The organism is Brachybacterium nesterenkovii (assembly GCF_900163655.1).
GTDB lineage: Bacteria > Actinomycetota > Actinomycetes > Actinomycetales > Dermabacteraceae > Brachybacterium > Brachybacterium nesterenkovii.
This window is the reverse complement of sequence record NZ_FWFG01000013.1, coordinates 1-56315: the sequence shown is the minus strand read 5'-3', so window position 1 is coordinate 56315 and position 56315 is coordinate 1. Positions and strand designations below refer to the sequence as shown.

Genomic DNA, 56315 nt, shown 5'->3' with positions numbered 1-56315 from the left:
GACGCGCTGGACGAGCGCGCCGTCGACGAGCACCGACTCGACCGTGACGGCCGCCGTGTCGTCGGTGTAGCCGAGGAAGGGCACGGACTGACCGCGAGCGGTCAGCAGCGAGTTGTAGAGGGCCGTGTCGGTGTGGCCGGTCTTTTTGGCGGCCGCGTCCGCGCGGGCGCGGTCGCGCTGCTCGGCCATCGCAGTGCGGAAGCCGTCCTCGTCGACGCGCAGGCCCACCTCCTGGGCCATCTCGAGGGTGAGGTCGATCGGGAAGCCGTAGGTGTCGTGCAGGCGGAACGCGTCCTCGCCGGCGACGACGCCAGCGCTCGTGGACTTCGCGGCCCCGGCGACCTGGTCGAAGATCGCGGTGCCGGTCTCGAGGGTGCGGCGGAAGGCGTCCTCCTCGGTGCAGATGACGTCGCTGATGCGCGCGAAGTCGGTCTCGAGGGAGGAGTAGGTCTGCGCCATCACGTCCTTGGAGACGGGCAGCAGCTCGGGCATCGACGGCTTGTCGTAGCCCAGCAGGCGCATCGAGCGCACGGCGCGGCGGATCAGGCGGCGCAGCACGTAGCCCCGGCCCTCGTTGCCGGGGCGCACGCCGTCGCCCACCAGCATGAGGGCGCTGCGCACGTGATCGGCCACCACGCGCAGGCGGACGTCGTCCTCCGCGCCCGCATCGCCGCCGCCGTAGCGCTTGCCGGTCAGCTGCTGGGCCCGATCGATGACGGGGAAGACCTGGTCGGTCTCGTACATGTTCGCCTTGCCCTGCAGCAGGTAGGCGAGACGCTCGATGCCGAGCCCCGTGTCGATGGCCTTCTGCTCGAGCTCGCCGAGCAGCGGGTAGTCCTTGCCGGAGCCCTCGCCGCGCAGGAACTCGTCGAACACGAGGTTCCAGATCTCCAGGTAGCGGTCGCCGCCCGGATCGATGGTGCCGCCGGCGGCCTCGGGGCCGAACTCGGGGCCGCGGTCGTAGTGCCACTCGGCGCAGGGGCCCGCCGGGCCGGGCTGGCCGGTGGACCAGAAGATCTCCTCGCGGGTGAGCTTGACGATGTGCTGGGGGTCGATGCCGATCTTGCGGGTCAGCACGTCGTAGGACTCGGCGTCCTGCTCCCAGATGGTGACCCACATGCGGTCGCCCTCGAGCCCGAAGCCGCCCTCGTCGACGGAGCCGGTCATCAGCTCCCAGGCGAGGTCGATCGCCCCCTCCTTGAAGTAGTCGCCGAAGGAGAAGTTGCCGCCCATCTGGAAGAACGTGCCGTGGCGCGTGGTGCGCCCGACGTTGTCGATGTCATTGGTGCGGATGCACTTCTGGACGCTCGCGGCGCGCGGCCACGGGGCGCGCTCGGTCCCCACGATGTAGGGGATGAACGGCACCATGCCGGCGACCGTGAACAGGATGGAGGGGTCCGAGGAGACCAGGGAGGCGCTCGGCACGATCTCGTGGGCCTTCTTCTCGAAGAAGTCGAGAAAGCGGCTGTGGACCTCGGAGGTGCGCATGGGGAGTCCTTCCTGGACCGACGGGCGTCGGGTGCTGCGGAGACGTGCGGGATGGGGCGTGCGGGTGCACGCGAGCGTGCGGCGGGTGCGAAAGAGCCCCGGTCAGCGTACCGGAGGCACGACTGCCGGGGCTCTCGCCGCGGGCTGAGGGATCAGCGGGCGTAGTACTCGACGACCATCTGGACCTCGCAGGTCACGGGGACCTCGGCGCGCTTGGGGCGCGAGACCAGCTTGGCCTTCAGCTCGGGGAGCTCGACCGACAGGTACGACGGCACGGAGGCCAGCACGTCGGCGTTGCCGCCCTCGGCAGCGTTCTGGAAAGGCTCCATGGCCTGGGACTTCGGCTTGATCTGGATGGTCTGGCCCGGCTTCACGCGGAAGGAGGGACGGTCCACCAGCTTGCCGTCGACCAGGACGTGGCGGTGCACGACGGCCTGACGAGCCTGGAGGATGGTACGGGCGAAGCCGGAGCGCAGCACGAGCGCGTCGAGACGCATCTCGAGCAGCTCGACCATCGACTCGCCGGTCAGACCGGCCTCCTTGCGGGCGTCGAGGTAGGCGCGGTGCATCTGCTTCTCGCGGAGCGCGTACTGCGCGCGGAGACGCTGCTTCTCACGGAGACGGACGGCGTAGTCGGACTCGGTCCGACGACGGGCACGGCCGTGCTCGCCCGGGGGGTACGGGCGCTTCTCGAAGTACTTGACGGACTTCGGGGTAAGCGGGAGCCCGAGGGCTCGGGACAGTCGCGCCTGGCGGCGCGCACGGGTGACGTTGGTCACGAAGATAACCTCTGTTCAGACGCAATGAATCCAGTAAGGCAGCCGCGGATTCAAGGGACGACAGTACCGGAGCGCATCGGGCGCCTCAACCATCCCCGCCGCAGGTCACGCCCGCTGCGCTGTGGAGTCGATCACGTGCCCCGCGTGATCCGCCGCAGCGCCTCGAGGCGCCGCGACACCGCGGCCTCGGCGCCGTGGCCGCTCGGCGCGTAGTAGTCGCGTCCCACGAGATCGTCCGGCGCGTACTGCTGGGTCGCCACGCCGTGCGGCGCGTCGTGCGCGTAGACGTAGCCCTGCCCGTGCCCGAGCTTCTTGGCCCCCGCGTAGTGGGCGTCGCGCAGATGGGCGGGCACCGGGCCGCCCCGGCCCTCCCGGACGTCGGCGATCGCGGCGTCCAGGGCCTTGTAGGCGGCGTTCGACTTCGGCGCGGTGGCGATGTGCACCACGGCCTGGGCCAGCGGGATGCGGCCCTCGGGCATGCCGAGGTTCTGGACCGCGTGCATGGCCGCCATCGCGACGGGCAGGGCGGTGGGGTCGGCCATCGCGACCTCCTCGCTCGCCGCGATCACCACGCGGCGCGCGATGAACATCGGGTCCTCCCCCGCGACGATCATCCGCGCGAGGTAGTGCAGGGCCGCGTCGACGTCGCTGCCGCGCATCGACTTGATGAAGGCGCTGGTGACGTCGTAGTGCTGGTCCCCGGCGCGGTCGTAGCGGAGCGCGGCGACGTTGACGGCGTGCGCGAGCGCCTCGGCGTCGATCAGCGTGCCGCCGTCCATGAGCACGGCCGCGGCGGCGGCCTCGAGCGAGGTGAGGATCTTGCGGGCGTCGCCGCCGCCCAGGCGCAGGAGGGCCTCGCGCGCGTCATCGGCCAGCTCGACCGCTCCCCCGAGCCCGCGCTCGTCGGTGAGCGCCCGGTCGATGAGCTCCGAGAGGTCCTCGGGGGCCAGGGACTCGAGGTCCAGCACGATCGAGCGCGACAGGAGCGGGGAGATCACCGAGAAGTAGGGGTTCTCCGTGGTGGCGGCGATGAGCGTGACCCAGCGGTTCTCGACGCTCGGCAGCAGGGCGTCCTGCTGCGACTTGGAGAAGCGGTGGACCTCGTCGACGAACAGGACGGTCTCGCGGCCCGTCGCGGCGAGGCGGCGCCGTGCGGCCTCGACCACCTCGCGGATGTCCTTGACGCCCGCGAGCACGGCGCTGACCTCCACGAACTCCCGGTCCCCGGAGGACGCGACGACATAGGCGAGCGTGGTCTTGCCGGTCCCGGGCGGCCCCCAGAGGATCACCGAGGCCGGGGAGGTGCGGGCGTCATCGGCGGCGATCAGCCGGCGCAGCGGCGATCCCTCGCCGACGACGGATCGCTGGCCGACGACCTCGTCGAGGGTGCGCGGGCGCATCCGGACCGCCAGCGGCGCCCGGTGGTCGCGGTTGCGGTCCGACAGCGTGCGCGGCGCCGGGGCGTCGCCCGCCGTCGAGAACAGATCGTCGTCCATGCCCCCAGGGTAGGCGGCGGGCCTGACCGGCGAGCGCGCGGCCGGTGCGGCCTCAGCGGCGGCGCAGCCCTCGGGCGATGCTCCCCGCCCAGGCCGGGCCCTCGTAGATGAGTCCCGTGAAGCCCTGCACGAGGTCCGCCCCGAGGGCAAGGCGCTCGGCGACGTCGGCGGCGGTCATCACGCCGCCGCAGCTGATGATCACGGCGTCGCGGCCCAGCGCGGTCCGCAGCAGGGTGAGCATCTCGACCGCGCGCTCGGCGAGCATCGGGCCCGAGAGGCCTCCGGCGCCTGCGGCCTCGACCTTCGCGCGCGGGGTGACCAGGGTGTCGGGACGGGCGATGGTGGTGTTCGCGGCAATCACGCCCGCCAGCCCCACCTCGTCGACGAGCTCGGCCACGGCGATGACGTCGTCATCGTGGAGGTCCGGCGCGATCTTCACGAGCACGGGGACGTCGCGCCCGTCCGGTCCGGCCCCCCGGGCCTCCTCGACGACGGCCGCGAGGATCGGGCGCAGGGCGTCGACGCCCTGGAGGTCGCGCAGTCCCGGCGTGTTGGGCGAGGAGACGTTGACGGCGAGGTAGCTCGCGACGGGAGCGAGGATCCGGGCACCGAGACCGTAGTCCTCGACCGCCTGCTCAGCGGGAGTGGTCTTGTTCTTGCCGATGTTCACGCCGATCACGGCGTCGCGCCCGCGCCGGGTCTCGCGGATCCGCATCATGCGCCGCGCCATCGCCTCGGCGCCCTCGTTGTTGAAGCCCATGCGGTTGACGAGCGCGCGGTCCGGGATCAGGCGGAAGCTGCGCGGCTTCTCGTTGCCGGGCTGGGGGCGGGGCGTGACGGTGCCGACCTCGACGTGCCCGAAGCCCATGTCGAGCAGGGCCAGGGCGATCTCGGCGTCCTTGTCGAAGCCGGCGGCCATGCCGAAGGGTGTGCGGTGGGGCAGTCCGAGCGCGGTGATCGACGGGTCGGCGCCGCGGCCGATGCCGTGGCCGAACAGGGTCCGCAGCACGAGCGGCCCGCCGGGGACGGCATGGGCGAGCGCGAGCGCCCGCACGGTCGCATGATGCGCGAGCTCGGGATCGGTCCGCGAGAGCACGTGCTGGAACAGGAGGTGATAGGGACGCAGAGCCACGGTCACAACCTATCCCCGGCAGCGGGCGTCGCAGCGGGACGCGCCGCCCGCCGTCGGCGCAGCAGATAGGCGATCGCCACGACCGGGAGCACGAGGGGCACGTACCCGTAGCCGGCCCCGAAGCGGGACCACACGGTCGCGTCGGGGAAGAGAGCGGGGTCGAGGACGGTGAGCACCCCGACCGCGAGGACGCCGAGCAGCTCGGCGCTGCACAGCCACAGCGCCGCGCGCGAGTCCCCGCCGCGCCGGGCCAGCAGCACCGTCGCGGCGATGTAGGTGAGGGCGGCGACGAGCGAGAGCGCGTAGGCGACGGGGGCGGTGCCGAAGCGCTCGATGATCTGCACGCTCGCGCGCGCGGTCGCGGAGATCGCGAAGATCCCGTAGACGATCACGAGCAGCGTCGCGAAGCCGCGCTGGCGCCGGGGCGAGGGGGCTGTGCTCGCGCGGAGCGGGCCGCTCATGCGAATCCCCCGGCCCAGATCTGCGGGAGGCGCAGCTGCAGCACGAGCATCGTCACGGCGACGGCGAGGATCGCGGCGCTGCCCCAGCGGGTGCGCTCCCCCACGCCCAGCCAGATCCCGGCGATCGGCAACACGGCCCCGGTGAGCAGGTATCCGTACAGGGTGACGGGATCACCGACCGTCCCGCCGCCGAGGTCGCGCAGGGCCAGCGCCCCGGTCTCGAGCAGCCAGACCAGCAGCACGAGCGCGCACGCGCCCAGCAGCACGAAGTCCGCGGCGAGGTCCTTCGCCGTGTAGTAGAGGGCGAGCAGCGCCGTCAGCGCGCTCACCGCATAGACCGCGATCATCAGGATGGACACGCGCATCCTCTCCGTTCCGCTCCCTCGCGCCCGATCCCTCGAGCCGGGCGGGGCCGCGGATCAGGGCTCGCACGGCCGGACCTACGATAGACGCATGCCTGATATCACCCTGACCTCCGTCTCTCCCGACGCCGTCGATGCCGACGTCCTGATCCTGCCCGTCCTCAAGGCCGAGGAGCCCGTCGTGCTCGGCCCCGGGGCCACCGCCGGTGCCGCCGCCGCGATCGGCGCGAGCGGCGCCGCCGACGAGGTCTCCCGCGTCCCCGCGCCCGCGGGCATCGCCGCGTCGTCCGTCGTGCTGACCGGCCTGGGCGTCGCCGCGCTCGAGGACGCCAGCGCCGAGGACCTCCGTCGCGCCTTCGGCGCCGCGACCCGTTCGCTCGCGGGCGTCGCCTCCGCCGCGATCGCCCTGCCCGGCGGCACCGCCGAGCAGCTCGCCGCCGCCGCCGAGGGCGCCCTCCTGGGCGCCTACGCCTTCATCGCCCACAAGTCCGGGGAGCCGAAGGGCCCGCTCGGCGCGATCCAGGTGCTCGGCGAGGGCATCGACGCCGACCTCGAGCGCTCGCGGATCGTCGTCGACGCCGTGAACCTCACCCGCGACCTCGTCAACACGCCCCCGAACCTGCTGTTCCCCGCCGAGTTCGCGCGCCGCGCCCAGGAGACGGCCGCGGACCTCCCCGTCGAGGTCACGGTGCTCGACGAGAAGCAGCTGGCCGACGGCGGCTACGGCGGCATCGTCGGCGTCGGTCAGGGCTCGTCGCGCCCGCCGCGCCTGGTCCGCCTCGACTACGCGCCCGCCGGCGCCGAGCGCCACGTCGCGCTCGTCGGCAAGGGCATCACCTTCGACTCGGGCGGCATCTCGCTCAAGCCGGGCCCCGGCATGGAGGAGATGACCTCCGACATGACCGGTGCCGCCACCGTCCTGTCCGCCCTCCTCGCGGCCGCCCGCCTCGAGCTGCCCGTCCGCGTCACCTCCTACCTGGCGCTGGCCGAGAACCTGCCCGGCGGCGGCGCCCAGCGCCCCGGGGACGTGGTCACCATGCGCAACGGCAAGACCGTCGAGGTGCTCAACACCGATGCCGAGGGCCGCATGGTCATGGCCGACGCCCTGGTCGATGCCGTCGCCGACGACCCCGATCTGGTCATGGACGTCGCGACCCTCACGGGCGCCGCGATCGTCGCGCTCGGCAAGCGGACCGCCGCCGTCATGGGCACCGAGGACGCCCGGTCGACGGTCCTGGCCGCCGCCGAGACGGCGGGAGAGCCCTTCTGGCCCCTTCCCTTCCCCGCCGAGCTGCGCGCCGACCTCGACGGCCGCATCTCCGACCTGAAGAACATCGGCGACCGCTGGGGCGGCGCCCTGACCGCGGGCATCTTCCTGCAGGAGTTCGTGGGCGATGCCGCCTGGGCGCACCTGGACATCGCCGGCCCGTCCTTCGCCTCCTCGGCCCTGGGCTACATGGGCAAGGGCGCGACCGGGATGAGCGTCCGCACCGTGCTGCAGGTCATCGAGGACCAGGTCGGCTGATCCGTCGATCACGTTCGGCGCACCGCCCGCCCTCGTCGCGCACGAGGGCGGGCGGTTCCCGTCCGACCGGCAAGGCGCTGTGCCCTAGCATGGAAGGGACATCCCCCTCACCGCATTAGGGAGCATGAACGTGGCGGAAGAGACCACTGACCAGACGTACGACCTCGTGATCCTGGGAGCCGGCTCGGGCGGCTACGCCGCCGCCCTGCGCGCCGCAGAGCTGGGCATGAGCGTCGCCCTCGTGGAGAAGGACAAGCTGGGCGGCACCTGCCTGCATCGCGGGTGCGTCCCCACCAAGACGATGTTGCACGTCGGCGAGGTCGCCGACACCGCCGCCGAGGGCGCGTCCCTGGGCGTGAAGATGACCGTCGAGGCCATCGAGATGGAGTCGGTCCTCGGCTTCAAGGACAAGATCGTCGGCCGCCTGTACAAGGGCCTCCAGGGCCTCGTGAAGTCGGCCAAGGGCATCGAGCTCGTCTCCGGGCACGGCCGCCTCACCGGCCCCAAGACCGTCACGGTCGAGACCGAGTCCGGCACCCGCTCCCTGACGGGCGCGAACGTCGTCCTCGCCTCCGGCTCGTTCTCCAAGACGCTCCCGGGCCTCGAGCTCGGCGGGCGCATCATCGACTCCGAGGCGGCCCTCGAGCTGACCTCGGTCCCCAAGAACCCGATCATCCTGGGCGGCGGCGTCATCGGCGTCGAGTTCGCGAGCGTCTGGAAGTCCCTGGGCGCCGAGTCCGTCACGATCGTCGAGGGCCTGCCCCACCTCGTCGCCAACGAGGACGAGGCCCTGTCCAAGGCCCTCGAGCGCGCCTACAAGAAGCGCGGCATCGCGTTCTCCCTGGGCACGTTCTTCGAGAAGGCCGAGCAGACCGAGAACGGCGTGACCGTCACCCTCGTCGACGGCAAGACCTTCGAGGGCGACTACCTGCTCGTGGCCGTCGGCCGCGGCCCCAACACCAAGGACCTCGGCTACGAGGAGCAGGGCATCTCGATGGACCGCGGCTTCGTGCTCGCTGATCCCGCGACCCTGCAGACCAACGTCGAGGGCGTCTACGCGGTCGGCGACATCGTTCCCGGCCTGCAGCTGGCCCACCGCGGCTTCCAGCAGGGCATCTTCGTGGCCGAGCAGATCGCGGGCCTCGCCCCCGCCCCGATCGTCGAGTCCGGCATCCCGCGCGTCACCTACTGCGAGCCCCAGCTCGGCTCCGTCGGCCTCACCGAGAAGCAGGCCAAGGAGAAGTACGGCGACGACGGCGTGGCGACCTACGAGTACAACCTCGGCGGCAACGGCAAGTCCCAGATCCTCGGCACCACCGGCTTCGTGAAGCTGGTCCGCGAGAAGGACGGGCCGGTCGTCGGCATCCACATGGTCGGCACCAACATGTCCGAGCAGATCGGCGAGGCCCAGCTGATCGTCAACTGGGAGGCCTACCCGGAGGACGTCGCCTCGCTGATCCATGCTCACCCCACGCAGAACGAGGCTCTCGGCGAGGCGCACCTCGCGCTCGCCGGCAAGCCCCTGCACGCCCACGCCTGACTCGCCCCTTCAGGAGGAGAAGAACATGTCCGAAACCGTGAAGATGCCTGCGCTCGGTGAGTCCGTCACCGAGGGCACCGTGACCCGTTGGCTCAAGTCCGTGGGCGAGACCGTCGAGGTCGACGAGCCGCTGCTCGAGGTCTCCACCGACAAGGTCGACACCGAGATCCCCTCGCCCGTCGCGGGCGTCATCGAGAAGATCCTCGTGGACGAGGACGAGGACGCCGAGATCGGCGCCGACCTCGTCATCATCGGCGACGGCTCCGGCGCGGGCGATGCCCCGGCCGGCGGCGGCGAGGACCTCGCCTCCGACGAGACCGCCGCTCCCTCGACCGAGTCCGATGCCCCGGCGGGCGCCGACGAGCGCCCCGGTGAGGGCGAGCAGGACGGCGCCGCCGAGACCGCCGAGGCTCCGGCCGCGGCCCCCTCCGCGTCGGAGCAGGGCTCGGCTGGCGGCCAGGAGGTCACCATGCCCGCGCTCGGCGAGTCCGTCACCGAGGGCACCGTGACCCGCTGGCTCAAGGAGGTCGGAGACAGCGTCGAGGTCGACGAGCCCCTGCTCGAGGTCTCCACCGACAAGGTCGACACCGAGATCCCCTCGCCCGTCGCCGGCACGCTGCTGGAGATCAAGGTCGCCGAGGACGAGGAGGCCGAGATCGGCGCCGTCGTCGCGATCATCGGCGACGCGTCCGCCGCTGCGGCGCCGGCCGCGGAGGCGCCCCAGGCTCCCGCCGCGGAGGAGCCCGCCGCGCAGGAGGCCCCGGCCGCCGCGCAGGAGCCGAAGGCCGACTCCACGCCGCAGACGAACGCGGCCGACGACCAGGCCCCGCGCCCGCAGGCATCGGCAGCGGTCTCCGGCGGCTCCTCGGACGGCCCCGGCTACGTGACCCCGCTCGTGCGCAAGATGGCCAACGAGGCCGGCATCGATCTGGCGACCGTCGCCGGCACCGGTGTGGGCGGTCGCATCCGCAAGCAGGACGTCCAGGAGGCCATCGCGGCGAAGAAGGCGGCCGAGGCCGCCCCGGCGCCGTCGGCCGCTCCCGCCGCCGCTGCTCCCGCGGCTGCGGCGAAGCCCGCCCCGGCCGTCGAGGTCTCCCCGCTGCGCGGCACCGAGGAGAAGATGTCGCGCCTGCGCAAGATCGTCGCCTCGCGCATGGTGGAGTCCCTGCAGACGCAGGCCCAGCTGACGACCGCGGTCGAGGTCGACATGACCAACGTGGCCAAGCTGCGCGCGCAGGCCAAGGACTCCTTCGCGGCGCGCGAGGGCGCCAAGCTGACCTTCCTGCCGTTCATCATGCAGGCCGCGGTCGAGGCGCTGAAGGCGTACCCGAAGCTGAACGCCGAGATCGACGGCGACATGATCAAGTACCACGGCACCGAGAACATCGGCATGGCCGCGGACACCGAGCGCGGCCTGGTCGTGCCCGTGATCAAGAACGCCGGCGACCTGAACCTCGCGGGCCTGGCACGCCGGATCGGCGAGCTCGGCGCGAAGGCCAAGGGCAACAAGCTGGGCCCGGACGATCTCCAGGGCGCGACCTTCACGATCACCAACACGGGCTCCGGCGGTGCGCTGTTCGACACCCCGATCGTGCCCAACCCGCAGGTGGGCATCCTCGGCTGCGGGACGATCGTCAAGCGCCCCATGGTCATCACCACGGAGGCCGGCGACGACGTCATCGCGATCCGCTCGATGATGTACCTGTTCCTGTCCTACGACCACCGTCTCGTGGACGGCGGCGACGCCGCCCGCTTCCTCACCTCGATGAAGAAGCGCCTCGAGGCCGGCCAGTTCCAGGGCGACCTGGGCCTGTGACCCGCTGAGCGGAGCCCGGTGCCTGCCGTGCAGGCACCGGGCGCCCCAGGGCCCGTCACCGTCTCGCACGGTGGCGGGCCCTCCGTCGGTCACACGGGGTCGACGCGCTCCAGCAGCCAGCGACCGTCGAGCCAGACGAGGTGGAGCACGACCTCGTGCTCCGGGACCGCGGGGACGGTGCGCACCGTGCCGTCGGGCAGGGTCAGGGTCCGCTCCGATTCGCTGATGCGGGCCCGGATGCTCGCGGTTCCCGCCGCCGTGTCGCAGGCGATCACCTCGGCCGACACGACCGTCGTCGTCCACCCGGTCACCGTCACATGCCGATACGCCTCGGCCAGGCGCGCGTCCTGATCGGCGGCCGGAGACCCGGGAGCGGTCGCGGTGTCCTCCACGCCGGCGACGAGATGCTCGCGCCGAGCGCTCGCCAGGACGCCGACGAGCCCGACGGGATCGGCCGGCTCCACCGCAGACTCCTCGGCGGCCGCATCCTCCGCACCGGGAGCCGCGGACGCGGTGCTCGCCCCCTCGGCCTCCGCCTGCGGCGAGATCCCCGGGACGGTCGCGAGCACGATCAGCACCGTCAGGGCGCAGACGGCGGCGGCACCGACGGCGAGGCCGCGCCAGGCGAACGGCGCGCGTCCCTGCAGCGACCGACGCCAGCGACGCAGCATCGACGCCGCCGCGCCCTCTCCGCGACCGGCGTCGCGGCCCGCCGGGAGCCGCGCGCTCCAGGGCCGTCCGGACTCCTGGCTCCACGGCTGCACGACGAGGCCCGCGTCGCCGGTCCGCGCCGCGAGGGGCGACCACGAGCGCGCAGGTCGCCGCTCCTCCGCGGCCACGCGGCGGGTGGGGGCGTCGTCGCTGGCGGCACGCGGAGCCGATGGCGGCGGCGGCGCCTGCAGCGGACTCACCGCGGGTGGATCCGAGCGCTCTGCTCCGCCCGCCGCAGGGCCGGGTCCCGTCCCATCGGCGTCATCGATCCAGGGCGCCGGAGCGGCATCGGCACGTCGGCGCAGCGTCCGCCCCGCGTCGCCCAGCACGCTGTCGAGCCACCGCTGGTCCGCGAGCCGTCCCGCGAGCGTCGCCCCGGGCGCGAGGGCGGAGAGGTCGCGGATCATCACCGTGCCGTCGGGCCGGAAGCCGAGCCCCTCGCGTCCCGTCAGTCCCAGCACGTGGTCGGCGGCGTGGAGGCGATCGAGGGCCGCCTCGAGCCGTTCGCGCACCGCCGCCTGGGCCAGCCGCTCTGCCGTCCTCGGGTCGCCGGCGACGGCGCTGCGCCGCCCGCCGCCGGGGCGCCAGGCCGCGGCGTCCTCGCGGACGTAGGCGCCCGGAGCACGACCGAGCACCCGCGGCAGCGCCTCGACGCCCTCGGCGGCAAGACGCTCGAGCAGGTCGGCCTGGGCATCGACATCGCCCGCGTCCCCGATCCCCGGCTCGGGCCCTGCCAGGACCACTCCTCGGCCGTCCCGGGTCCGAGCACGGCGGGCCCGCACGCCGCCGCCGCTCGACTGCGTCTCCCCCGGTGTGCAGCTCCCCGGGTCGATGCCCCATGCCGCGCTCGTCCCCATCCCGGGCCTCCCTCCCTCGCCTGCCCTCGCCTGGTCTCGCCTCCATGGCGTGCGCCCAGTGAACCTCGGCGGCGGCGCCTCCTGCTCACGTCATCCACAATCCGCAGGTCGGACGTAGGATCGAGGGGTGCTCGACATCCTCCGCCTCGGCTTCAGCGATCCCCTCCCCGGTGGGGACGACCACGACGTCTTGGGCCTTCCCGGGGGGCCGGTGGAGTACCGGCGCGCCTGGGAGATCCAGCGGGAGGTCCACGCCGATGTCGTCGCCGGCCGCCGCCCCGACACGCTGCTGCTGCTCGAGCACGAAGCCGTGTACACGGCGGGCAAGCTCACCGCGGATCATGAGCGGCCGCGCGACGGGGCGCCCGTCGTCGACATCGACCGGGGCGGGAAGATCACCTGGCACGGCCCCCACCAGCTCGTCGGCTATCCGATCGTCCGCCTGCCCGCGCCGATCGACGTCGTCGGCTTCGTCCGCGCCCTGGAGCGGGCGCTCATCGGCGTCTGCGCCGCGTTCGGGGTCCGGACGGTCCCGGTCGAGGGCCGCAGCGGCGTCTGGTCGCTCGACCCCGCCCGGGAGGACCGCAAGGTCGCGGCGATCGGCATGCGCGTCTCCCGCCGCACGACGATGCACGGGTTCGCGCTCAACTGCGCCAACGACCTCTCCTGGGCGCGCAACGTGATCCCCTGCGGGATCGACGACGCCGGTGTGACGAGCCTGAGCGAGCTCGCGGGGCGCCGGATCGGCGTGCCGGAGGTTCTGGGCCCGGCGGAGGAGGCGATGCGCGCCCTCATCGCCGAGCGCACGCGGGGCCGCGAGCCGCTGCCCGTCCCGCAGTCCGGGCCGGGTCGCTGACCTCGGCTCCGGGCCCGCAACTGCGGCGCCCTTCCCTGTCGGCCGCTGCGGGCACGTCGGCCGGTAGACTGCGCCTCGACCCCGACATTGAGGAGGACCGGCGCGTGACCATCGCCCCGGAGGGACGCAGGATGCTGCGCATCGAGGCGCGCAACGCCGAGACGCCCATCGAGCGCAAGCCCGACTGGATCAAGACCCGTGCCGTCATGGGCCCCGAGTACGCCGACATGAAGAAGCGGGTCCACGGTGAGGGCCTGCACACGGTGTGCGAGGAGGCGGGCTGTCCCAACATCTTCGAGTGCTGGGAGGACCGCGAGGCCTCGTTCCTCATCGGCGGCGACACCTGCACCCGACGCTGCGACTTCTGCAACATCGCGACCGGCAAGCCGCTGGCGATCGATCCCGCGGAGCCGCTGAAGGTGGCCCGTTCGGTCCAGGAGATGGGCCTGCGCTACACCACCATCACGGGCGTGGCGCGCGACGACCTCCCCGACGGCGCGTCCTGGCTGTTCGCGGAGACCTGCCGCCAGGTGCATGCGCTGAACCCCGGCACCGGCGTGGAGCTCCTCGTTGACGACATCAAGGGCGACACCGCGGCGCTGCAGGGCATCTTCGACGCCCGCCCCGAGGTGTTCGCCCACAACCTCGAGACGGTGCCGCGGATCTTCAAGAGCATCCGCCCCGCCTTCCGCTTCGAGCGCAGCCTCGAGGTGATCCAGGCGGCGAAGGACGCCGGGATGATCACGAAGTCGAACCTGATCCTCGGCATGGGCGAGACCGACGCAGAGATCGTCGACACGATGGAGCAGCTGGTGGAGTCCGGCTGCGACATCCTCACGATCACCCAGTACCTGCGCCCCTCCAAGAAGCACCACCCCGTCGACCGGTTCCTCAAGCCGGAGCAGTTCCTGGACCTGTCCGCCGCCGGCGAGGAGATGGGCTTCCTGGCCATCATGGCCGGCCCGATGGTCCGCTCCTCCTACCGCTCGGGCCGCCTGTGGGCCCAGGCGATGACCAAGCTCGGCCGCGAGATCCCCGCCGATCTCGCGCACCTGGACCAGGAGACCCCTGCGTACCAGGAGGCCGTCAACGTCGTGGCCCGCCGTGCCGCGGCCGGCGGCTGCTGATCCCCGCTCCCGAAGAAGAGAACATGCCTCGCAACGAATCCCCGGCGGCCAAGGCCGCCCCCAAGCAGCCCGGGCGCCTCAAGCAGATCGCCCAGGTGTTCCAGGAGACCCGCAAGGCCGATGCCTCCACGGTCCCGCTCATGCTCCTGGGCCTGCTGGCGCCGATCGCCGTCGCCGTGCCGCTGACCTGGGTCGCGTTCGACAGCCCCTGGTACGGCCTGTTCATCGGCCTCATGATCGGCACCCTCGTCGCGATGTTCATCCTCGCGCGCAAGGCGGAGTCCGCCGCGTACTCGCGGATCGCGGGCCAGAAGGGCGCCGCTCTGGCGGCGATGGGCTCGATCCGTCGCGGCTGGAACGTCGAGCAGGAGCCGTGCGCGCTGGATGCGCGCAGCCAGGAGATGCTGTTCCGCGCGAGCGGCCGCGCGGGCGTCGCGCTCGTCTCGGAGTCCTCCACCGGCGGGGCGATGCGCCTGCTGGAGAAGGAGGGCAAGCGGCTCGAGCGCCTGCTGCCCAACGTGCCGGTCCACAAGATCATCGTCGGCGACGACAAGGACAAGGGCGAGGTCCCGCTGCCCAAGCTCGCCGCGCACATGACGCGCATGAAGCCGGTGCTGACGAAGGAGGAGGCCGCTGCCGTCGCCAAGCGTCTGCAGGCGATGCCCAACCCGATCCGCCAGGCGATCCCCAAGGGCATCGATCCCACGCGCGCGCGCCCCAACCGCAAGGCGATGCGCGGACGCTGATCCCGCGCCCTGCAGACAGCACGAGGCCCCGTCCACCTGGACGGGGCCTCGTGCTGTCTCAGGCGCCGCATCGCGCCGCCGTTATCATTCCGTGACCTTTGTTATCTGACCGTGACATTCGGTATCTGCGCAGGTCACAGGCGCAGCGGGCCGCACGTGAGCGGTCAGGCGCGCACCACCGCGGTGCCCGCCGCGACGTCCTGGAGGGGCTGGCCGTCGCGGTTCCAGATCAGCGTCGGCAGCAGCAGGAGCAGCAGCGCGGTGCGCACCAGCGCCCGCAGCGGCATGGGCCACCGCCGCGCCACGGGGACGGTCCGCAGCCCCAGCACGAACTGACCGATCGTCGCCCCGAACAGGCTCAGCAGCACGACCGACATGGCCGTGAACAGGGGCCACACCAGGTGCACGCTCCCGTCCATGAGCAGGGCGGATGCCCCCGCGCACAGGCTCCAGTCGATCGCATAGCCGACGAAGCGCCGTCCGATCGGCGCCACGGATCCGGGCCCCTCGGCGGGCAGGCCCCAGGTCGCGCCCTTGACGTGGGAGGGGTCGGTGGGGGCTCCGTCGATCCAGGAGCCGAGGTCTTCGCGGTCGATCACGCCCAGAACTGTAGCCGGACGCCCTCGAGGACCGTCCGGACCGCGTGCATACACTGACGGCGCCGGGCGCGCCCCGGCCCCGCCCGGCCTTCCCGGATCGAGCGGGCAGCAGACATCCGCCCCCCGGGGTCCACGACGCGCACGGCCGAGCGCCGCGCGGATGGAGGAAGAGTGTTCAGCAATCCCAGCGAGGTCGCGAAGTACATCGAAGAGGAGGGCGTCGAGTTCATCGACATCCGGTTCATCGATCTGCCCGGCGTGATGCAGCACTTCAACATCCCGGCGTCCACGTTCGACGCCGAGGCGATCGCCACCGGCCAGATGTTCGACGGGTCCTCGATCCGCGGCTTCCAGGCGATCCACGAGTCCGATATGAAGCTGATCCCGGACCTCGAGACGGCCTACCTGGACCCGTTCCGCGAGCGCAAGACGCTCATCATGAACTTCTCGATCGTCGACCCCTTCACCGACGAGCCCTACTCGCGCGACCCCCGCACCGTCGCCGCCAAGGCCGAGGAGTACCTGCGGTCGACGGGCATCGCGGACACCGCCTACTTCGCGGCCGAGGCCGAGTTCTACATCTTCGACGACGTCCGCTTCAAGACGGACGTGAACTCCGGCTTCTACGAGATCGACTCCGACGAGGGCGTGTGGAACACGGGCCGCGACGAGTCCGCCACGGGCGGCAACCTGGGCTACAAGACCCGCCTCAAGGGCGGCTACTTCCCCGTCTCCCCCAACGACCAGATGGCCGACCTGCGCGATGAGATCTGCGCGGTGCTCGCCGAGACCGGGCTCGAGATCGAGCGCGCCCACCACGAGGTCGGCACCGCGGGACAGCAGGAGATCAACTACCGCTTCAACACGCTGCTGCAGGCCGCCGACGACGTCATGAAGTTCAAGTACGTCGTCAAGAACGTCGTGTGGGAGAACGGCCGCACGGTCACGTTCATGCCCAAGCCCCTCTTCGGCGACAACGGCTCGGGCATGCACACCCACCAGAGCCTGTGGAAGAACGGCGAGCCCCTGTTCTACGACGAGCGCGGCTACGGCGGCCTCTCGGACGTGGCGCGCTGGTACATCGGCGGCCTCATCGAGCACGCCTCCTCGCTGGTGGCGTTCACGAACCCGACGGTCAACTCGTTCAAGCGCCTCGTGCCGGGCTTCGAGGCCCCCGTGAACATGGTCTACTCGGCCCGCAACCGCTCGGCCTGCATCCGCATCCCGGTCACCGGCACGAGCCCCAAGGCCAAGCGCATCGAGTTCCGCGCCCCCGACCCCTCGGCCAATCCGTATCTGTCCTTCGCCGCGCAGCTGATGGCCGGCCTCGACGGCATCCGCAACCGGATCGAGCCGCCGGAGCCGATCGACAAGGACCTCTACGAGCTTCCTCCGGAGGAGCACGCGCAGATCAAGCAGCTCCCCGAGTCCCTCGGCGCGGCCCTCGACGCGCTCGAGGCCGACCACGACTACCTCACCGAGGGCGACGTGTTCCCCGAGGACCTCATCACCACCTGGATCAAGTACAAGCGGACCAACGAGATCGACCCGTTCCGCTTCCGCCCGCACCCCCACGAGTTCGAGCTGTACTACGACATCTGAGCGGGCCGAGCGGCCCGGGCTCGGACCCGGACCGCTCCCCGAACAAACGGAGCCCCGTCGCGCGCACGCGCGGCGGGGCTACGTCGTCGAGCACTGCCAGAGGGCTGTCGCAGGCCTTTTGCACGGCTATTGCACGACCTTCGCACGGCGGTCAGCCGAGCGCGTCGAGCCCTCCCTTGGCCTTGAGCAGGCTCAGCAGCAGCGCCTTGGGGGTCGCGGACTCCTCGAGGGCGCAGGGCTCGGCCTCGAAGGCCCACACCTGCTTGAGCGCCCGGAACACGTCGAACTCCTCGGGCCCGGTCTTCAGCGGCACCACGCGGTACCCGCCGGGCTCGGGCAGGTGGATGATGAACGCGCCGGTCATCTCGGGGACGTCGCGGATGGTGCCGTCGTCGTCGAGCAGGTGCTCGGCGTTGACCACGGCCACGCCCTGCAGGGCGTAGTCGCCGCGCACCTTCTTCGAGGTCTTGATGTCGCCGGACAGCACGCTGCCGCCGATCTTCACGATGCAGTCGGTGGTGCCCGCGTAGCCGACGGAGTGGTTCAGCACGGTCTGCTCGATCTCGAGGAACTCCGGGGAGAAGTCCTGCAGGAAGGCGTCATAGCCGTCCAGGCGCACGGCGGCGCGATCGAGCAGCGCATCCAGCGACCGCTCCTGTGCGAAGGCCCCGGTGGCCAGGCGCATCTCCTCGACGCGCGCGGCCACGTCCTCGCGGTCCGGCCGGCTCCCCGCACGCGCCCAGTCCTCGCAGACGGCGTGCACCAGGGTGCCGAACTCGGAGGCGATGCGCGTGTGCTCCTCGGCGGCCGCGGCGATGCGCTTCTGGCTGCCCCACTTGTCGCGCGTCACGCGGGAGATCTCGGCCTGGGCGCGTCCGGGATTGCGGTCGAGCCACGCGTACATCTCGAGCGCGCGCTTCGAGGCCATGCTGGCGTACCAGCCCTGCAGATGGTCCTTCGCGCGCATCCCGGAGATCGTCGTGATCGACGGGTAGACGAGCGGCCCGTCGGGCTCGAGGCGGTACATGCGGCCGCGGGGCGTGTCGGCGCTCAGCTTCGGTGTGGTCATGGCTCCTCGGAGTCCGGGGCGAGCGCTCGGCACGCCCCGGGTCATGGTCTGGACAGCCTCCCCAGGCTACGCGCCGGGGCCGGGCTCCCCGAAGAAGACCGCCTCGACGATGCCGCGGGCGTGACGCGTCACGCGCAGGTACTCCTCCTCGACCTGCCGCGCCGTCGCGTCGGGGCCGAGGACCACTTGGGCGGCGGCGCGCAGCTCGATGCGGTCCAGCGGCAGGATCGCCGATTCGCGGCCGCGCCAGAGGAACAGGGCGCCGCGCAGCTCCCAGGCCAGTCGCCATGCCGCCGCGAGGTCCTCCGCCGAGCGCCGGGGCAGCACGTCGGCGTCGACGAGCGCGTCCAGCAGGTCGAGGGTCCCGGTGCGGCCGCGCAGCGCGGGATGCGCGGAGGCGGAGTCCATCGTCAGCAGCTGGACGGTCCATTCGACGTCGGTCATCGACCCGCGCCCGAGCTTGAGGTGGCGGGAGGGGTCGGTGCCACGGGGCAGGCGCTCGGACTCCACCCGGGCCTTCATCCTGACGATGTCGCGGCGCTGCTGCGCCGTCAGGCCGCCGTCGGGGTAGCGGTGGCGGTCCATGGTCTCGCGCATGGCCTCCCGCAGCGCCGCGGAGCCGAAGATCGGCCGGGCGCGCAGCAGCGCCTGGCGCTCCCAGGTCTCGGCGCTGCGGTCGTAGTGCCCGCTCCAGGACTCGATCGTTCGGACCAGCACCCCGTTGCGCCCCTCGGGCCGGAGATCCGCGCTCACCTTCATGTCGGCGCCGGACGAGGGGGCGTTGAGGATCCTCTGCAGGGTCGTGGCGACCTTGACGGCGACGGAGGTGGTGGCCTCGCCCGCCCCGGCATCGGCCACGACGAACTGCACGTCGGCGTCCGAGGAGTAGCCCATCTCGGCGGCGCCGAAGCTGCCCATCGCGAGCACGCCGAGGTCGATGCCCAGGCGCTCGAGGGCCGACTGGTCCTCGTCCGCGTCCTCCCCCGTCGTCTGCGGCTGCTCGCTCGGCCGCTCCGGGCCGTCCTCGGTCGCGACGACGTGCGCCGCGACCTGCACCCCGGCCTCGAGCACGGCCTCGGCCAGATCGGTCAGCGCCGCCGCGACCTCCTCGGGGCGCACCAGGTGCACCAGGTGCGCCATGGCGATGCGGAGCAGCTCGCGGCGCCGCGTGCGGCGCAGCACCTCCGTCGCCTCCTCGGCGGTGTCGACGCGCCGGATCACGGCGGCGAACTCGCCGATGAGGGCCTCGCGTCCCAGCGGGCGCAGCTCCTCGTCACGGGCGAGCCAGCGGACCGCCTCGGGGATCTGCTCGAGCTGCTCCCCGGCGTACCGGGAGTCGGAGAGCACGCGGGTCAGGCGCTGGGCGGCGACCCCGGAGTCCCGCAGCAGCCCCATGTACCAGTGGGCCGAGCCCACCGCGTCGGACAGGCGGCGGAAGGCGAGCAGCCCCAGGTCGGGGTCGACGCCGTCGGCGAACCACTCGAGCAGGCTCGGCAGCAGCTGGCGCTGGATCGCGGCGCGCCGGGAGATCCCCTCGGTGAGGGCGTCGATGTGGGCCAGTGCCCGCTTCGGATCGCGGTAGCCGATCGCGGCGAGGCGCTCGGCGGCGGCCTCGGGCGTGAGCCGCACCTGGTCCTCGGACAGCGTCGAGGCGGTGTCGAGCAGGGGGCGGTAGTAGATCTCCTCGTGCAGGCGCCGCACGCGACGGCGGACCTTCTCGTAGCGGGCGGGGAACTCGTCGGGGAGGAGGCCGAGCGCCCGCGCGAGGCGCCGCAGGTCCCCCTCGGAGGTCGGGAGAACGTGCGTGCGGCGCATCCGGTGCAGCTGCAGGCGGTGCTCCACGGCGCGCAGGAAGCGGTAGGAGGCGTCCAGCTCCGCGGCGTGGTCACGGCCGATGTAGCCGCCGTCGCGCAGGCGCTCGAGGGCCGGCAGCGTGCCGCGGACCCGCAGGGACTCGTCGCCGCGCCCGTGGACCATCTGCAGCATCTGGACGGTGAACTCGACGTCCCGCAGGCCGCCGGGGCCGAGCTTGAGGTTGCGCTCGACCTCGCCGCGCGGGATGTGGTCGATGACGCGGCGGCGCATGGCCCGGGAGTCCTCGACGAAGCCGTCGCGCGCGGCGGCCTGCCAGACGTGCGGCGCGACCATCTCGACGAAGGCCTCTCCGAGGTCCCGGTCGCCCGCGGCGGGCCGGGCCTTCAGCAGCGCCTGGAACTCCCAGGAGGCCGCCCAGGTCCGGTAGTAGCGGCGGCAGGAGTCGAGCGTGCGGGCGAGCGGGCCGTCCTTGCCCTCGGGCCGCAGGTTCGCGTCGACCTGCCACAGGGAGCCCTCCGCGGTGCGGTCCGAGCAGACGCGCGCGAGCTCGCGCGCGAGCGAGGACGCGGTCGCGATGAGCGCCTCCTCGTCGACGCTCCCGCCGTCCGCGCCGGGACGGGGCTCGGCCACGTGGATCACGTCGACGTCGGAGATGTAGTTGAGCTCGCGCGCCCCGGTCTTGCCCATCGCGAGGACCGCGAGGCGCACGTCCTCGTGCCCGTCGACGCTGGTCCGGGCCACGGCGAGGGCGGCGTCGAGGGCGGCGTCGGCGAGGTCGGCGAGGGCCTCCGAGACGGCGGGCTGCACCGCCGTGGGGTCCGGGGCGGCGAGGTCCGCGACGGCGATCTGCACGAGCCGCTCGTGATAGGCGATCCGCAGGGCGTCCCGACCGGACCTCCCGTCGCCGGCGGCCACGGGGATCTCGGCGTCCGGGTCGGCGCCGACCGCCCGCAGCAGGCGCCTGCGGACCTCCGCGGTCGCGGCATCCAGGCCGTCCGCCTCGCCCTCGAGCGCGACGATGCGGTCCGGGTGGCGGGTCAGGAAGTCGCCGAGGGCGACCGATGCTCCCAGGAGGGTGACGAGCCGGGACCCGGCGGTGCCCTCCTCGCCGACCTCGGCGAGCAGGCGCGCCGCGCCCGCCTCGTCCGCCTGGCGGGCCGATTCGGCCCACCGCAGCAGGCCGATGAGCGCCTCATCGGGGTCGGCGGTCCGCCCGATCGCTTCGACGCCCGCACGGTCGAGCCCGTCGAGGGCGGGATCGGCGAGGAACCGCTGGGCGCGGTCGGTCCGGCCGAAGCCGAGGCGGGCCAGGCTCCCGGTGCTGATCTCGACGCTCACGGCTCAGATCCGGAAGAACGAGGAGTCGAGCTCGACCGCGGTCACCTGCTCGCGGTACCGGTTCCACTCGGCGCGCTTGTTGCGCAGGAAGTACTCGAAGACCTGCTCCCCCAGCGTCGAGGCCATGAGCTCGGAGGACTCGAAGCTCTCGAGCGCCCGGAACAGGTCCGTGGGCAGGGGCTCGTAGTCGAGAGCGCGACGCTCCTTGTCGGTGAGCTGCCAGACCGTGTCCTCGGCCCCCTCGGGCAGCTCGTACTCCCCCTCGATGCCCGCCATCCCGGCGGCCAGCAGCGCGGCGAAGGCGAGGTAGGGGTTGGCGGCGCTGTCGGCGCCGCGGAACTCGACGCGGGAGCTGGTGCCCTTGGTGGGCTTGTGGAAGGGGACGCGCACGAGCGCGGAGCGGTTGTTGTGCCCCCAGCACACGTAGCTCGGGGCCTCCTGCGCCCCCCACAGGCGCTTGTAGGAGTTCACGAACTGGCTGGTGAGCGCGCAGTACTCCGGGGCGTGGCGCAGCAGGCCCGCGATGAAGCGGCGGGCGGTCCGCGAGAGGCCGTACTCCGCGCCCGGCTCATGGAAGGCGTTCTTCCCGTTCTGGAACAGCGACAGATGCGTGTGCATCCCCGAGCCGGGGCTCTCGATCATGGGCTTGGGCATGAACGTGGCGACCGTCCCCATCGAGAGGGCGACCTCCTTGACCACCGTGCGGAACGTCAGGATGTTGTCGGCCGTGGTGAGGGCGTCGGCGTAGCGCAGATCGATCTCGTTCTGCCCCGGGCCGTTCTCGTGGTGGGAGTACTCGACCTGGATGTTCATCGCCTCGAGGTGCTGGATCACCGTGCGGCGGAAGTCCTGCCCGCTCGCCCGCGGCACGTGGTCGAAGTAGCCGGAGGTGTCCGTCGGGCGCAGCGGCACGCCCTCGCGGTACGGCTCCTCGAAGAGGTAGAACTCGATCTCCGGGTGGGTGAAGAACTCGAGCCCCTTCGCCTCGGCGCGGGCGATGGCGTCCTTGAGGACGCGGCGCGGGTCGGAGGCGGCGGGCTGCCCATCCGGGGTGAGGACGTCGCACATCATGCGCGCGGTCCCGGCGACCTCGCCGCGCCACGGCAGCAGCTGGAACGTCGCGGGGTCCGGTCGCAGCAGGATGTCGGACTCGAACTCCCGGGTCAGGCCCTCGATCGCGGAGCCGTCGATCCCGATGCCCTCCTCGAAGGCGGACTCGAGGTCCGCCGGGGAGATCGCGACCGACTTGAGCGTCCCGATCACGTCGCAGAACCACAGCCGCACGAAGCGGACGTCCTTCTCCTCGACGGTGCGGATCACGGCATCCTGGTGGCGTTCCATGGCCCCAGTGTGCCGCACCGCGACGTGCGAGAGCCGCCCCGGCGCGATGCCGGGACGGCTCTCGGATCCGTGACGGTCAGATGCCCGGGTCCGCGAAGCTCCCGAGCGCGACGCGGCCCCTCGGATGATCCGAGGGGCCGCGTCGATCGCAGAGATCCCGGCTCAGCCCCCTGTGGCGGCCAGGAAGTCGATGTACAGCTGGCCGTCGGCGCCCTTGCGCACGGGCACCGTGGTCCCACCGGCGTTGATGTTGATGACGCCGTCGGCTCCGACCTCGGCCTCGAGCAAGTCGGGCGTGATCACGTCACCGGCCGCCTTCAGCGTCTCCATCTGCGGTTCGAGTCCCTGCTTGCAGGCGTCCAGCATCGTGCCGGAGCTCATCCCGGTGCCCGTCGAGGAGTCGTAGACCATGCCGCAGGCGGTGTCGAGGTCGCCGCCGCCGGCGGACTTGTAGAAGTCGACGACGCGCTGCTTGGCGGGCTCGAGATCGGCCTCGGACGCGCTGACGGGAGCGGCATCGGTCGTCGCCGCGTCCGTCGTGGCGGCCTCGGTGGTCGCCGCCTCGGTGGTCGCGTCCTCCGTCGTGGTCGCCGCCTCGGTGGTGGCGGCCTCCGTCGTGGTCGCCGCCTCCGTCGTCCCCTCGGCCGTGTCCGCGGAGTCCCCGCCACCGCCGCAGGCGGCGAGCGAGAGGCTCAGGGCAGCCGCCCCGGAGACGGTGGCGAGACGGGTGATGGTGCGCTTCATGGTGGTCCCCCTGGGATCTGATCGGCGTCGGCGACCGCTCCCCTGCGGAGGCTCCCGGACATACTAGATGGCGTCCGTCACATCGGCGACAGTTCCGCGGCACGGATTAGGCTGGCGGCCATGAACGCTGCGTCTCCGCGCCCGCCCGCCGCCGATCCCTCCCGCCCGTCGAAGGTGCGCATCCGCCACCTCCAGGACGCCAAGGACACCGGCCGCCGCTTCGCGATGCTCACCGCCTACGACCAGTTCGCCGCGAAGGCGTTCGAGGCCGCCGGGATCGACGTGCTCCTCGTCGGCGACTCCGTCGGCACCACGGTGCTCGGCTACGACTCGACCACGCACACCACGCACCAGGACATGCTGACGTTCACCGGCGCCGTCGCCCGCAGCGTCTCGCGTCCGCTGATCGTCGCCGACCTCGCCTTCGGCACCTATCAGGGCGGCGGCGCGGACGCCCTGTCCGCCGCCGTGGACCTCGTCCGCGCCGGAGCCCAGGCCGTGAAGATGGAGGGCGGTCACGCGATCCTCGACCAGGTCAGGGCCGTCGTGCAGGCCGGCATCCCGGTAATGGGGCACCTCGGCTTCACGCCGCAGTCGGTCAACGCCCTGGGCGGGCACCGCGTGCAGGGCCGCGACCATGCCGCGGCGGACCGCCTCGCAGACGATGCCCTCGCCCTCCAGCAGGCGGGCGCCTTCGCGATCGTCCTCGAGCTCATGCCCGCTGCCGTGGCCGAGCGGATCACCGAGGTGCTGCACATCCCCACGATCGGCATCGGCGCCGGGCCCTCCTGCGACGGGCAGGTCCTCGTGTGGCAGGACATGGCCGGTCTCTCCGACTTCCGCGGCACGTTCGTCCACCGCTTCGCGGAGATCGGCGATGAGCTGCGCCGGGCGGCGCGCACGTACCGCGACGAGGTCGAGAACCGCCGCTACCCGGGGCGCGAGCACTCCTTCGACTGACCGCCCGGTCGGCCGCAACCGAGGGGCCGAGGGGCGATCAGTCCTCGCCCTCCCAGGCCTTGTCCGCCTCGTCCCAGTTCTCGTTGCGCTGCGCGGCGGTCTCGAGCGCCTTCTGCGCCTCCTCGCGCGTGGGATAGGGGCCCATGAGCACCATCCCGGAGGACTGCTTGCCCTCCTCGACCTGGCCGGTGGAGAGGTTGTAGTAGAAGTCCGCCATGGCGCTGCTCCTTCGCGACGGGGCCGTCAGCGCCGCGAGCGCGCGCGGCGCCCGGGCGGGCTCGGCCCGGTGAGAGACTGGTGCCCATGACTGTAGAGCACATCGATGCGTCGGGCCGCTGGCTGCGGCCGGAGGGCCGGGCCCTCATCACCCCGGGCGAGGTCTCGCCGCTGCGCCCGGTCCCCGACCGGATCGAACGGCCCGAGTACGTGGGCAAGGAGGAGGCGGTCTCGGACTCCGGGCCCGCCGTCCAGACCCCGGACGTCATCGCGCGCGTCCGCGAGGCCTCCCGGATCGCCGCGATCGCACTGCAGGCCGCCGGCGAGGCGACCCGCCCCGGCGTCACGACCGACGAGATCGACGCGATCGTCCACGACGTCCTCGTCGAGCACGGCGCCTACCCGTCGACCCTCGGCTACCTCGGCTACCCGAAGTCCTGCTGCACGAGCCTGAACGAGGTCATCTGCCACGGGATCCCCGACTCCACCGTGATGGAGGAGGGCGACATCCTCAACGTCGACGTGACCGCGTACCTCGACGGGGTCCACGGCGACACCAATGCGACGTTCCTCGTCGGCGAGGTCGACCCGCACGTCGCCGAGCTCGTCGAGCGCACCGAGGAGGCCATGTGGCGCGGCATCCGCGCCGCGCGTCCCGGCCGCGAGGTCAATGTCATCGGCCGCGTGATCGAGAAGTTCGTCGGCCGCCACGGCTACGAGTCCGTGCGCGACTATACGGGCCACGGCGTCGCCGAGGGCTTCCACAACGGCCTTGTCATCCCCCACTACGACTCCGCGCCGATGTTCGACGACATCATCGAGCCGCGCATGACGTTCACGGTCGAGCCGATGGTCACGCTCGGCTCGCAGGCCTGGGAGCAGTGGGACGACGGCTGGACGGTCGTGACGGCCGACCGCTCGTTCACGGCGCAGTTCGAGCACACGTTCCTCATCACCGAGGAGGGCTACGAGACCCTCACCCTGCCCTGACGCCCTGACCGGCGTCCGAACGGTCCCGCGCCCGCGCGCGGATCCTCTGCCAGACTGTCCCCGGCCCCGAGGCGGCGGCCCCATCCCCCACCAGGAGAACCCCATGAGCAAGACGGCATTCGGCATCGACATCGGCGGCAGCGGCATCAAGGGCGCTCCCGTCGACCTCAAGAAGGGGGAGCTGGCCGCGGACCGCCTCCGCATCCCCACCCCGCAGCCCTCGACCCCCGATGCCGTGGCCGACACCGTCGCGGAGCTCCTCGGCGCCTTCGACATCGACGCCGACATGCCGGTGGGCGTCACGTTCCCCGCCGTCATCCAGCACGGCGTCGCGCTCACCGCCGCGAACGTCGACAAGGCCTGGATCGGCACGGACGTCGACGCGCTGCTGGGCGAGCGCACCGGGCACGACGTGTTCGTGGTCAACGACGCGGACGCCGCGGGCATCGCCGAGATGGCCTTCGGCGCGGGCCGCGGACGCGACGGCGTCGTGATCATGACGACGCTCGGCACCGGCGTGGGCACGGCGCTGTTCATGGACGGCAAGCTGGTCCCGAACACCGAGCTGGGCCATCTGCCCATTAAGCGCGATGTCGAGGACTACGAGAAGTACATAGCGGACTCGGTCCGGGACCGCGAGGAGCTCGACTGGGCCGCGTGGGCCGAGCGGCTCCAGGAGTACTACGCGCTGCTGGAGTTCCTGTTCAACCCGGACCTCATCATCGTGGGCGGCGGCGTCTCCAAGAAGCACGAGAAGTTCCTGCCGCTGCTGGACCTGCGCACCGAGATCGTGCCCGCCGAGACCCGCAACGAGGCCGGGATCATCGGCGCCGCCTCGCTGGCCCGCCGCGCTCACAAGAAGAACCGCAAGCACGCGAGCTGAGTCGCCGCCCTGCTCGTCGGGGCGCCGGAGCAGCGCCCCGGTGCCCCGAGGGGCGGACCAGCCGGCCTGTAAGCCGGGTTCTGTGATCGGCAGTCATCCCTCTCGGATCGCCGTCGCCGACGACCTCCAGCGGCCTACCCGGGGACTCGGGCCGGCACCCTCAGACGTCCCCTGTCTGGCCTTGCTCCCGGTGGGGTTTGCCATGCCGGTCGTGTCACCACGACCGCGGTGGTCTCTTACACCACCCTTTCACCCTTACCGGCTCCCGACGTGCGGTGCCGGCGGTCTGCTCTCTGTGGCACTGTCCCGCGGATCGCTCCGGGTGGGCGTTACCCACCACCGTGCCGGACGGAGCCCGGACTTTCCTCGGCCCCGATGCGCTGCATCGGGGACGCGACTGCCCGGCCGACTGGTCCGCAGGGCAGTCTAGTCCCCCTCCCGTCCCCAGATCTCTCCCCGCGAAGGAGTGCCCGTCCCCGATGTTCCTGCTGCTGCCGCCCTCGGAGACCAAGACGCGACCTGGCATCGGCCCCGTCCTCGACCTCGACGCCCTCGCGCATCCCGCCCTGACGGCGCCGCGCGCCACCGTGCTGCGGGCGGCCGAGAGGACCGCTCGCTCCCGCGGCGCGGCCGGGTCGCTGAAGGTCCCGGCCTCGGCGCCCGAGCTCGTGGAGCGGATGGCGGCGATCACCGCGGAGCCGTGCGCCCCGGCGCTCGAGGTGTACGCGGGCGTCCTCTACGACGCGCTCGGGGATGCCCGTGGCGATGCCGAGCGGACGGTGCTCGTGACCTCGGCGCTGCTGGGCGTGGTCGACGCGGATTCCGACCGCATCCCCGCCTACCGGCTCTCGGCCGGCTCGGTGCTGTCGCGCCTGGGCGCGGCGGGCGCCTGGTGGCGTTCCCGTCTCGCACCGATCGCCCGGGAGCTGGCAGGCAGCGGACGCGTCGTCGTGGACTGCCGTTCGGGCGCCTATCGGTCGATGATGCCGGTGCCCGGGGCAATCGAGGTCGCGGCCGTCCGCGAGCGGGACGGCAAGCGCACCGTGGTCTCGCATGACGCCAAGCGGTACCGCGGACTGCTCGGGCGGGCGCTGCTGACGACCGAGCGGGCGCCCGCCGATGCCGAGGAGGTCGCGCACGCGGGCGCGGGCGCGCTCGGGGACGGCCTCGCGATCGAGCTGCAGGGCACGACGCTCACCGTCGTCGACCGCGGCTGAGACGGAGAACGTCCGGCCGCTCGGGCCCGACCGCTCAGGCCCGACCGTTCCAGGGGTCGGTGGACCGCTCGCTGATCGTCACCTCGAGACCGGGCAGGGCCTCGGCGAGCAGTGCCGCGGCCTCGGGCAGCCACAGCGCCTCGCTCGCGCTGTGGGCCACGTCGATGAGGGCGGGCACGGCCAGCGGATCCGCGGCGCCCTCGATGTGCTCGAGGGCGGGGTGGTGGCGGAGGTCCGAGGTGATGTAGACGTCCGCTCCGCTGCCCGTCGCGATGTCCAGGAAGGGGTCCCCGGCCCCGGGGCACAGCGTGACCGTGCGCACCTCGCGATCGGCGTCGCCGGTCCAGCGGATCCCCTGGGCGGTCTCCCGCACGATGCCCGCGATGCGCACGGCGAGCTGCCCGACGGTCGTGGGCTCGATGCTCCCGACGGCGCCGAGGCCCAGCAGGCGCGAGCCGTGCGCCGCCTCCTCCTCGCCCCCGGCGGCCAGGGCCCGCACCTCGCGCAGACCGAGGGCGCGGGTCCAGGCGCCCACCGTTCCGCGGCTGGAGCGGTCCACGTTCGTATGGCCGCACCACAGGGCGGTTCCGGCGCGCACGAGCTCGGCGACGACCGCGCCCTTGCCCGTGTCCGAGGGCAGGAAGCTCGCCCCGCGCAGCAGCAGCGGGTGATGGGTCACCAGCAGATCCGCGCCGTCGGCCACCGCCTCCCGCACCACGGCGAGCGTGGGATCGACGGCCAGGCGGACGCGCCGCACACCAGCGGTGCGGTCCCCGACCACGAGTCCCGGCCGGTCCCAGTCCTCCGCCCACTCCAGCGGGTAGGCGCCCTCGAGCACGGCGAGGACGTCTCCCAGCGAGTGCCCGGCGCTCATGCCTCCGCCGCCCCGAGCGCGGCGAGGGACTCCACCAGCGCGGCCCGGTACGCCTTCCACGGCATGACGACGCACTTGACGCGCCCGGGGAACTTCGAGGCGCCCAGCAGCGCGACCGCATCGCCGATCAGCTCCTCGTCGCCGGCGTCCTTGCCGCGGGAGGCCATCGACAGCTCGAAGCTGTCGGAAATCTCGGCGGCGCGCTCGACGCTCTGCCCGCGCAGGAGGTCGGCCATCATCGAGGCGCTCGCGCGGGACATCGCACAGCCCTGCGCGTCGTAGCTGACGTCCTCGATCACGGGATCGTCCACCGGCCCCGTCAGGTGCAGGCGCAGCGTGATCTCGTCCCCGCAGGTGGGGTTGACGTGGTGGACCTCCCCCTCGAACGGCTCGCGCAGGCCCGCGTGCAGCGGCCGCTTGTCGTGCTCGAAGATGATGTCGGTGTACAGCGAGGTGAGGCTCGCAGAGGTCATGGGGATCCTCCTGGCGTCAGCGGAAGCGGTCGAAGAAGGCGACGACCTGCGCCATGCCGTCGACCAGGGCATCGACCTCGGCGGCGGTCGTGTGCACGGAGAAGCTCGCCCGGGTCGTGCCGTGCAGGCCGTAGCGGCGGTGCAGGGGCCAGGCGCAGTGGTGGCCCACGCGCACCTGGATGCCGAGGCTGTCGAGCACCTGCCCGACATCGTGGGGGTGGCGCCCGGCGAGGTCGAAGGCGACGGCACCGGCACGGTCGTCGGAGAGGGCGGGCCCGAGGATGCGCACGCCGGGGATCTCCGCGAGACCCGCGATGGCCCGGCGCGTCAGGGCGCCCTCGTGGGCCAGGACGTTCTCGCGCCCGAGGCCGTCGAGGTAGTCGCAGGCCGCGGCCAGGCCCACGGCCTGGGAGACCATCGGCGTGCCGGCCTCGAAGCGCGCGGGCGGCTCGGCGTACGTCGAGCGATCCATGAAGACCTCCTCGATCATGGATCCGCCGGTCAGGAACGGGGGCAGCTCGGCAAGCACGTCGTAGCGGCCCCAGAGCACGCCGATCCCGGTGGGACCGAGCATCTTGTGGCCCGAGAACGCCAGCAGGTCGACGCCGAGATCGGCGACGGACACCGGCATGTGCGGCACGCTCTGGCAGGCATCGAGGACGACGAGCGCGCCGACGGCACGGGCACGCTCGGCCAGCTCCCGCACCGGGTTGACGGTGCCCAGCACGTTGGACTGATGCGACAGCGCGAGGACCTTGGTGCGCTCGGTCAGCAGCGAGTCGAGATCCGTGAGATCGAGCCGGAAGTCATCGCCCAGCGGGATCCAGCGCAACGTGGCCCCCGTGCGGCGCGCGAGCTCCTGCCACGGGACGAGGTTCGCATGATGCTCCATCTCGGTGACGAGGATCTCGTCCCCCTCGCGCACGCGCAGACGATCCGGGGTCGAGGCGTCGCCGTTGCCGAGCGCGTACGCGACGAGGTTCAGCGACTCCGTCGCGTTCTTGGTGAAGACGATCTCCTCGGCGCGCCGGGCGCCGATGAACGCGGCCACCCGTTCGCGCGCGCCCTCGTAGGCGTCGGTCGCGGCCTCCGCCATCTGATGCGCTCCGCGCTTGACGGCGGCGTTGCCCGAGGTGAGGAAGGCGACCTCGGCGTCGATCACCTGCTGCGGCCGCTGGCTCGTCGCCCCCGCGTCGAGGTAGACGAGGGGACGCCCGTCGGCGAGCGTGCGCCCGAGGATCGGGAAGTCACGGCGGACGGCCTCGACATCGAACGGGGTGGGAGACGCAGTCATCGAGCGGGTTCCTCCTGGCGGAGCGCGGCGGGTCACGGTTCCGTTCAGCATAGGACTCCCGCCCGAGAGGCCGACTGGCCGGTCCGTACCCTGCGCTACCGTGGCCGGGTCCTCCCCCGCCCGCGCCGCGCACCCGGGAGACCGATCCCGACAGGAGCCGCCGTGAGCACCTGGATGCGCATCCAGTTCTTCGCCTTCTTCTTCACCTGGGCGACCTTCATCTCGGACTGGGCCCCAATCTTCACCGAGCGCGGCTTCGACTCCTCGCGCGTCGGGCTCGCGATCACCGTCTCCCTCGTCACCCGCGCCCTCGCGGTGGTGCTCCTGTTCCCCCTGGTCAACAGGTTCGTGCCGCTGGGCACGATGCTCAAGGCGCTGCCCTGGCTGTGCCTGGCCGGCGCCCTGGCCTTCCTCCCCCACACCGGCTTCACGGCCCTGGTCGTGCTCTCGGCCGTCTTCGGCGTGCTGTACCCGACGGCGATGCCGGCGCTCGAGACGACGGCGAGCCTCGGGGCCCAGCGCGGGTCCCTGGTCTACGGACCGACCCGGATGTGGGGCTCGGCGGGCTTCATCGTCGGGGCGGGCGTGGACGGGGCGGTCCAGCAGCTCTTCGGCACCCCGGCCCTGCTGCTCGTCTTCATCGGCGGGATCGCGGCGATGGCCGTGACGGCGCTCCTCCCGCTCGGCGATGCGCAGGTGGCCGCGCAGCGCTCCGGCTCGCTCGGGTCCTGGGGGCCGCTGTTCACCCGTCCCGTGTTCGTGCTGGCCCTGGCCGTCTCGGTGCTCGTCCAGAGCTCGCACGCCGCCTACTACACCTTCGGCACGCTGCACGCCGCACGGCTCGGGGCCGCCCCCGTGGTCGTCGCGGCGCTGCTCATCATCGCGCCGCTCGGCGAGCTCGTCGTCTTCCGCGTCACGGGGTCGTTCGCGGAGCGCTGGTCGCTCGCGGCCCTCATGGGCACCGCGGTCGCCGGCAGCGTGGTGCGCTGGGTGCTGTGGGCGCTCGTGCCCTCGGTCCCTCTGCTCCTGGTCTCCCAGGTGCTGCACGGGCTCACCTTCGGGATGCTCCAGGTGGGGTTCGTCCAGACGCTGCGGCGCCAGGTCTCCCCCGGGCTCGTCGCCCCCGCGCAGGGGCTCTACAACGCGCTCGGCACGGGTGTCGGGACGGCCGTGATGACGGTGATCGCGGGGCACTGGTTCGACTCCTCCCCGCTGCTCGCGTTCGCCGCCATGATCGCCTGCGCCCTCGCCGCGGTCCCCCTCACCCTCGCTCTTGCTCGTCGCGAGCGCGTGGACGGCGCCGATCACAGCCCGCTGTCCGTGATGTGAACGACATCGCACATTCTGGGGAAGCGCACAGGAACAGTCCGTGACGTGCAGGGACATCGGTAAGTTCACCGTCCGTTCACCCGGCGGCCAGCTCCCGGTCCCCCAGCGCGGCGTCGACCGGGACCGACGACGCCCCGCGGGGGCTCTCGGAGTCCTACTGTGACGTCGTGCGATCTCGCACCCCCCACTCTCAGGAGACAGCGTGCTGACCTCTTCGCTCGTCATCGTGGCCATCGTGGTGATCACGGCCCTGGCCTTCGACTTCACCAACGGGTTCCACGACAGCGCCAATGCGATGGCCACCTCGGTCGCCACCGGCGCGCTGCGCCCCCGCGTCGCCGTCGCCCTCGCCGCGGTCCTCAACGTGGTCGGCGCGTTCATGTCGACGGAGGTCGCCAAGACGATCTCCTCGGGCATGGTCGACGACTCGCTCGTGACCCCCGCGATGGTCTTCGCCGGCCTGACGGGCGCGATCATCTGGAACCTGCTGACCTGGCTGCTGGGCATGCCCTCCAGCTCCAGCCACGCGCTGTTCGGCGGCCTCATCGGAGCGGTCCTGGTCTCGGCCGGCATCGCGGGCGTCCACTTCGATGTGGTCGTCTCCAAGATCCTGCTGCCCGCCCTCGCGGCCCCTCTGGTCGCGGGCGTCGCCGCCGCGGTCGCCACGCGCCTGGCCTACCGGATCGTCCCCGATCCCGAGGGCCGCTCCGCCTCGGTGTTCCGCCACGGACAGACGATCTCGGCCTCGATGGTGGCGCTCGCCCACGGCACCTCGGACGGCCAGAAGACGATGGGCATCATCACCCTCGTGCTCGTCGCCGGCGGCTACCAGCTCTCCGGGACCAGCCCGCAGTTCTGGGTGGTGCTGCTCGCGGGTCTGGCGATCGGTGCGGGCACCTACTCCGGCGGCTGGCGCATCATGCGGACACTCGGCAAGGGTCTCGTGGACATCAAGGCCCCCCAGGGCTTCGCCGCCGAGTCCGCGACGACCGCCGCGATCCTCGCCTCGAGCCACCTCGGCTTCGGCCTGTCGACCACGCACGTGGCCTCGGGCTCGATCATGGGCTCCGGCGTGGGACGCAATGCCAAGGAGGTCCGCTGGTCGGTCGCCGGGCGCATGGCCCTGACCTGGCTCGTGACCCTGCCCTGCGCCGCCGCGGTCGGGGCCGCCGCCGCGGCGATCACGCTGCTGGGAAGCGCCGGCATCGTCATCACCCTCGTCCTCCTCATCGGCACCGTCGCCGCCGTGCTCGTGGCCGCCCGCCGCAACAAGGTGACCGCCGACAACGTCCACGACACCCATGAGGTCGCCGTCATCGCCCCCGCCAGCGGCTCCGGCCCCGTCGGCGGCTCCGGCACCGCCGTCCCCACGCACGCCTGAGCACGGCCGCCCCGCCGCCTGAAGGAGAATCCGCCATGCATATCGACTTCGCAGCGCTCGGCCTCGTCGCCGGCGTGACCCTGCTGGCCTGCGTCGCGCTCGTGACGCTCGTGTCGCTGGGCGCCCGGCTCCTGGACGCGGGCGCGAACGGCTCCATCGCCCCGGCCCGTCGAGCCGGCGGGTACGCCGTCCTCGGCCTCGCCGGACTGCTGATCCTCTTCGGCCTCTACCTGGTGATCCCGGCCTTCCACAGCTGACGGGCGCGGTCGCCGCGCGCGGACCCCGCCGTTAGGCTGACGCCATGACCGGCTTCCCCCTGCTCCTGTCCGTGGTCTTCGGCGTCGCGATCCTCGCGACCATGATCGCGGTGCTGCTCGGCATGCGCGGGCGTCTGGGCTCCTCCGAGCAGCCCCGCGAGAGCGCCGCCGAGACCTGGCGCACCGCGGTCCCGTGGCTGATCGCCCTCGCGGTGCTCCTGGGCGGCCTGCTGGGCCTGTACTGGCTCATGAAGGGCTGACCGCGACGGCACCGGGCCACATGGAGTGCGAAGGCCGATCGTCCTGCCCGCGGTCCCCGACACAGTGCGAGGATGCGGCCATGACCACCGTGAACGATGTCCTCCGCCCCGGCTCCACCGCGCTGCTGACCACCCAGGGCCCCGACGGCCCCCGCACCCGGCCCGTGATCGTCCACGACGATCCCGCGGGCGAGATCGGCGTCCTGGCGGTCCTGACCAAGCCGGACACGCGCAAGATCGCCGACGTCGCGGCGACGCCGCGCGCGACCGTCTGCGGCACCACCGCCGACGGCTACTACGCGCTCGAGGCCCGCACCGAGGTCATCGACGACCCGGCCGTCGTAGGCCCCGCCATGGCGCGCTTCCTGGGCATGGACCCCGCCCAGGCCCCCGCTCCCGAGCCCGGCGCCGCACCCGCCGTGGCGGCGATCCGCCTTCGCTTCGACTCGGGGAAGAAGTGGACCGTCCACTCGGACAAGCCCTTCGACAACGACGTCGAGAACATCGAGATCTGAGGGGTCTGATCTGGTGGGTCGTGAGGGACTCGAACCCCCGACATCCACGGTGTAAGCGTGGCGCTCTGACCAGCTGAGCTAACGACCCGTCCGCGCGTCGCCGCGCGGGCGCCCGGGCCGAGCAGCGCGCGGCGGGCACTGCATGGTCACAGATCGCGCATGACCGCGGCAAGTCGGCCCATGTCGCGGGCACCGCCCGGCCGAGCGGCATCCCGCCACACCTCGCGCCCTGCGGCGTCGAGGACGACGCTCGTGCGCCGCGGCCTCCCGGTCGCCTCATCGAAGGCATCGAGCGCCCGAGCGAGCGCGCCGTGGGGCCAGAAGTCCGAGAGCAGCGGCAGCGCGAGGCCCTCGTGCTCGCGCCATGCCGCGAGCACGGCCGGGGCATCGCACGTCACGGCCAGGACAGGGATGCCCCGCTCCCCCGCCTCGCGCCACGCGCGCTCGATGCCGGGCAGCTCGGAGGTGCACACGGGCGTGAACGCACCGGGCAGGAGGACGATCGCGCAGGGGATGCCGCGCAGCTCGTCGAGCGGGAGCGCGCCGCCGTCGTGGTCGACGAGGGTCAAACCCGCGAGGGGGCCGGGCATCGGCGTCTCAGGCTGCGCGAGAGGCCAGGCGGGTGCCCGACCAGTCGGGGGCCAGGCTCATCGTGCCCATCGCGCGCATGCCCGCGAGGTCCGCGGACTCCTGCACGGTCGCCGGCAGCACGTGGCCGTCGCGGCCTGCCTTCGGCGTGAGGAGCCAGACGGGGCCTCCCTCGGCCAGGGTGGTCAGGGCGTCGACGAGGGCGTCGACGAGATCGCCGTCGCCGTCGCGCCACCACAGGACCACGCCATCGACGATCTCCTGGCAGTCCTCGTCCTCGAGGTCGGCATCGATCGAGTCCTCGATCGCATCGCGCAGGTCCAGGTCCACATCGTCGGCGTAGCCGAGCTCCTGGACGATCTGACCGGGCTCGAAGCCGAGGACATCGGCGGGGCTGGACGCCTGCGCGTCGGACGACGGGGACAAGGGGCGGCTCCTCGGGGAACGGGGACCGGCGCGCACGACGACGCGCCGATGGGGACTGCGCACCGCCGGGCGGGCGCGTCAGGAGTCTAGCGAACTGTGTTTTTCGTGTCACTCGCCCCGTGGGGACGCCGCGGACGCCTCACCGCGCCGGTGCCTGAGGACGTACGCTGGAACGACCTGTGGCCCTGGGGGCCGCCGCGCATGATGCCCTCGGCATCGACCGCGGCCGGCACCGGGGCCGAGTACCCCCGCTCGTAGAGAGAAGGCCAATGTGACCGCCAGCGAGACCCCAGGTCCCATCGGAATCAGCCTGCCCAGCCATGCCCAGGACACCGATCCTGAGGAGACCCGGGAGTGGGTGGAGTCCTTCGACTCCCTGCTCGAGGCCCGCGGCCCCGAGCGCGCGCAGGAGATCGTCCAGAGCGTGATCCAGCACGCGCATGACGTCCACGTGAAGGTCCCCCACAGCCTCAACACCGACTACGTCAACACGATCCCCGCCTCCGAGCAACCGGAGTACCCCGGCGACCGCAAGCTCGAGAAGGAGATCAAGGACGCCCTGCGCTGGAACGCCGCGATGGTGGTCCACCGCGCCCAGCGCCCGGGCGTCGGCGTCGGCGGCCACCTGTCGTCGTTCGCCTCGATCGCCTCGATGTACGAGGTCGGCTTCAACCACTTCTTCCGCGGCCGCGAGCATCCCGGCGGCGGCGACCAGATCTTCTTCCAGGGCCACGCCTCCCCCGGCATCTACGCCCGCGCCTTCATGCTGGGCCGTCTCGAGCAGAAGGACCTCGACGGCTTCCGCCAGGAGAAGTCGCACCCGCACGGCATCCCGTCCTACCCCCACCCGCGCTCCATGCCGGAGTTCTGGGAGTTCCCGACGGTGTCGATGGGCATCGGCCCGGTCAACGCGATCGAGCAGGCGTCCTTCAACAAGTACCTGCACAACCGCGGCATCAAGGACACCTCGGACCAGCACGTCTGGGCGTTCCTCGGCGACGGCGAGATGGACGAGGTCGAGTCCCGCGGCCACATCCACAACGCCGCCAAGGAGCACCTGGACAACCTGACCTTCGTCGTCAACTGCAACCTGCAGCGCCTCGACGGCCCGGTCCGCGGCAACGGCAAGATCATCCAGGAGCTCGAAGCCCAGTTCCGCGGCGCGGGCTGGAACGTCATCAAGCTCGTGTGGGGCTCCGGCTGGGACCCGCTGCTGGACAAGGACGACGACGGCGCGCTCGTCGACCTCATGAACGCGACCCCGGACGGCGACTTCCAGACCTACCGCACCGAGAACGGCGCCTTCATCCGCGACAACTTCTTCGGCCGCGACCCCCGCACCAAGGCCATGGTCGCGGACATGTCGGACGACGACATCTGGTGGAAGCTCAACCGCGGCGGCAACGACCCGGTCAAGGTGCACGCCGCGTTCAAGGCCGCGATGGAGCACAAGGGCCAGCCGACGGTCATCCTGGCCCACACCATCAAGGGCTACCGCCTGGGCAAGAGCTTCGCGGGCCGCAATGCGACCCACCAGATGAAGAAGTTCACCCTGGACGACCTCAAGACCCTCCGCGACACGCTGAACATCCCGATCACGGACGAGCAGCTCGAGTCCGGCAGCGTCTACGACGCCCCGTACTACCTGCCCCCGGAGGACTCCGAGGCGATGCAGTACTTCCGCGCCCGCCGCGCGGAGCTGGGCGGTCCGGTCCCCAACCGCCGCTTCAAGAAGGTCACGCTGGACCTCCCCGGTGACAAGGCGTACGAGGTCGCACGCCGCGGCTCCGGCAAGCAGGAGATCGCCACCACGATGGCTCTCGTGCGCCTGGTCAAGGACCTCATGCGCGACAAGGCCACCGGCAAGCTGTGGGTCCCGATCATCCCCGACGAGGCCCGCACCTTCGGCATGGACTCCATGTTCCCGACGGCCAAGATCTACAACCCGGACGGCCAGAACTACGTCTCGGTCGACCGCGACCTGCTGCTGGCCTACAAGGAGTCCGCGCAGGGCCAGATCAAGCACATGGGCATCAACGAGATCGGCGCGACCTCGGCGTTCACCGTCGCCGGCACGTCGCACTCGACCCATGAGCAGCCGATGATCCCGTTCTACATCTTCTACTCGATGTTCGGGTTCCAGCGCACCGGCGACTTCTTCTGGGCCGCCGGCGACCAGATGGCCCGCGGCTTCGTGATCGGCGCGACCGCCGGCAAGACGACGCTGGCCGGCGAGGGCCTCCAGCACATGGACGGCCACTCCCCGGTCCTCGCCGCGACCAACCCGGCCGCTGTGATCTACGACCCCGCGTACGGGTACGAGATCGGGCACATCATCCGCGACGGCCTGCAGCGCATGTACGGCGAGGACCCCCGCGACCCGGACGTCTTCTACTACCTGACGGTGTACAACGAGCCGATCGTGCACCCGGCCGAGCCGGAGGGCCTGGACGTCGAGGGTCTGCTCAAGGGCATGTACGAGCTGCGCCCGGCCCCGGAGGGCGACGGCCCCGTCGTCCAGCTCATGTCCTCGGGCGTCGGCGTGCCGTGGGCGCTCCACGCGCAGGAGATCCTCGAGCAGGACTGGGGCGTCCGCGCCGCGGTCTGGTCCGTCACCAGCTGGTCGGAGATGCGCAAGGAGGCCCTCGCGGCCGACGAGCACACGTTCCTCCACCCCGAGGACGAGGCCCGCACCCCGTGGATCTCGCAGCGCCTGCAGGGCGTCGAGGGCCCGTTCGTCGCCACGAGCGACTACGAGTCGATGGTCCCCGAGATGATCCGCCCGTGGATCCCCGGCGCCTACGGCGTCCTGGGCGCCGACGGCTGGGGCTTCTCGGACACCCGTCCGGCCGCCCGCCGCTTCCTCCACATCGACGCGCACTCCATGGTCGTCAAGGCCCTGCAGATGCTCGCCGCCGAGGGCAAGGTCGACGCGTCGGCTCCGCGCGAGGCGATCCAGCGCTACGAGCTGCTGAACGTCAACGCGGGCCAGTCCGGATCCGATGGGGGCGAGTCCTGAGCGCCGACGTCGCACAGGCGGACTCCGCGCGCACGGCGACGACCCCGCACGCCCTCACGGGCATCTGCAGGATCGACCGCCATGCCGCGGAGCCGCCGGTCCGCCAGATCTGCGATGCGATCGCCCGGGCCGTGCAGGACGGGCGGCTCGCGCCGGGCACCCGTCTGCCCACGGTGAGGGCCCTCGCGGCGGACCTCGACGTCGCCGTGAACACCGTCGCCAAGGCGTTCCGCCGTCTCGAGGAGGCCCGGATCGTCATCACGCGCGGTCGCGCGGGCACCGTCATCGCCCCGCTCGACGGCCCGGCGAGCCGCCTCGAGAAGGCGGCCCGCGATTTCGCGGAGCTGTCCGTCCAGCTCGGCATCGATCACGAGCGCGCCGAGCGCCTCGTGAAGGCCGCGCTCACGGCCGCTCGCACCAGCTGAGCACGGGGCGCCTCCCCGGCATGATGCCGGGGAGGCGCCCTGTGCCCGTATCCTCGATCCCCCGCCCGGTCCCGAACGAACCCTCCCAGGAGTCGCCCGTGCTCGTCATCGTCTGCCCCGGCCAGGGCGCCCAGAAGCCCGGCTTCCTCGCCCCCTGGCTCGAGCTGCCCGGCGTCCCCGAGCGCCTCGCGCAGCTGTCGGAGGCCGCCGGCCTCGATCTGGCCGAGCACGGCACGCGCTCGGACGCGGAGACGATCCGCGACACCGCCGTCGCCCAGCCGCTGCTGGTCGCCGCCGGCATCCTCGCCGGCGAGGCTCTCGCCGACGGCACCGCCCTGCCCGCCGAGGCCCTCGCCGGGCACAGCGTCGGGGAGGTCACCGCGGCCGCGCTGGCCGGGGTGCTCAGCCCCGTCGATGCGATGCGCCTGGTCGCGGTCCGGGCGACCGCGATGGCCGAGGCCGCAGCGGCGCGCGAGACCTCGATGGCCGCGGTCGTCGGCGGGGACCGCGCGGAGGTCATGGCCGCGATCGAGCGCCGCGGCCTCGCCCCGGCGAACATCAACTCCTCCGGCCAGGTGGTCGCGGCGGGTCTCGCCGAGGACATCGCCGCCCTGCGGGAGGACGCCCCCGCGAAGTCCCGCGTGATCCCGCTCCAGGTCGCGGGCGCTTTCCACACCGAGCACATGGCCCCGGCGCGCACCGCGCTGGAGGGCTTCGCCCCGCAGCTGTCCCCCGCGGACCCGGAGCTCCCGCTGATCTCGAACGCCGGGGGGCGCGTCGTCACCTCGGGCCGCGAGTACCTGGACCTGATCGTCGCCCAGGTCTCCTCCCCCGTGGACTGGGCCGCCTGCATGGAGACCCTGCGCGCGCGCGGCGTCACCGGCATGATCGAGCTGGCCCCGGCCGGTACCCTCACGGGCCTGGCCAAGCGCGAGCTGAGGGGCATCGACCTCGTGAACCTCAACACCCCCGACGACCTCGAGGCCGCCCGGGCCCTCGCGGCCGCCGCGCCCGGCAAGGAGAGCTGACCCATGACCGTGACCCTGCGCCCCCGCCCCACCGTGGCCGGCTCGAAGGTCCTCGCCTACGGCGCCGCCCGCGGCGACCTCGAGGTGACCAACGACGACATCGCCGGGCCCATCGACTCCTCCGACGAGTGGATCCGCCAGCGCACCGGGATCATCTCGCGCCGCCGCGCTAGCGCGGACGTCTCCATCGCGGATCTCGCGCTCGAGGCCGCCCGCGACGCCCTGCAGCGCGCGGGGATCGAGGGCTCCCAGCTCGACGCGATCATCGTCTCGACGGTGTCGTTCCCGTACGCCACCCCGTCGCTCGCGGCCAAGCTCGCCGGGCAGCTGGGCTGCCCCGACGTCATCGCCTACGACATCTCCGCCGCCTGCGCGGGCTTCTGCTACGGGATCGGCCAGGCCGACGCGCTCATCCGCTCCGGCGGTGGGACTACCGTCCTGGTGATGGGAGCCGAGAAGCTCTCGGACTACATCGACCCGACCGACCGGTCCATCTCGTTCCTGCTCGGCGACGGCGCGGGCGCCGCGATCGTCACCGCCTCCGAGGAGCCGATGATCGGCCCGACGATCTGGGGCAGCGACGGCGAGAACTGGGAGACCATCCGCATGACGGGCTCCCTCATCGACTTCCGCGACGGCCGGGAGCCGTGGCCCACGATGCGCCAGGACGGGCGCACCGTCTTCCGCTGGGCCGTCTGGCACACCGCCGACGTGATCCGCCGCGCCCTCGACGAGGCCGGGCTGACCGTCGAGGACATCGACGTGTTCGTCCCCCACCAGGCGAACATGCGGATCGTCGACGAGCTCGCCAAGCAGCTGAAGCTGCCCGAGTCCGTCGTCATCGCGCGCGACATCGCCCAGACCGGCAACACGTCCGCCGCGTCGATCCCGCTCGCCACGCACCGCCTCCTGGAGGAGGGGCTGGCCAAGAGCGGCGACGTCTGCGTGCAGATCGGCTTCGGCGCCGGGCTCGTGTACGCGGGCCAGGTGCTGATCCTCCCCTGAGGCTCGCCGGGCCGCGCGTGATGCTCGACGCGCGCGCGTGGTCCTCCCCTCCCGGGGCGCCCGCCCCCGGGTAGTCTTTCCCCAGCCATCGACCGCCATTCATAAGGAGCACCCCATGGCCAACACCGAGAACGAGATCCTCGAGGGCCTCGCCGAGATCGTCAACGAGGAGACCGGCGTCGCGACCGAGGACGTCCAGATGGACAAGTCCTTCACCGACGACCTGGACATCGACTCGATCTCCATGATGACGATCGTCGTCAACGCCGAGGAGAAGTTCGACGTGCGCATCCCCGACGAGGAGGTCAAGAACCTCGCGACCGTCGGCGACGCCGTGAAGTTCATCGCGGGCGCGCAGGCCTGATCCTCCGAGTGCCCGGGACGCGCTGCGCCCCGGGCACTCGTGCATCCACCGATCGTCTCCCCTCACCGGAGGTCTCCGCAGTGTCCGTCCCCTCTCGCGTCGCCGTCACCGGCCTCGGCACCGTGAACCCCCTCGGCGGCGACGTCGCCAGCACGTGGGAGGCCGCCCTCGCCGGCACCTCGACCGCGCACACCCTCGACAACGACTGGGTCGAGCGCTACGGCCTGGCCGTCGACTTCGCCTGCACGGTCCCGATCGACCCGTACGACCATCTGTCGCGCCCGGAGGCCAAGAAGCTCGATCCGAGCGGCCAGTACGCGATGATCGCGGCGCGGGAGGCCTGGCAGGACGCGGGCGCGCCCGAGGTCCCCGGGGAGCGCCTGGGCGTCGTCGTCGGCACCGGCATCGGCGGCGTGTGGACGATCCTCGACCAGTGGGACGTCGTGCGCGAGCGCGGCGCCCGCCGCGTCAACCCCTTCACCGTGCCGATGCTCATGGCCAACTCCTCGAGCGCGCACATCGAGCTCGAGCTCGGCGCCAAGGCGGGCGCCCACACCCCCGTCTCCGCCTGCGCGTCCGGTGCCGAGGCCGTCGCGAACGCGTTCGACATGATCCGCTCGGGCCGTGCCGACGTCGTCGTCGCCGGAGGCACCGAGGCCTGCGTGCACCCGCTGCCGCTGGCGGGCTTCGCGAACATCCGCGCCCTGTCGACCCGCACGGACGATCCGGAGCACGCCTCGCGCCCCTACGACGTCGACCGCGACGGCTTCGTGCTCGGCGAGGGCTGCGCGATCCTCGTGCTCGAGTCGGAGGAGCATGCGCGCGCCCGCGGCGCCCGCATCTACGGGTACGTCTCCGGGCGCGGCATGGCCTCGGACGCCCACCACATCTCCGCGCCGTCGCAGGAGGGCCAGGCCCGCGCCATCTCCGAGGCGATGGCCGATGCCGGTCTCACCGCCGCGGACGTGGTGCACGTCAACGCGCACGGCACCTCGACCCCCAAGGGCGACATCAGCGAGCTCGAGGCTCTCAGCTCCGCCCTGGGCGACGACACCGACCACATCGTGGTGACCTCGACCAAGTCGATGACCGGGCACCTGCTCGGCGGCGCCGGCGCGCTGGAGTCCCTGTTCTCCGTGCTCGCGGCGCATCACCGGATCGCACCGCCGACCATCAACATCGAGAACCTCGACCCGGCGGTGCCCCTCGACATCGCGGTGGGGAAGGCCCGGGAGCTGCCCGGCGGCGACATCGCGGTCATCAACAACGCCTTCGGCTTCGGCGGGCACGACGTGACCGTGGTGTTCACGAGCGCCTGAGGCCGCCGCGGCCGGACGGACGCGAGCCCCGATCCCCGAGAGGAGATCGGGGCTCCGTCGTTCGCCCCGCGGCCCGGTGGCCCGGGGCTCAGACGACGCGCTGCAGCCAGCGCATGCGCACACCCTCGCCCGCGTGGCGGTAGATCTCGAGGTCCTCGTCCCACGGCTCCCCGAGGGCGAGAGAGAGCTCCCTCTGCAGCGCCCGCGGGTCCTGGGAGGCGGCGGCACGCTCCATGCATCCCCGCACGTGGTCCTCGGACAGCACCGTGTTGCCGGCGTGGTCGGTCGCGGCGTGGAAGATCCCCAGCTCCGGGGTGCAGCTCCAGCGGGCGCCGTCCGCCTGCGCGGTCGCGTCCTGGACCACCTCGTAGCGCACGTCGTCCCAGCCGCGGATGGCGCTGGCCAGGCGCGCGCCGGTGTCCTCGCGGCCGCGCCAGGAAAGCTCGGAGCGCACGAGGCCCGGTGCGACGGGCTGCTCGCGCCAGACGAGCTTCGCGGGCACGCCGAGGACTCCGCTGGCGGCCCATTCGATATGAGGTGCGAGGGCCCGCGGCGCGGAGTGGATGTAGAGCACTCCCTGGGTCATAACGCCCCTTCCGGTCTTCCGATGCGTCTTCCCCAACGAATCGGTCGTGCCGGCACAGCGCTCAGCTTTCGGCGCCCAGGGCTCAGGTCACAGGCAGTGCATCGCCCAGACTAGAACCTCCCGCGGATGTCCCGCAACGCGCGCTTGCGCACGGAGCGCTCGAGGCCGTCGACGTAGAGGTGCCCGTCGAGGTGTCCGACCTCGTGCTGGATGAGGCGGGCGACGATCTCCTCGCCCTCGAGGACCACCTCGCGCCCCTCGAGGTCGGTGCCCGTGCAGCGGGCGCGCATCGCCCGCATCCGGGGGTACCAGAGGCCGGGGACGGACAGGCAGCCCTCGTCGTCCTCCTGCGTCTCCTCCGAGAGGTCGGTGATGACGGGGTTGAGGATGTAGCCGACCTCGTCCTCGAGGTGCCAGGCGAAGGCGCGCAGGCTCACACCGATCTGGTTCGCGGCGAGTCCGGCGCGGCCCTCGTGGTCGACGGTCTCCAGGAGGTCGGCGACGAGGGTGCGCACGCCGTCGGTGATCTCCCGGATCGGCTCGCAGGGGGTGCGCAGAACGGGGTCGCCGATCACCCGGATGGGGCGCTCGGTCATGCCTGCGGCGCCTCGTCCGCGGCGGTCGCCAGGCGCCGGGATGCCGGAGCGTGATCGATCTGGTGGCCGATCTCCGGGGGCTCGGCGAGGGTGCGCTCGACCGTGCAGCCCACCCCGATCGCGCTGCGGATCAGGCGGCGGAGCTGCTCGGCCTCGTCCTCGGACACCTCCGAGAGGTCGAGCTGGATCTGCTCATCGATGGTCTCGTAGCGGTTGGTGCGCTCATCGGAGACGCCATGGGCGTAGATGCGCATCGGGAAGTCCTCGCCGAGACGGCGGGAGATCGTGAAGTCGCTGGACATCCCGGCGCAGCCGATGAGCGCGAGCTTCAGCAGCTCCCCGGGGGTCACGCGTCCCTCGCCCTGCCCGATCGGGATCTCGACCCCGCTCGCGGTGCGTCCGATGAGCTCGCGGCGCCCGGTGCGGTCGACCCACACGCTGCCCTCGCGGACGCGGGAGGGGATGGGGAAGGTGTCATCGGGTGCGGTGCTCATCGGTGCCTCGGTTCTGCGGGTCTCGCATCGGAGTCCCAGGACGGAGCCCGGGCGTTCCGGGCCGGAACGGGCGACGGCCCCGGGGATGCCGGGGCCGTCGTTCGGAGAGCTCCCGCGACTGGACTTGAACCAGTAACCGTTCGATTAACAGTCGAATGCTCTGCCGATTGAGCTACGCGGGATCAACCTGAACGACGATACCAAGACTTCCGCGATGGGCGCCAACCGGATCGGCCCGTCCGGGCCCGGTGTGCGTGACGTCACGCCCGGTCACGAGGGCTGGATGGCGGCCGCGGTCTCGTCGCGCAGGGCGATGAACTCCGGTCGCGAGCGCAGGTCGCGGGCCTCGTCGGCGTCGCGGTGCCGGGCGAGGGGGACGTCGATGTCGAGGACCACGCGCCCCGGTCGCGGGCTCATCACCACCACGCGATCGCCCAGCAGCACGGCCTCGTCGACGCCGTGGGTGATGAACAGGACGGTGGTGCGCCGTGCCTGGTGGATGCGCAGGAGGTCGAGCTGGAGGCGCTCGCGGGTGATCGTGTCGAGCGCCCCGAAGGGCTCGTCCATGAGGATCACCTGGGGCTCGTGGGCCAGCACGCGCGCGATCTGGCAGCGCTGGCGCATCCCGCCGGGGAGCTCGTAGGGGCGGGCGTCGACGAACTCCGACAGCCCCACGATCTCGAGGTGCTCGTCGGCCAGGCGGCGCCTCTCCTCGCGGGGCCTGCGGCGGTAGCGGGGGCCGAGCTCGACGTTCTGGCGCACGGTGAGCCACGGGAACAGCGGTGCGCTCTGGAACACGACGCCGATCTCGGCGCTGGGGCTCGTGATGGGCGCTCCCCCGCGCAGGATCCGTCCGCTGCTCGGGGCGAGGAAGCCGCCCACCATGTTCAGCAGCGTGGACTTGCCGCAGCCCGAGGGGCCGACGAGGCAGAGGAACTCGCCCTCGGGGATCGTGAGGTCGACGTCGTCGAGCGCGAGGACGGCGTCCCCCGAGGTGGATCGGTAGGAGTGCGTGACGTCCTCGATGCGGATGCCGCCGGGGCCGGTCTCGGTGGCGGCGCCTGCGTCGGCGATGCTCTCGGTCATGAGGCGGCGACCTCCTGGATCGCATCGGGGTAGACGATCTGCTCGTAGTGCTCCTCGGAGGAGGCGCCGCCCGTCAGGCCGACCTCGCCGAGGAAGCCCGCGGTCGAGTGCAGGCTCCCGGCCACGCCGCCGCCGAAGTAGTCCGGCCCGGCCTGGGCGGCGGCGTCGGGGTAGGAGTAACCCGTCATCTGCTCGCGGACCGTCTGGGGATCGGTGCCGAGCATCTGGGCCATCGACTCCGCGGTCGCGTCGGGGTCCTCGGCGATCTCGGTCGCGGCATGGTCCTGCAGGCGCGTCCACATCTCCATGAACGCGGGCTCGGCCTCGACGAACTCCGCGCGCGCCGAGATGAGGTCGAAGGTCGGGTGGCCCCGAAGGTCACAGCGACCTTCTTGCCGCGCAGGTCCTCGAGCTTCGTGATCGACGGGTCGCGGGAGACGAGGGCCTCGGAGGCGCCGATGACGTCGGCGATCCACACCAGGCGCACGGGCAGCTCGAGAGGCGGGCTCATGGCCGTCACGGCGGCGGAGGAGCCGGAGATGCCGAGGTCGATGCTCCCGGAGCCGAACGCCTGGACCACGTCGTCGCCCCCGTCGAACTGCACCCACTGGATCGTCGCGCTCGGCAGGCACGACTCGAGGAGATGGCGCTCCTGGACGATGAGATCTCCGGTGGGGATCGCCTGCCAGCCGATGCGCACGGTCGCGCGGACGCTGGGATCAGGCTCGACCGGGCAGGCGGCGGCCTCGCCGTTCAGCCGCGCCTGCTCCTCCTGGGCGGTGGTGCAGGCGGAGACGGCGAGCAGCGCGGCGCCTGCCAGGGCCAGCGCCGTGCGGACTCGAGAGCGGGAGCGGCGGATCATCGGGACCTCCCCTGCCAGGGAACGAGGATGCGCCCCAGGAGCACGAGGGCGCAGTCGAGGGCGTCGACCTGATCCTCGGCGACGCCGTCGCCACGATCGCCGGGGACGGCGTGACGCTGAAGTCCGGGAGGACCAACCCCGCGCAGGCCGTGATCATGGCGATCGGCGTGCGCCCGGAGACGAAGCTGGCCGTCGAGGCGGGCCTCGAGATCGGCGAGACCGGCGGCATCAAGGTCGACGCGAACTACCGCCCCTCCGATCCGTCGATCTACGCCGTGGGCGACGCCATCGAGGTGTGGCACAAGCTGCTCGGCACGCCCACCCGGCTGGCCACGGCCGGCCCGGCCCAGCGCCAGGCGCGCGCCGCCGCGGACCACATGTACGGCCGCCCCAACCGCAACCGCGGAGTGATCTGCTCCTTCGTCGTGCAGGTCTTCGACTACACGGCCGCATCCACCGGCCTGAACGAGAAGCAGCTGCGCAGCTCGACGCTGGACTGGGACGTCGTGTACGTGATCCCCCAGGACTCGGTGAGCCTCATGCCCGACTCCCAGCCGCTGTTCTTCAAGCTCCTGTTCGAGAAGCCCACCGGGCGGATCCTCGGCGCACAGGCCGTGGGCAAGGGCGCGGCGGACAAGCGCGTGGACGTCATCGCGACCCTGCTGATGATGGACGGCACCCTCGAGGACCTCCGCGACCTCGAGCTGTGCTACTCCCCCACGTACTCGACAGCCAAGGACGTCGTCATCCATGCCGCGCTGGTGGGCCTGAACCTGCTGCACGGCGAGCTCGAGCAGGTCCCGGTCACCGCCGTGCGCGAGCTCTCCGAGAAGGGCGCGTTCATCATCGACGCCCGCGAGGAGGGCGAGTGGGAGGCCGGGCACATCACCAACGCCGTGAACATCCCGCTCTCGCAGTTCCGCGACCGCCTCGACGAGATCCCGACGGATCAGCCGGTGTACGTCCACTGCCGCTCCGCGCAGCGCTCGTACAACATGGTCCGCGCCCTCCACCAGCTGGGCCGGCCCAACGCCGTCAACATCTCCGGCTCGTACCTGGGCATCAGCGAGAACGAGTACTTCACCGATCAGGCGACGGGCCGCGAGCCCATCGTCACGGAGTACAACTTCAGCTGACGCAGACCCCGACGCAGTCGAGCGCCCCGCCGGTCCTCTCGGATCGGCGGGGCGCTCGTCGTCGTATGCGGGGACCTGCCCCGCAGCAGAGGTCCGGTCAGTCCGACACTCCGGCGCCGTCAGCCATCGAGCCGCCGTCAGGCGCCGTGCCGGCGTGCCGGTGCTCGCGCCGGTCGCCCGTCATCGCCTGCCCCATCGCGGCGCCAGCCGCCTCGCCCGTCGCGCGCCCCTGGATGAGGGAGGCGAGGTCGAGGCCGGTCGCCGCCTTCACGCTCTCGAACATGCCGGCCATCGCGAGGGCGGGCTCCCCAGCGACCTGGGCCCCCGCGCTCGCCTCGGAGCCGCCGATCACGGTGATGCCACCGATCCTGGCGTAGTTCGCGGAGAACTCGCGCATGATCTCGGGCAGGATCTCGAGGGCCCGCTGGGCGAGCACCGCGTCGAGGTTCTCCCGCAGGGCATCGGCCTCCGCCTTGATGGCGGCGGCCTTCGCCTCGCCCGCGAGGCGCACGCTGTCCGCCTCCGCCTCGGCCCGCAGACGGGTCGCGGTCGCGTCCTGCTCGGCGATCTCGGCGCGCGCCTTCGCCTGCCGCGACTGCTCGAAGGCCTCGGCCTCGGCGGCCTGCTGGCGCCGGTACAGCTCGGCGTCGGCGACGCGCTTGACGTCGGCGTCGAGCTGCGACTGCTTGTTCTCCGCCTGCTGGTTCAGCACGGCCTGGCGGGCCTGCTCGGAGGCGAGGTTGCGCGCCTGCTCCGCCGCGGCCTGCTCGCGGCCGACCTCGGAGGACGCCTTGGCCTGGTTGGTCTCGTAGGCGGTCTGCTCGATGAGGTTCTGCTCGGAGTTGGCCAGGCGCTGCCGGGCGATCGCGCGCTCGGAGTTCGTCTGGGCGATCTCCGCGCTCTGGCGCTTGGCCTCGATCTCGGGGGCGCCGAGCGAGGCGATGTAGCCGACGTTGTCGGTGATGGACGTGATCTGGAAGGAGTCGAGGATCAGGCCCTGCTCCTGCAGCTCGGGCTTGACCGAGCCGGTGATCTCCTCGGAGAACTGCTTGCGATCCCGCATGAGGCTCGTGACCGTCTGCTGGGCGATGACGCCGCGCAGAGCGCCCTCGAGCTGGTCCTGGGTGAAGCGCTCGATGGCCTCGTCCTGGGATGCGAAGCGCTCGGCGGCCGCGCGCACGAGCGCCCGGTCCGAGCCGACCTTGAGCTGCGCGACCGCGCTGACCAGCAGCGTCACATTGTCCGAGGACTGCGCCTCGGCCTTCATGACCACCTGGCGCGAGCGCAGAGAGATGACCTCGTAGCGCTGGGAGATCGGGTTGACGACGGCCTTGCCGTTGACGACGACGGTGGTCGAGTACGTCTCGCCGTCGTCCTCCTTCTGCGGCTTGCCGGAGATGATGAGGGCCTCGTCCGCCCGGGCGACCTTGATCCAGCTGCGGATGATGCCGAACAGGACCGCCGCGACGACGAGGACGGCGAGGGCGGCGATCGCCGCGATGATGTACGGGCCCATGAGCGTGAGCGCTTCCTTCCGATGGTGGTGCTGCGAGCCTAGCCGCGCCCGCACGCGGGCGACGGGCGATAGGGGGAGTTCGGTCCATCGGCGGCGCGATAGGCTTCCCCGGGCGCCGCAGGGCGCCACGGCCCAGTAGCTCAGCCGGTCAGAGCAGCGGACTCATAATCCGTCGGTCGCGGGTTCAAGCCCCGCCTGGGCTACCGCTCATCTCCCGCCCGCGTACGGTGATCGCACAGGGCCGCAGCGTGATCATCACCGGGGCGGGATCGGGTATCGGCCGCGCGAGCGCCCTGCAGGTCGCCGCCCTCGGAGCCCACGCCGTGGTCTCCGACCTGAACGCGGAGACCGCCGGGGAGACGGTGCGACTGATCGAGGAGGCGGGCGGCTCTGCGTCGGCATCCGTCGGGGACATCTCCGATACCGCGGTGGTCGACGCCGTCGTCGCCGAGGCGGCCGCGCACGGTCCCCTCCGCGGCCTCGTGAACAACGCCGGCGTGATGGACGTGTTCGCCGGGGCGGGCGAGACCGACGACGCGACCTGGGAGCGCTGCCTGCGCGTGAACCTCACCGCGCCGTTCCTGCTCACCCGTGCGGTGCTCCCGGCGATGCTCGAGGCGGGCGGCGGATCCATCGTCAACATCGCCTCGGAGGCCGGTATCCGCGGCGCGGCCGCGGGCGCCGCCTACACCGCGTCCAAGCACGGCGTCGTGGGCCTGACCCGCAACACCGCGTACGTGTACGCCCGCCAGGGCGTCCGCACCAACGCGGTCCTGCCCGGCGGCGTCGCCACGAACATCATGGACTCGATCGACCCGTCGAAGATCGACCAGGCAGGCATGGGAGCGATCACCCCGGTGCATCAGACCGCGATCCGCAATGCGGAGCCGACGGAGCTCGCCGCCCTGGTCGCCTTCCTGATCGCCGACGAGTCCTCGAACGTGAACGGCGCGATCATCCCCTGCGACGGCGGCTGGTCCGCGGGCTGAGCCGCGCAACATCCTGAACACCTCCCCGAACGTCCGGTCGGCGTCCCCGAGCACCGACCGGGCGGCGGTTAGGGTGCAGTGGTGATGAGCCGCCGCACCGTCCATCGTCGCCCCGTCTGCCGTCGCGCTGTACTGCGGGCCTCTCTCGCGGCCGTCCCGGTCGCCGCTCTGGCGAGCGCTCTGGTCGCCTGCGAGGATCGCGACGCCGATCTGGTGATGGCCGAGGAGGCACCGGTGACGACCGGCCTGGGCGCCGCCTCCCCCACGGACGTCTCCATCGCCGTCGTCGCGGCCGTCTTCTCGAGCGCCCGCACCGTCGCGGTGGCGAGCGAGGAGACCGCGGAGGCCTTCGCCACCATCCTGGGCGATGCACGGATCCCGCTTCTCGTGGGGACGACGCCCCAGGTCGCCGAGCAGCTCGAGCGTCTGGGCGCCCGCACCGTCGTGACGGCCCCGGGTACCGACGTGGCGTCCGTGGCCGGGGACCGCGAGGTCCTCGAGGTGGACCCGGCGGCGGCCGACGCCGCGAAGACCCTCCCCGCGGTGACGGCCGATGACCGCCCCGCCCCGCTCGCGCTCGTCCTAGACCCGGGCGTCCCGACCCCGGCGTGCACGGTGGCCCGCGCGAACGCGACGGCGGGCGGTGCACGCATCGTCGACTGCGCCGGAGGCGATCCCCGCTCGACCTCCGACACGGTCGCCGCCGTCCGCGAGGCCGCGGGCGAGGACCCCGCGCGCGGCGTCCTCGCAGTCGGCGAGCCCTGCGGCAGCACCGAGACGCTGACCGCCCGCCTCGCCATGGCGCTGACGGCGGCGGAGCTGCCGGGCGGCGGGCAGACGGCGTTCACATCCCGCCGCATGGTGGCGACCTACGGCTCCCCCGGCATCCCCTCGCTCGGCGTGCTCGGCGAGCAGGACCTCGAGGCGACCATCCGGCGCACCCAGGAGCTCGCCGCGGAGTACGAGCCCTTCTCTGATCTCCCGGTGATCCCCGCCCTGGAGATCATCGCGACCGTCGCGTCCTCGCAGCCCGGCCCCGACAACGACTACTCGACCACCATCGACCCGGCGACGCTGCGGCCCTGGGTCGACGCGGCCGGTGCCGCCGGCGTCTACGTGGTGCTCGACCTGCAGCCGGGCCGCACCGACTTCCTCACCCAGGCGAAGGTGTTCGAGGAGCTGCTGGCCGAGCCGCATGTGGGGCTCGCCCTGGACTCCGAGTGGCGCCTCGCCCCGGACGAGGTGCACCTGGAGCAGATCGGCACGGTGACCGGGGCCGAGATCAACGAGACCGCGAGCTGGCTGGCCGACCTCACCCGCGACCGGGAACTGCCCCAGAAGGTCCTGATCCTCCACCAGTTCAGCCGCTCCATGATCAGCGACCGCCAGAGCATCGACACCTCCCGGCACGAGCTGGCGATCACCGTGCACGCGGACGGTCACGGCACCCCCGACCTGAAGCTCGGGACCTGGCAGAACCTCCAGAAGGACCTGCCGCCGGGGATCGTGATGTCCTGGAAGAACTTCTACGACGAGGACACGCCGACGTTCACGCCCGAGGAGACCTACGCGATCGAGCCCCGGCCCTGGTTCGTCTCGTACCAGTGAGAGGCATGCGGGGCACCCGGCGCGTCAGTCGCTCTGCGCCCGCAGCGCCCGGCGCCGCTCCTGCAGCTCGGACAGCTGGGTCATGATCCGCTGATACCCCTCGGGGTCTCGCGACGGGTCCGTGCGCTGCAGCTTCTGCTTGAGCACGGAGTACTCCCGGGTGAACGACAGCTCCGTGAGCCGTCCCAGCAGCGAGGTCGCCAGGCGGCGCAGCCCGTCCTCGTCGCGGGCGGGCAGCTCGGAGGTCGCGAGCTCCACGATCAGCGGCCGCACCGTCTCCCCCGCGATCTCGAGCACCTGGTCGAGGTAGCGGGCGGGCTCGAGCGAGCCGCCGACGGCGTCCAGCAGGGTGCCGGCCGCGAGCATCACGTCCCAGACGCCCTGCAGCGCGGGGACGTGGAAAGAGTCATCGGGCAGGGCGCCCACCGCGTCGACGTCCAGCAACGTCGGGAACTGGAGCATGACCGCGAGGGACTGTATCTCCACCAGGCCGACCGGATCGCGGGGGCTCACCACGTCCTTCAGCCGCGGGATCGGCAGCGCACCGGTGTCCTCGCCCTCCGGGTCGGGGCGCTCGGCTCCCGGGGCCGGCTCTGCGGCCGCGTGGCGTCCGCCCCCGGAGCCCGCGGTGCGGCCCGCATCGTGCACGGCCCGCAGCACGGTCCGCTCGTCCATGCCCAGCCACCCGGCCAGGCGCCGCGCGTACTCCGGGCGCATGGCGCGGTCGCGGATCTTCGCGACGACGGGGGCGGCCATGCGCAGGGCGCTCACCTGGCCCTCGACCGTGTCGAGATCCACCTGGTCGAGGACGGAGCGGATCGCGAACTCGAACAGGGGCCGCCTGGTCGCCACGAGCTCGCGCACGGCCTCATCGCCCTGGGCGATGCGCAGCTCGCACGGATCCATGCCGCCGGGCTCGACGGCCACGTACGTCTGGGCCACGAAGCGCTGGTCCTCGTCGAAGGCCTTGAGCGCGGCCTTCTGGCCGGCGGCGTCGCCGTCGAAGGTGAAGATGACCTCGCCGCCGAGGCCGCGGGTGTCGCTTGAGAGCCGCAGGCCCGCCGAGCTGGAGGAGTCGCCCATGACGCGCCGCACGATCTTGATGTGGTCGGCGCCGAAGGCCGTACCGCAGGAGGCGACGGCCGTGGTCACACCCGCGAGGTGCGCCGCCATGACATCGGTGTACCCCTCCATCACGACCACCTTGTGCTCGCTGGCGATCTGCTTGCGCGCGAGGTCGAGGCCGTAGAGCACCTGGGACTTGTGGTAGATGGGCGTCTCGGGGGTGTTGAGGTACTTGGGCCCCTGGTCGGACTCGAGCAGGCGGCGCGCCCCGAAGCCGATGGTCTTGCCGGTGATGTCCCGGATCGGCCAGACCAGGCGGCCGCGGAAGCGGTCGTAGACGCCGCGCTGGCCCTGGGAGACGAGGCCGCTCGCGACGAGCTCGGGCTCGGTGAAGCCGCGTCCGCGCAGGTGCTTCAGGAGCGCGTCCCAGCCCTCGGGGGCGAAGCCGACGCCGAAGTGCTCGGCGGCCGCGCGGTCGAAGCCGCGCTCGGCCAGGAAGCGCCGGCCCACCCCCGCGGCGGGCGTCGAGAGCTGCTCGCGGTAGAACTGCTCGGCGACGTCGTGGGCATCCAGCAGGCGCTGGCGGGTGCCGAAGTCGGTGCGCTCTCCCCCGCCGCGCCGCCCCGTGGCCTCCTCGTAGTGCAGCTGCACGCCGTAGCGCCCGGCGAGGGTCTCCACCGCCTCGACGAACGTCAGATGATCGATCTTCTGGACGAAGGAGATGACGTCCCCGCCCTCGCCGCAGCCGAAGCAGTGCCAGTGACCCAGCTGCGGGCGGATGTGGAAGCTCGGGGTCTTCTCGTCGTGGAAGGGGCACAGTCCCTTCATCGAGCCGATCCCGGCGGTCCGCAGCGTCACGTGGTCGCCGACGACCTCCTCGAGCCGCGCGGTCGAGCGCACGAGCTCGACGTCCTCGCGCTTGATCAGCCCCTGGCCTGCCATCACAGCTCCGATCCGAGCCCCGGCAGGGGCAGGTCCGCGGCGGTCATGTGGGTCGAGGAGTCGACGTACAGCGTCTCGTGGAGGCGCCGGGCGGTGACGTCCGTGTACGAGGCGAGCTGGTCGATGATCACCCGGTGGCGCGCCGCATCGTCCGGCGCCGCATGCCACAGCTCCGCGAACAGCGGCGACAGATGCGCGGCGCCCGTGTTCCACAGGGCGGCGTGCAGGTCGCGGAGGATCCGCTCCTGCTGCTCGTAGACCGGCTGCTGGGAGGCCGAGGACATGACGTACGCGGCGGCGAGGCCCTTGAGCACGGCGATCTCGACGGCCGTCGCATCGGGCACCACAAGGTCGCCGGAGAAGCGGGCGAGCGGGGCAGTGCCGTGGGCCTCCCGCGTGGCCTCAACGACGGATCCGGTGAAGCGGCCGATGAGCTGGCTGGTCATGTCCTTGAGCGCCGCGGCCGAGCGCATGGATCCGGTGAACTCCCCGATCCACCACGGCTCGGCCTCGAGCCGTGCGAGGGCCTCGTCGAGCTCCGCGATGTCGCGGGAGGGCAGGTACCAGTCCTGCACGACGTACAGGGCGGCGCTGCGCTCGAGCGGATCGGCCAGGCGCGCCAGGTCCAGGCTCCCGCCCGTCACCGCGTCCTCGATGTCGTGGACGGAGTAGGCGATGTCGTCGGAGGCGTCCATGACCTGGGCCTCGACGCACTTGCGGCCCTCGGGCGCGCCCGCGCGAGCCCAGCGGTAGACGTCGAGGTCGTCCTCGTAGGCGCCGAACTTCGGGGAGGCGGGGTCGGGGCCGGCGCCCCGCGTCCACGGGTACTTGATCGCGGCATCGACGGCGGCCCGGGTGAGGTTCAGCCCGAAGGGCCGCTCGTCGCCGACGATCTTGGGCTCGAGCCGGGTGAGCAGGCGCAGCGTCTGTGCGTTGCCCTCGAAGCCGCCGATGGCGTCGGCGAGCGCGTCCAGCACCTTCTCGCCGTTGTGACCGAAGGGCGGGTGGCCCATGTCGTGCGAGAGGCAGGCCGCGTCGACCACATCGGGGTCGCAGCCGAGCTCGGCGGCGATATCGCGGCCCACCTGCGCGACCTCGAGGGAGTGGGTGAGGCGGGTGCGGACGAAGTCGTCGGAGCCCGCGCCGAGCACCTGCGTCTTGGCGCCCAGACGGCGCAGGGCCGAGGAGTGCAGCACGCGGGCGCGGTCGCGCTGGAAGGGCGTGCGGGTGCGGGACTTGGGCGCCTCGAGGGCCCAGCGCTCGGCATCGGCATCGGTGTAGCGGGCCGGGGCGGTGGTGGTCATGCTCAGCCTCCCGAGACCGCGAGCTCGGCCTCGTGCAGGCGCGAGGCGATGTCGGGCGTGATGTCGCGCGTATCCATCCAGCCCTCGGGGCAGGCGGGGCGGCGCGGGGAGCCGGAGCGTCCGCGCGGGCCCTCGACGGCCGCGCCCGGGTACGGGGACGTCAGATCGAGCTCGGCGAGCTTCGCGTCGAGGTCCGCGAGGGACTCCATCGTCGCCAGGCGGTGGCGCATCTCGCCGCCCACGGGGTAGCCCTTGAAGTACCAGGCCACGTGCTTGCGCAGGTCCCGGACCCCACGGCCCTCGTCCTCGTAGAACTCGACGAGCAGCTCGGCGTGGCGGCGCAGGATCGCCGCGACGTCGCCGAGGCTCGGCCGCACCCGGTCGGGCAGGCCCGCGAAGCCGGCGGCGAGATCGGCGAACAGCCAGGGGCGGCCCTGGCAGCCGCGCCCGACGACGACGCCGTCGCAGCCCGTCTCCTCGACCATGCGCAGGGCGTCCTCGGCCGACCAGATGTCCCCGTTGCCGAGCACAGGGATGCCGGTCACGAGCCGCTTCAGGTCCGCGATGGCCTCCCAGTCGGCCTGCCCGGAGTACTGCTGGTCGACGGTGCGCCCGTGGAGGGCGATCGCGGCGGCGCCGACCTCCTGGGCGATGAGTCCCGCATCCCGGTAGGTCAGGTGCTCGCCGTCGATGCCCATGCGGGTCTTGACGGTGACGGGAACGTCCCCGGCGGCCTCGACGGCCCCGCGGACGATCTGCGTGAACAGCTCCGTCTTCCACGGCAGGATCCCGCCGCCGCCGCGCCGGGTGACCTTGGGCACGGGGCAGCCGAAGTTGAGGTCGATGTGGTCGGCGCGGTCGCGCTCCAGCAGCATCTCGACGCTGCGGCGCACGGTCGCGGGGTCGACGCCGTACAGCTGGATCGACCGGGGGCTCTCGCGCTCACCCATCGTCACGAGGCGCCAGGACTCCCGGTGGTCCTCGACGAGCGCGCGCGTGGTGACCATCTCGGAGACGAACAGGCCGCCGTCGTCCGCGCTGTGGCGGGCGCCGAACTCGCGGCAGAGCAGGCGGAAGGCCATGTTGGTGATCCCGGCCATGGGCGCGAGCACCACGGGGGTGTCGACGGTGATGCGGCCGATGGTCAGGGAACGGCGCGCGGGAGCCGCGCCGGCAGGCGGGAGCGAGGGAGAGTCGAGAACGGTCATCGTGCTCCGATTCTCCCATCCCGCCGCCGGGGGTGCGAGGTGATGTGGATCGGGCGGCGCTCAGTCGTCGTAGACCGCGATGAAGCGGCCGATCACGCCTCCCGTCCGCAGCTTCTCGATCGCCTCGGGGATCGCGGCCTGGGTGATGAGGTTCATGGGCGGGTTCAGCTGTCCGGAGTGCATGAGCTCGTAGATGCCCGCGAGGTCCTCGGTGGTCCCCGAGTTGGATCCCTTGACCGTGAGGGTCTTGGTGATGAGCTCGTAAGTGTTAAGCCGGGCCTCGAGCCTGCCCATCCCCACCTGCACGAGCGTCCCGCCCTTGCGCAGCGCGGTCACGCCCTCGGCGGTCGTGGTGCCGAAACCGGCGATGTCCGGCTCTTCAGAGCTGAGTGTGGGCGCGCCGGCGGTGCGGGGTAGCTGGAGGTAGGCGTCGAGGTCCCCGATGATGAGCGGACTCTTACCTCTGCTCGCACCAAGGACCTCGACAATGCTGAACTCTACGTGCGCCTGCCCGGTCGCGCTCGATCGCTGCGACCGATGCGACCTCCTCCTCGGCCTCCCTGGACTGCACCTGATCTCTGGGGACCGCGCCCCGACCGGGTTCCTTCTCGAGGTCGAGTCCTGCGATCCGGTCACGGGCTGCCCTGGCTGTGGAGTCATCGCGACTGGTCACGGCCGTGTGATGGTCGAGATGAT

General features: G+C 72.2%; 53 protein-coding genes, 3 tRNA genes and 1 other RNA gene (1 of these 57 running past the window's edge). 26 read left to right on the top strand and 31 right to left on the bottom strand.

The window, feature by feature from the left end:
- The 6 genes from alaS to FM110_RS01465 all read right to left on the bottom strand — a co-directional run.
- Window positions 1–1488: the 5' portion of an alanine--tRNA ligase gene (alaS, locus tag FM110_RS01490; protein WP_087101981.1), read on the bottom strand. The gene continues 1209 nt to the left of window position 1, outside the view; only the first 1488 of its 2697 coding nucleotides appear in the window; its start codon is at window positions 1486–1488; the stop codon falls past the left edge of the window.
- 152 nt (window positions 1489–1640) lie between these two features.
- The gene (rpsD, locus tag FM110_RS01485; protein ID WP_087101980.1) at window positions 1641–2267 is read right to left on the bottom strand and encodes a 30S ribosomal protein S4; all 627 of its coding nucleotides are present in this window, start codon (window positions 2265–2267) and stop codon (window positions 1641–1643) included.
- A gap of 131 nt (window positions 2268–2398) precedes the next feature.
- Window positions 2399–3763 carry a replication-associated recombination protein A gene (locus FM110_RS01480; protein WP_087101978.1) on the bottom strand — a complete coding sequence of 455 codons (1365 nt, stop codon included), beginning with the start codon at window positions 3761–3763 and terminating at the stop codon, window positions 2399–2401.
- Between the two features lie 52 nt (window positions 3764–3815).
- Window positions 3816–4889 (bottom strand): quinone-dependent dihydroorotate dehydrogenase, encoded by a 1074-nt coding sequence (locus FM110_RS01475; protein WP_087102016.1) that lies wholly within the window; start codon window positions 4887–4889, stop codon window positions 3816–3818.
- A gap of 8 nt (window positions 4890–4897) precedes the next feature.
- Window positions 4898–5356 carry a hypothetical protein gene (locus FM110_RS01470; protein ID WP_087101976.1) on the bottom strand — a complete coding sequence of 153 codons (459 nt, stop codon included), beginning with the start codon at window positions 5354–5356 and terminating at the stop codon, window positions 4898–4900.
- A complete protein-coding gene (locus FM110_RS01465) occupies window positions 5353–5721 on the bottom strand; it encodes a hypothetical protein (protein ID WP_087101975.1) in 369 nt (122 codons plus the stop codon). Before FM110_RS01465 ends, FM110_RS01470 begins: the two co-directional genes overlap by 4 nt.
- Before the next feature lie 88 nt (window positions 5722–5809).
- Between FM110_RS01465 and FM110_RS01460 the strand changes: the two genes are divergently transcribed.
- The 3 genes from FM110_RS01460 to sucB all read left to right on the top strand — a co-directional run bounded on the left by FM110_RS01460 (window position 5810) and on the right by sucB (window position 10599).
- The gene (locus tag FM110_RS01460; RefSeq protein WP_087101972.1) at window positions 5810–7243 is read left to right on the top strand and encodes a leucyl aminopeptidase; all 1434 of its coding nucleotides are present in this window, start codon (window positions 5810–5812) and stop codon (window positions 7241–7243) included.
- Between the two features lie 130 nt (window positions 7244–7373).
- Complete coding sequence (gene lpdA / locus FM110_RS01455) at window positions 7374–8783, top strand: dihydrolipoyl dehydrogenase (RefSeq protein ID WP_087102014.1); 1410 nt, start codon at window positions 7374–7376, stop codon at window positions 8781–8783.
- Between the two features lie 25 nt (window positions 8784–8808).
- Window positions 8809–10599 (top strand): 2-oxoglutarate dehydrogenase, E2 component, dihydrolipoamide succinyltransferase, encoded by a 1791-nt coding sequence (gene sucB / locus FM110_RS01450; protein ID WP_087101970.1) that lies wholly within the window; start codon window positions 8809–8811, stop codon window positions 10597–10599.
- Window positions 10600–10688: 89 nt separating this feature from the next.
- Here sucB and FM110_RS01445 read toward each other — a convergent pair whose 3' ends face one another.
- The gene (locus FM110_RS01445) at window positions 10689–12167 is read right to left on the bottom strand and encodes a hypothetical protein (RefSeq protein WP_143276199.1); all 1479 of its coding nucleotides are present in this window, start codon (window positions 12165–12167) and stop codon (window positions 10689–10691) included.
- 127 nt (window positions 12168–12294) lie between these two features.
- Between FM110_RS01445 and lipB the strand changes: the two genes are divergently transcribed.
- The 3 genes from lipB to FM110_RS01430 all read left to right on the top strand — a co-directional run bounded on the left by lipB (window position 12295) and on the right by FM110_RS01430 (window position 14896).
- A complete protein-coding gene (gene lipB / locus FM110_RS01440; RefSeq protein ID WP_087101966.1) occupies window positions 12295–13023 on the top strand; it encodes a lipoyl(octanoyl) transferase LipB in 729 nt (242 codons plus the stop codon).
- Window positions 13024–13127: 104 nt separating this feature from the next.
- Window positions 13128–14150, top strand: a complete 1023-nt coding sequence (gene lipA / locus FM110_RS01435; protein ID WP_087101965.1) for a lipoyl synthase — start codon at window positions 13128–13130, stop codon at window positions 14148–14150.
- A 23-nt stretch (window positions 14151–14173) separates the two neighbouring features.
- Window positions 14174–14896, top strand: a complete 723-nt coding sequence (locus tag FM110_RS01430) for a DUF4191 domain-containing protein (protein ID WP_087101963.1) — start codon at window positions 14174–14176, stop codon at window positions 14894–14896.
- A gap of 164 nt (window positions 14897–15060) precedes the next feature.
- Here FM110_RS01430 and FM110_RS01425 read toward each other — a convergent pair whose 3' ends face one another.
- Complete coding sequence (locus tag FM110_RS01425) at window positions 15061–15495, bottom strand: RDD family protein (RefSeq protein ID WP_087101961.1); 435 nt, start codon at window positions 15493–15495, stop codon at window positions 15061–15063.
- Window positions 15496–15666: 171 nt separating this feature from the next.
- Between FM110_RS01425 and glnA the strand changes: the two genes are divergently transcribed.
- On the top strand, window positions 15667–17097 hold the full coding sequence (gene glnA / locus FM110_RS01420; RefSeq protein ID WP_087101959.1) for a type I glutamate--ammonia ligase: 1431 nt from the start codon (window positions 15667–15669) through the stop codon (window positions 17095–17097).
- 151 nt (window positions 17098–17248) lie between these two features.
- Here glnA and FM110_RS01415 read toward each other — a convergent pair whose 3' ends face one another.
- The 4 genes from FM110_RS01415 to FM110_RS01400 all read right to left on the bottom strand — a co-directional run bounded on the left by FM110_RS01415 (window position 17249) and on the right by FM110_RS01400 (window position 23404).
- Window positions 17249–18166, bottom strand: coding sequence for a PD-(D/E)XK nuclease family protein (locus FM110_RS01415; protein WP_087101957.1), 918 nt, complete (start codon window positions 18164–18166; stop codon window positions 17249–17251).
- A 66-nt stretch (window positions 18167–18232) separates the two neighbouring features.
- On the bottom strand, window positions 18233–21319 hold the full coding sequence (locus FM110_RS01410) for a bifunctional [glutamine synthetase] adenylyltransferase/[glutamine synthetase]-adenylyl-L-tyrosine phosphorylase (protein ID WP_087101955.1): 3087 nt from the start codon (window positions 21317–21319) through the stop codon (window positions 18233–18235).
- Window positions 21320–21322: 3 nt separating this feature from the next.
- Window positions 21323–22660, bottom strand: coding sequence for a glutamine synthetase family protein (locus FM110_RS01405; protein ID WP_087101953.1), 1338 nt, complete (start codon window positions 22658–22660; stop codon window positions 21323–21325).
- A 162-nt stretch (window positions 22661–22822) separates the two neighbouring features.
- On the bottom strand, window positions 22823–23404 hold the full coding sequence (locus tag FM110_RS01400; RefSeq protein ID WP_087101951.1) for a hypothetical protein: 582 nt from the start codon (window positions 23402–23404) through the stop codon (window positions 22823–22825).
- 120 nt (window positions 23405–23524) lie between these two features.
- Between FM110_RS01400 and panB the strand changes: the two genes are divergently transcribed.
- Entirely contained in the window at window positions 23525–24364 is an 840-nt protein-coding gene (panB, locus tag FM110_RS01395) for a 3-methyl-2-oxobutanoate hydroxymethyltransferase (RefSeq protein WP_087101949.1), read from the top strand.
- 37 nt (window positions 24365–24401) lie between these two features.
- Here panB and FM110_RS01390 read toward each other — a convergent pair whose 3' ends face one another.
- On the bottom strand, window positions 24402–24581 hold the full coding sequence (locus FM110_RS01390) for an SPOR domain-containing protein (protein WP_087101947.1): 180 nt from the start codon (window positions 24579–24581) through the stop codon (window positions 24402–24404).
- 86 nt (window positions 24582–24667) lie between these two features.
- Here FM110_RS01390 and map point away from each other — a divergent pair, with 86 nt between their 5' ends.
- Together map and ppgK are read left to right on the top strand one after the other, a co-directional pair.
- Complete coding sequence (map, locus tag FM110_RS01385; RefSeq protein WP_087101945.1) at window positions 24668–25570, top strand: type I methionyl aminopeptidase; 903 nt, start codon at window positions 24668–24670, stop codon at window positions 25568–25570.
- 103 nt (window positions 25571–25673) lie between these two features.
- Complete coding sequence (gene ppgK / locus FM110_RS01380) at window positions 25674–26453, top strand: polyphosphate--glucose phosphotransferase (protein WP_087101943.1); 780 nt, start codon at window positions 25674–25676, stop codon at window positions 26451–26453.
- Window positions 26454–26506: 53 nt separating this feature from the next.
- Here the strand turns inward: ppgK and rnpB are convergent.
- An RNA gene (gene rnpB / locus FM110_RS01375) (RNase P RNA component class A) lies at window positions 26507–26866 on the bottom strand.
- A 66-nt stretch (window positions 26867–26932) separates the two neighbouring features.
- On the opposite strand from rnpB, the gene FM110_RS01370 reads away from it, so the two are divergent.
- Window positions 26933–27670 carry a YaaA family protein gene (locus FM110_RS01370; protein WP_087101941.1) on the top strand — a complete coding sequence of 246 codons (738 nt, stop codon included), beginning with the start codon at window positions 26933–26935 and terminating at the stop codon, window positions 27668–27670.
- Between the two features lie 34 nt (window positions 27671–27704).
- Here the strand turns inward: FM110_RS01370 and FM110_RS01365 are convergent, their stop codons facing one another.
- The 3 genes from FM110_RS01365 to FM110_RS01355 are packed head-to-tail and all read right to left on the bottom strand — an operon-like array spanning window position 27705 to window position 30311.
- Window positions 27705–28544 (bottom strand): Nif3-like dinuclear metal center hexameric protein, encoded by an 840-nt coding sequence (locus FM110_RS01365; protein WP_087101940.1) that lies wholly within the window; start codon window positions 28542–28544, stop codon window positions 27705–27707.
- On the bottom strand, window positions 28541–29017 hold the full coding sequence (sufU, locus tag FM110_RS01360; RefSeq protein ID WP_087101938.1) for a Fe-S cluster assembly sulfur transfer protein SufU: 477 nt from the start codon (window positions 29015–29017) through the stop codon (window positions 28541–28543). Before sufU ends, FM110_RS01365 begins: the two co-directional genes overlap by 4 nt.
- Before the next feature lie 16 nt (window positions 29018–29033).
- Window positions 29034–30311 carry an aminotransferase class V-fold PLP-dependent enzyme gene (locus tag FM110_RS01355; RefSeq protein ID WP_087101937.1) on the bottom strand — a complete coding sequence of 426 codons (1278 nt, stop codon included), beginning with the start codon at window positions 30309–30311 and terminating at the stop codon, window positions 29034–29036.
- 162 nt (window positions 30312–30473) lie between these two features.
- Between FM110_RS01355 and FM110_RS01350 the strand changes: the two genes are divergently transcribed.
- The 5 genes from FM110_RS01350 (at window position 30474) to FM110_RS01330 (ending at window position 34053) form a co-directional block, all read left to right on the top strand.
- Entirely contained in the window at window positions 30474–31640 is a 1167-nt protein-coding gene (locus FM110_RS01350) for an MFS transporter (RefSeq protein ID WP_087101935.1), read from the top strand.
- A 205-nt stretch (window positions 31641–31845) separates the two neighbouring features.
- Complete coding sequence (locus FM110_RS01345) at window positions 31846–33021, top strand: inorganic phosphate transporter (protein WP_087102012.1); 1176 nt, start codon at window positions 31846–31848, stop codon at window positions 33019–33021.
- 35 nt (window positions 33022–33056) lie between these two features.
- A complete protein-coding gene (locus FM110_RS01340) occupies window positions 33057–33278 on the top strand; it encodes a hypothetical protein (RefSeq protein ID WP_087101933.1) in 222 nt (73 codons plus the stop codon).
- A gap of 44 nt (window positions 33279–33322) precedes the next feature.
- Complete coding sequence (locus FM110_RS01335) at window positions 33323–33538, top strand: hypothetical protein (RefSeq protein WP_087101931.1); 216 nt, start codon at window positions 33323–33325, stop codon at window positions 33536–33538.
- Between the two features lie 80 nt (window positions 33539–33618).
- On the top strand, window positions 33619–34053 hold the full coding sequence (locus FM110_RS01330) for a pyridoxamine 5'-phosphate oxidase family protein (RefSeq protein WP_087101929.1): 435 nt from the start codon (window positions 33619–33621) through the stop codon (window positions 34051–34053).
- Window positions 34054–34064: 11 nt separating this feature from the next.
- Here the strand turns inward: FM110_RS01330 and FM110_RS01325 are convergent.
- The 3 genes from FM110_RS01325 to FM110_RS01315 form a co-directional block, all read right to left on the bottom strand.
- Window positions 34065–34141, bottom strand: a tRNA-Val gene (locus FM110_RS01325).
- A gap of 58 nt (window positions 34142–34199) precedes the next feature.
- Window positions 34200–34643, bottom strand: a complete 444-nt coding sequence (locus FM110_RS01320; protein ID WP_087101927.1) for a redoxin domain-containing protein — start codon at window positions 34641–34643, stop codon at window positions 34200–34202.
- A 7-nt stretch (window positions 34644–34650) separates the two neighbouring features.
- On the bottom strand, window positions 34651–35067 hold the full coding sequence (locus FM110_RS01315; RefSeq protein WP_087101925.1) for a DUF3052 domain-containing protein: 417 nt from the start codon (window positions 35065–35067) through the stop codon (window positions 34651–34653).
- Between the two features lie 271 nt (window positions 35068–35338).
- Here FM110_RS01315 and aceE point away from each other — a divergent pair, with 271 nt between their 5' ends.
- From aceE to FM110_RS01285, 6 genes are all read left to right on the top strand, one after another.
- Window positions 35339–38086: a pyruvate dehydrogenase (acetyl-transferring), homodimeric type gene (gene aceE, locus FM110_RS01310; RefSeq protein WP_087101923.1), complete on the top strand. Its 2748-nt coding sequence runs from the start codon at window positions 35339–35341 to the stop codon at window positions 38084–38086.
- On the top strand, window positions 38065–38511 hold the full coding sequence (locus FM110_RS01305) for a GntR family transcriptional regulator (RefSeq protein ID WP_407641019.1): 447 nt from the start codon (window positions 38065–38067) through the stop codon (window positions 38509–38511). Before aceE ends, FM110_RS01305 begins: the two co-directional genes overlap by 22 nt.
- A 98-nt stretch (window positions 38512–38609) precedes the next feature.
- Window positions 38610–39539 carry an ACP S-malonyltransferase gene (locus FM110_RS01300; RefSeq protein ID WP_087101921.1) on the top strand — a complete coding sequence of 310 codons (930 nt, stop codon included), beginning with the start codon at window positions 38610–38612 and terminating at the stop codon, window positions 39537–39539.
- Window positions 39540–39542: 3 nt separating this feature from the next.
- On the top strand, window positions 39543–40544 hold the full coding sequence (locus FM110_RS01295; protein WP_087101919.1) for a beta-ketoacyl-ACP synthase III: 1002 nt from the start codon (window positions 39543–39545) through the stop codon (window positions 40542–40544).
- A gap of 115 nt (window positions 40545–40659) precedes the next feature.
- Complete coding sequence (locus FM110_RS01290; protein ID WP_087101917.1) at window positions 40660–40908, top strand: acyl carrier protein; 249 nt, start codon at window positions 40660–40662, stop codon at window positions 40906–40908.
- An 80-nt stretch (window positions 40909–40988) separates the two neighbouring features.
- Window positions 40989–42227, top strand: a complete 1239-nt coding sequence (locus FM110_RS01285; protein WP_087101915.1) for a beta-ketoacyl-[acyl-carrier-protein] synthase family protein — start codon at window positions 40989–40991, stop codon at window positions 42225–42227.
- Window positions 42228–42315: 88 nt separating this feature from the next.
- On the opposite strand, the gene FM110_RS01280 is transcribed toward FM110_RS01285, so the two are convergent.
- The 6 genes from FM110_RS01280 to FM110_RS01255 all read right to left on the bottom strand — a co-directional run bounded on the left by FM110_RS01280 (window position 42316) and on the right by FM110_RS01255 (window position 45297).
- On the bottom strand, window positions 42316–42813 hold the full coding sequence (locus FM110_RS01280) for a DUF3145 domain-containing protein (RefSeq protein WP_087101913.1): 498 nt from the start codon (window positions 42811–42813) through the stop codon (window positions 42316–42318).
- A 110-nt stretch (window positions 42814–42923) separates the two neighbouring features.
- Window positions 42924–43409, bottom strand: a complete 486-nt coding sequence (gene def, locus FM110_RS01275; RefSeq protein ID WP_087101911.1) for a peptide deformylase — start codon at window positions 43407–43409, stop codon at window positions 42924–42926.
- Window positions 43406–43903 (bottom strand): OsmC family protein, encoded by a 498-nt coding sequence (locus FM110_RS01270; RefSeq protein WP_087101910.1) that lies wholly within the window; start codon window positions 43901–43903, stop codon window positions 43406–43408. The genes def and FM110_RS01270 overlap by 4 nt, the downstream gene beginning before the upstream one ends.
- Window positions 43904–44012: 109 nt before the next feature.
- Window positions 44013–44085, bottom strand: a tRNA-Asn gene (locus tag FM110_RS01265).
- Window positions 44086–44173: 88 nt separating this feature from the next.
- A complete protein-coding gene (locus FM110_RS01260; RefSeq protein ID WP_087101908.1) occupies window positions 44174–44989 on the bottom strand; it encodes an ABC transporter ATP-binding protein in 816 nt (271 codons plus the stop codon).
- Window positions 44986–45297, bottom strand: a complete 312-nt coding sequence (locus FM110_RS01255; protein WP_143276197.1) for a hypothetical protein — start codon at window positions 45295–45297, stop codon at window positions 44986–44988. Before FM110_RS01255 ends, FM110_RS01260 begins: the two co-directional genes overlap by 4 nt.
- Before the next feature lie 505 nt (window positions 45298–45802).
- Here FM110_RS01255 and FM110_RS01245 point away from each other — a divergent pair.
- Complete coding sequence (locus FM110_RS01245; protein WP_087101902.1) at window positions 45803–46987, top strand: FAD-dependent oxidoreductase; 1185 nt, start codon at window positions 45803–45805, stop codon at window positions 46985–46987.
- Between the two features lie 97 nt (window positions 46988–47084).
- On the opposite strand, the gene FM110_RS01240 is transcribed toward FM110_RS01245, so the two are convergent.
- On the bottom strand, window positions 47085–48503 hold the full coding sequence (locus FM110_RS01240) for an SPFH domain-containing protein (protein ID WP_087101901.1): 1419 nt from the start codon (window positions 48501–48503) through the stop codon (window positions 47085–47087).
- A 129-nt stretch (window positions 48504–48632) separates the two neighbouring features.
- Between FM110_RS01240 and FM110_RS01235 the strand changes: the two genes are divergently transcribed.
- From FM110_RS01235 to FM110_RS01225, 3 genes are all read left to right on the top strand, one after another.
- A tRNA-Ile gene (locus FM110_RS01235) sits at window positions 48633–48706 on the top strand.
- Between the two features lie 45 nt (window positions 48707–48751).
- Window positions 48752–49492 (top strand): SDR family NAD(P)-dependent oxidoreductase, encoded by a 741-nt coding sequence (locus FM110_RS01230; protein WP_234991824.1) that lies wholly within the window; start codon window positions 48752–48754, stop codon window positions 49490–49492.
- Window positions 49493–49576: 84 nt separating this feature from the next.
- A complete protein-coding gene (locus tag FM110_RS01225; protein ID WP_234991823.1) occupies window positions 49577–51100 on the top strand; it encodes a hypothetical protein in 1524 nt (507 codons plus the stop codon).
- A gap of 24 nt (window positions 51101–51124) precedes the next feature.
- On the opposite strand, the gene dnaG is transcribed toward FM110_RS01225, so the two are convergent.
- Genes dnaG through FM110_RS14380 form a run of 4 tightly spaced genes read right to left on the bottom strand, consistent with a single transcriptional unit; the run spans window position 51125 to window position 55955 of the window.
- Window positions 51125–53107 carry a DNA primase gene (gene dnaG / locus FM110_RS01220; protein ID WP_087101897.1) on the bottom strand — a complete coding sequence of 661 codons (1983 nt, stop codon included), beginning with the start codon at window positions 53105–53107 and terminating at the stop codon, window positions 51125–51127.
- Entirely contained in the window at window positions 53107–54411 is a 1305-nt protein-coding gene (locus FM110_RS01215) for a deoxyguanosinetriphosphate triphosphohydrolase (protein WP_087101895.1), read from the bottom strand. The genes dnaG and FM110_RS01215 overlap by 1 nt, the downstream gene beginning before the upstream one ends.
- A gap of 2 nt (window positions 54412–54413) precedes the next feature.
- Entirely contained in the window at window positions 54414–55619 is a 1206-nt protein-coding gene (gene dusB / locus FM110_RS01210; RefSeq protein WP_087101893.1) for a tRNA dihydrouridine synthase DusB, read from the bottom strand.
- A 60-nt stretch (window positions 55620–55679) separates the two neighbouring features.
- Complete coding sequence (locus FM110_RS14380; RefSeq protein WP_087101891.1) at window positions 55680–55955, bottom strand: MDR/zinc-dependent alcohol dehydrogenase-like family protein; 276 nt, start codon at window positions 55953–55955, stop codon at window positions 55680–55682.
- Window positions 55956–56315 lie beyond the last annotated feature (360 nt).

Bases quoted from the DNA above. Each gene is read 5' to 3' on its own strand.
- FM110_RS01320 (WP_087101927.1), bottom strand. From the start codon at position 34,643: ATGCCCGGCCCCCTCGCGGGTTTGACCCTCGTCGACCACGACGGCGGC.
- def (WP_087101911.1), bottom strand. From the start codon at position 43,409: ATGACCGAGCGCCCCATCCGGGTGATCGGCGACCCCGTTCTGCGCACC.
- sucB (WP_087101970.1), top strand. From the start codon at position 8,809: ATGTCCGAAACCGTGAAGATGCCTGCGCTCGGTGAGTCCGTCACCGAG.
- FM110_RS01465 (WP_087101975.1), bottom strand. From the start codon at position 5,721: ATGCGCGTGTCCATCCTGATGATCGCGGTCTATGCGGTGAGCGCGCTG.
- FM110_RS01215 (WP_087101895.1), bottom strand. From the start codon at position 54,411: ATGACCACCACCGCCCCGGCCCGCTACACCGATGCCGATGCCGAGCGC.
- FM110_RS01355 (WP_087101937.1), bottom strand. From the start codon at position 30,311: ATGACTGCGTCTCCCACCCCGTTCGATGTCGAGGCCGTCCGCCGTGAC.
- FM110_RS01400 (WP_087101951.1), bottom strand. From the start codon at position 23,404: ATGAAGCGCACCATCACCCGTCTCGCCACCGTCTCCGGGGCGGCTGCC.
- FM110_RS01390 (WP_087101947.1), bottom strand. From the start codon at position 24,581: ATGGCGGACTTCTACTACAACCTCTCCACCGGCCAGGTCGAGGAGGGC.
- FM110_RS01460 (WP_087101972.1), top strand. From the start codon at position 5,810: ATGCCTGATATCACCCTGACCTCCGTCTCTCCCGACGCCGTCGATGCC.
- FM110_RS01335 (WP_087101931.1), top strand. From the start codon at position 33,323: ATGACCGGCTTCCCCCTGCTCCTGTCCGTGGTCTTCGGCGTCGCGATC.
- ppgK (WP_087101943.1), top strand. From the start codon at position 25,674: ATGAGCAAGACGGCATTCGGCATCGACATCGGCGGCAGCGGCATCAAG.
- FM110_RS01330 (WP_087101929.1), top strand. From the start codon at position 33,619: ATGACCACCGTGAACGATGTCCTCCGCCCCGGCTCCACCGCGCTGCTG.
- panB (WP_087101949.1), top strand. From the start codon at position 23,525: ATGAACGCTGCGTCTCCGCGCCCGCCCGCCGCCGATCCCTCCCGCCCG.
- FM110_RS01255 (WP_143276197.1), bottom strand. From the start codon at position 45,297: ATGGAGATGTGGACGCGCCTGCAGGACCATGCCGCGACCGAGATCGCC.
- FM110_RS01415 (WP_087101957.1), bottom strand. From the start codon at position 18,166: ATGACCACACCGAAGCTGAGCGCCGACACGCCCCGCGGCCGCATGTAC.
- map (WP_087101945.1), top strand. From the start codon at position 24,668: ATGACTGTAGAGCACATCGATGCGTCGGGCCGCTGGCTGCGGCCGGAG.
- FM110_RS01260 (WP_087101908.1), bottom strand. From the start codon at position 44,989: ATGACCGAGAGCATCGCCGACGCAGGCGCCGCCACCGAGACCGGCCCC.
- FM110_RS01370 (WP_087101941.1), top strand. From the start codon at position 26,933: ATGTTCCTGCTGCTGCCGCCCTCGGAGACCAAGACGCGACCTGGCATC.
- FM110_RS01340 (WP_087101933.1), top strand. From the start codon at position 33,057: ATGCATATCGACTTCGCAGCGCTCGGCCTCGTCGCCGGCGTGACCCTG.
- FM110_RS01225 (WP_234991823.1), top strand. From the start codon at position 49,577: ATGAGCCGCCGCACCGTCCATCGTCGCCCCGTCTGCCGTCGCGCTGTA.
- FM110_RS01470 (WP_087101976.1), bottom strand. From the start codon at position 5,356: ATGAGCGGCCCGCTCCGCGCGAGCACAGCCCCCTCGCCCCGGCGCCAG.
- FM110_RS01240 (WP_087101901.1), bottom strand. From the start codon at position 48,503: ATGGGCCCGTACATCATCGCGGCGATCGCCGCCCTCGCCGTCCTCGTC.
- sufU (WP_087101938.1), bottom strand. From the start codon at position 29,017: ATGACCTCTGCGAGCCTCACCTCGCTGTACACCGACATCATCTTCGAG.
- FM110_RS01295 (WP_087101919.1), top strand. From the start codon at position 39,543: ATGACCGTGACCCTGCGCCCCCGCCCCACCGTGGCCGGCTCGAAGGTC.
- FM110_RS01445 (WP_143276199.1), bottom strand. From the start codon at position 12,167: ATGGGGACGAGCGCGGCATGGGGCATCGACCCGGGGAGCTGCACACCG.
- FM110_RS01430 (WP_087101963.1), top strand. From the start codon at position 14,174: ATGCCTCGCAACGAATCCCCGGCGGCCAAGGCCGCCCCCAAGCAGCCC.
- FM110_RS01280 (WP_087101913.1), bottom strand. From the start codon at position 42,813: ATGACCCAGGGAGTGCTCTACATCCACTCCGCGCCGCGGGCCCTCGCA.
- FM110_RS01290 (WP_087101917.1), top strand. From the start codon at position 40,660: ATGGCCAACACCGAGAACGAGATCCTCGAGGGCCTCGCCGAGATCGTC.
- FM110_RS01405 (WP_087101953.1), bottom strand. From the start codon at position 22,660: ATGGAACGCCACCAGGATGCCGTGATCCGCACCGTCGAGGAGAAGGAC.
- FM110_RS01270 (WP_087101910.1), bottom strand. From the start codon at position 43,903: ATGAGCACCGCACCCGATGACACCTTCCCCATCCCCTCCCGCGTCCGC.
- dnaG (WP_087101897.1), bottom strand. From the start codon at position 53,107: ATGGCAGGCCAGGGGCTGATCAAGCGCGAGGACGTCGAGCTCGTGCGC.
- FM110_RS01365 (WP_087101940.1), bottom strand. From the start codon at position 28,544: ATGAGCGCCGGGCACTCGCTGGGAGACGTCCTCGCCGTGCTCGAGGGC.
- dusB (WP_087101893.1), bottom strand. From the start codon at position 55,619: ATGACCGTTCTCGACTCTCCCTCGCTCCCGCCTGCCGGCGCGGCTCCC.
- FM110_RS01480 (WP_087101978.1), bottom strand. From the start codon at position 3,763: ATGGACGACGATCTGTTCTCGACGGCGGGCGACGCCCCGGCGCCGCGC.